This is a genomic window from Moraxella sp. CTOTU47616 (assembly GCF_032017465.1).
In the GTDB taxonomy this organism is placed as follows: domain Bacteria; phylum Pseudomonadota; class Gammaproteobacteria; order Pseudomonadales; family Moraxellaceae; genus Faucicola; species Faucicola tetraodonis.
This window is the reverse complement of record NZ_DALZPU010000002.1, coordinates 173,015-230,685: the sequence shown is the minus strand read 5'-3', so window position 1 is coordinate 230,685 and position 57,671 is coordinate 173,015. Positions and strand designations below refer to the sequence as shown.

The following is a 57,671-nucleotide window of genomic DNA, read 5'->3' as shown; positions in this document are numbered from 1 at the left end:
TTACCCAGCCGACACTGGTAGAAAAGTACATTCCCAAACAATGGATTGAGAAAGATATTAAAGGCTATAGTCTTGGGCACATCGGGGCAGTGATTGCGCTCATGATAGCGACTTATCTCGCCTGTCTATTGATTAGCCAAATCTTATACATGATTATCACGCGGATTTATCTAGCGACTCACCCAGATAAAGAAAAACAATTTCCGATTGATGGGCGAGTGGTCGTACCTGCCGCAATGGTGCTAACGGCGCTGATTATCAAAGAAGCCATGATTTTGGTGGGTATCAATTTGGTTGTGCGCAATATGGCGTCCAGCCTTGCCGATATTTTATCTTGGGTATCCATGGTATGGTTGATTTTACGTATTTTGGATTTGATTTTTAAACGTGCAGAAAACTATGCCAGTAATAACCATCATCCAGAGCGGCTATCGGTGCTAAATCTGCTGCGAAAAGTGGTAAAATTGATTTTGATTGCGGTTGCGACCATTGTGATTTTGGGTAATCTAGGCTACGACTTAACCACAGGTATTGCCGCATTGGGGATTGGTGGTGTGGCGTTGGCATTGGGTGCACAAAAAACGATTGAAAACTTGGTGGGCAGCGTATCGGTCGTTGCTGACCAGCCTGTCAATGTGGGCGACTACTGCCGCTTTGGCACACAAGAAGGTACGGTTGAAGACATCGGTATCCGCTCCACCCGTCTGCGCACCACCGATCGCACGGTGGTAACGATTCCCAATGGTAACTTCTCATCTATGAGCATTGAAAATGTCTCTCAGCGCGATATGTTTCATTTTTCGCAAGTGTTCTATATCTCGCGTGATAGCGAAATCAGTGAGATCAAGGAATTTATCGAGCAGACGCAAATTTATATTACCAATCATCCTGACACCAACAGTGTGTGGAATCAAGTGCGTATTTCTGGCACTCAGCAAGACGCGTATCTTGTTGAAGTGCGATGCTATCTCAATGTAAAAGGCGCGATGGATTTTAATCAAAAACAAACCGATATGATTTTAAAAATCGCGGAGATGATGAAAGAAGTGGGACTCAAAAATGCGTTACCGACCAGCCGTGTGATGATGGGCAAACCGATTGATATTACCTATTCAAATTTTTCTAATACTGTACCCGTCAAAGATAAAGTAGCGGGGTCAGCAAAACTGGCACAATCGGACAAGCCTAATACCAAGCCTTAGTGACTCATGGTTTTGGCATTGGCTTTTGAATTGGGCAGGGTGGTGGCAGGTATGGCATCACCCAAGTCAACATAGACAGGAATCGGACTGTCATATGTTTGCGGTACTAATGCGCAGCCAACAATTTGGGTAATGAATAATCCTAGCAATAAGCAAAATTTCGAGTGAATTATTTGATTCATTTTTGGATGACTTATGCAAAATATAAAAAAGTAAAAGGGTTGGTATTTCAAATTAGTCGATTAATCATTAACACTTCCTAATTTTTGAAAAGGTTTTAACTATTTCCCTGTATCAAAAAGCAAATTATTGCTATTAAAGGAAAGTAAAATATAACTTTCGATATTGCAAAATATGAATTTAAGTAAGAGGAAAGTTCTTCTAGTTTAGTCTTTTTTTCTAAAGTTAAATTGTAATTAATGAATCTTAATTCATTTACTTTATTATATTTTTCTCGATACTTTCTTTCTAAATAGAGAAAGTAAGCGTCTGAAATCCAAAACAGAATAATTAATGAAAAGTATAATAAAGGCAAGCAAGGTATTTTTGTGGCGATTTTATCCGATAACGCTAGAGAACCAGTTAGGATAGCAACTAGCCATCCTTTTATCATAAAAGAGTTTGAGGCTAGACGGCTAATAATTTCTTGAATTAAAGATAAATGGTTAAATTTATTATATTCATTATCAGCCATACATATTATTCCTTCCTGTAGATAAATATAATATATCTAATGGATGACTCTTGATTTTATTAGGAATATTCTTACTGTAAAGTATTTCCCAATTCTTTAATTTAGCATTGTCTAAGTTAAATAAATGTGAAATTTCTGCATCATACTCAATTATTAGGCTTTCATTAATCGAATCAAAAGCTAAAAAATCACTTTTAGTTAAAGATTCAAGGCTTGGTCTTGGTTTAATTTTTTCTATGACTTTAGTTATAAGAAGCTCATGATATATCCAAGGTGATAAAGTTATATCTTGATTCGTATAACTACTTTCTGCTATTGAATTATCAGTATTTAAGAAGAATACACTTTCACATCTATTAATCATGTTTGTTAAACTAGTGTTTAATAGGGCATTGACATGAGTAAATACATTTTGTGCTTTATCATAATCATAGCTATTATTTTGAGTAAGCGAATAACTATTATTTAAATCTCTAGCTAAATCTATAAAATTCCCCCATATACAAGAATCAATAAAAGTACGAAGACCAAATTTTAGATTTAGCCACGAAGCTAAATTTATGGCTAAATTTTTATCAGAATGAGAATGTGATAAAAAAATATCATAGTCTGAAATTATAAACCAATTTAAAATAATATCATTGGCAGATATAGAATTATTATTTTTAATTAGTTCTTTAATATCTTTTCTGATTTTATCTTTATTTGCCTCATTTTGATTGAGAATACCTCTTTTGATTATTGATATATCTTGCTGTAATTTATAATCAAAAAAAGAATTATTAAGTGTAAGATTAAATCCTTTATACATGTTATGACCCTTATTACAGTGTACAAGCCCCGCCAACACAGCCATTTTCTAGGTCGTCTTGGGCATCATTTGCGCCGTCACGGGTGTTATGATAATACAGCGTCTTAACACCCAATTTGTACGCCATCAACAAGTCTTGAATCATCACCTTCATTGGGACACGGCTATCTTCAAACTTGGTTGGGTCGTAGTTGGTATTGGCTGAGATACTTTGGTCAATGAATTTTTGCATAATCGCCACAAGACTCAAGTAACCTTTGTTATTTGGCATTTGCCATAATAGCTCGTATTGATCTTTGAGCTTATCAATCTCAGGCACCACTTGTTTTAAAATACCGTCTTTTGATGCTTTGACAGATACCAGACCACGCGGTGGCTCAATACCATTAGTTGCGTTAGCAATCTGGCTAGAGGTTTCTGATGGCATCAAGGCGGTCAAGGTTGAATTGCGAAGACCGTGAGTTTTGATATCGTGACGCAGTGCTTCCCAGTCAAGTTGTAGCGGCTCATTGCAAATCGCATCAATATCTGCTTTATAGGTATCAATCGGTAAAATACCTTGTGAATATGTGGTATCGCCAAATGCAGGACACGCGCCTTGCTCTTTAGCCAGTTTGTTTGACGCCACCAACAGATAGTACTGTAAGGCTTCAAAAGTGCGATGGGTTAAACCGAGCGCCGTAGGATCTGAATATTTGGTACCGTTTTTGGCAAGATAATAGGCGTAGTTGATGACACCAATACCCAGCGTGCGGCGTTTCATAGAGCCATTTTTAGCAGCGATAACCGGGTAGTCTTGGTAGTCAAGCAAGGCATCTAGCGCACGCACGATCAGTTCCGCGGGCTCTTTGATGTCTTCTAATTGGTTGATTTCACCCAAGTTAATCCCTGATAGCGTACAAAGGGCGATTTCACCGCTTTCATCATTGATGTTGTCAAGCGGTTGGGTTGGTAGCGCGATTTCCATACATAGGTTAGATTGGCGAATTGGCGCGACACTTGGGTCAAACGGACTGTGGGTGTTGCAATGGTCAACGTTTTGCACATAGATACGACCCGTGCTGGCACGCTCTTGCATCATCAGGCTAAACAACTCTTGCGCGGGCACACTGCGTTTGCGAATGGATTCATCTTGCTCATATTGCTCATACAAACGCTCAAACTCGGCTTGATCGGCAAAAAAAGCATCGTACAAACCTGGTACATCCGATGGGGAAAACAGGGTCACGTTTTGATTTTTAATCAAACGTTGATAGATGGTTTTATTGATTTGTACGCCATAATCCATGTGGCGAACACGATTGTCTTCCACGCCGCGGTTGTTTTTGAGCACCAGCAGATTTTCCACTTCCAAATGCCAAATCGGGTAGAACAAGGTCGCTGCACCACCGCGCACGCCACCTTGTGAGCAGCATTTAACAGCAGTTTGGAATAGTTTATAAAAAGGAATACAGCCGGTGTGCTGCGCTTCACCGCCACGAATAGGACTACCTAATGCGCGAATACGACCCGCATTGACACCAATACCGGCACGCTGTGACACATACCGCACGATGGCACTGGTGGTGGCGTTGATACTATCTAAGCTATCATCACATTCAATGAGTACACATGAGCTAAACTGACGCGATGGGGTACGCACGCCCGACATGATTGGCGTTGGCAGTGAGATTTTGAAAGTGGACGTGGTGTCATAAAAGCGCTTGATGTAATCTAATCGCGAAGCCTTGTCATATTGTTTGTCGTAACTGGCAAACAGACACATACCGACGAGCATGTACAAAAATTGTGGGCTTTCAAAGACTTGTTTGCTGACGCGGTCTTGCACCAAGTATTTGCCTTCCATTTGTTTGACGGCGGCATACGCAAAGCTCAAATCACGGTTGTGGTCAATATAGTCATTGAGTATATCAAACTCTTCTTTACTAAAGTCTTGCAAAATATGGGCATCGTAACGACCTTCTTGGGTCAGTTTGGTGACATGGTCAAACAAATGCGGCGGCTCAAACTGACCAAACGCGATTTTGCGTAAATGAAAAATTGCCAATCGCGCTGCCAAATACTGATAATCAGGCGTTGCTGCAGAAATCAAATCCGCGGCTGATTTAATGATGGTTTCATGGATGCTTTTGGTGGTGATTTTGTCATAAAACTGGATGTGTGAGCTGATTTCTACTTGCGAAACAGACACATTATCGAGCCCTTCTGCTGCCCACTCGATGACTCGGTGAATCTTATCCAAATCAATTTTTTCCAAACGCCCGTCGCGTTTTTGCACGAGGATATCTTCAGTACGAGTCATAATACGTTCCTTTTTTTACCTGTTTATCAACGTCATATCTGTATGTATTTAAAAGGCGCTGAGTGAGAGGTGGTGAGATAAAAATGTCAAATAAAACAGCTAACCGAAAGTATAGTGAGTGTGTGTGCCGCTATTAACGACCGCTTTTGAGCCGAAGCCATATCACTTATCTAGCATTGCAAAGTCATTGCCGTATTATTGCAAGGTTTTGCAAAAAAATACTATATCTAGGGGTTGTTTTATTATTTCGCACAATATAGCCTAAAAAAATTTGCAATTCTAGCTTGTATTTTTTTCAATTTTTTGCCTATTTTTCTGCAAAAATCCTAGACGCTTGATTTTATTAGCAGTTCATCAAGTCAAGCAAAAAGATAAAAAATTTGTAATTGTTAAAATCAGATGGCTTGATGAATGCGTAGTCATTGTCATAAAAATTTGCAAAATTTATGCTATAGTCAAAGCATGAGAACGATTTTGCAATCGTGGTTTTTTATGAAATTGATCCACAAAAACAAAAGGACGGACAATGACAACTTTTAGTAATTTTACCTATGAGGAATTAACTATCGGGCAAACTGCCAGTATGACCCGGCAAGTGACCGCAGATGATGTCAAAGCATTTGCGCTTGTTACCCATGACTACAACCCTGCGCATCTCGATAATGAGTATGCCGAGCAAAGCCAGTTTAAAGGCGTGATTGCCCATGGTATGTGGACAGCCGGTCTATTATCAGCCTTGATTGGTACCAAATTTCCAGGTTTGGGGACAATTTATCTGAACCAAAGTTTGTCGTTCCGTCGTCCTGTGCATATCGATGATACCTTAACCGCGACCTTGACGGTGAAAAGTAAAGACGATAGCAAAAAATGGGTGGTGTTAGATTGCCAAGTGACCAATCAAGACGGTAAAGCGGTAGTGACAGGCGAAGCGCAAGTAATCCCCCCCACTGAAAAAAGCAGCCGTGAAGCGGTCAAATTAGACGATTTTACCCTGCGTCAAACTTTTTCAGAATAATTAATCAGTCTAAAATAGGCAGCATAGAAGTGTTCCACTTATTGATGACAATTATTTGCTACAATAAAGCCAAGAAATTCTTTGGCTTTTTTTATAATTTTTTGATAGCAGATAAACCATGAAAACATTAACGCCCCAACAACAACAAATTTTAGCCAATGTCAAAATGCCGGACGATTGGAAGCACGCCTTGGCGACAGAGTTAACGAGCAGCAATATGGATAAGATTCGCCAGTTTTTGCGAGATCAATATCATGCGCAAAAAGTGATTTATCCCTCGGGTAGTCAAATGTTCAATGCGTTTAATTTGACGCCTTTGTCGCAGGTCAAAGTAGTGATTTTGGGTCAAGACCCGTACCATGGCGCGGGACAAGCGATGGGGTTATCCTTTTCCGTGCCCAAAGCCATTCCCAAACCCCCAAGTCTACAAAATATTTTACGAGAGCTCGCCGCCGATTTGGGTATCGCCCCTTCAAAACATGGCGATTTGACCCATTGGGCGACCCAAGGGGTGCTGCTACTCAACAGTATGTTATCCGTAGAAGCAGGGCAGGCAGGCAGCCATCAGCGTATTGGCTGGGAAACATTCACTGATGCAGTGATTGAGGCTGTCAATCAGCACTGCGAGCACTGTGTCTTTATCCTATGGGGGAGTTACGCACAGAAAAAAGGCCGTTTTATTGATACCTCTAAGCATTTAATCATTACAGGCACGCATCCATCACCGCTTGGCGCCAATCGGGGTGGTTTTTTTGGCACGCGTCCTTTTTCCAAAGCCAATGATTATCTGATAGCTCACGGCAAAAGCCCAATAGATTGGCAGTTGCCACAGTAGTTTGGGTGGTATAAAAAATGGGTGCTAGTGAACATAACTGTTGTGAAAGCAGCTTTTATGAAAAAGAATTTTGTGACACAGGCTTTTATGACAGCGATGACGCCTTTATGCAAGCGGCGCTTGACGTTGCAGCCGAGGGCGGAGAGAGGGGCGAAGTGCCAGTGGGTGCGGTGATTGTGCATCAAGGCACCATCATAGCCAAAGGCTACAATCAACCGATTTTAAGTCATGATGCCACGGCCCACGCCGAAATCGTGGCAATAAGGCAGGCATGTCAATATTTTGATAATTACCGTCTGCCAGCGGATTGTGAACTGTTTGTCACGCTTGAGCCTTGCACCATGTGTCTAGGGGCGATTATTCACGCCAGAGTGTCGCGCTTGGTGTTTGCAGCGACAGAGCCGAAAGCAGGCATGATTGTCAGCCAGCAGGATTTTAGCCAAGTGGCGTTTTATAATCATTTTTTGACCGTAAAACAAGGCGTGATGGCAGAGCAAAGTCGCGCGTTGTTGCAGGATTTTTTTCGCCATCGCCGTGAGCAAAAAAAACAAATGCGCGAGCAGTTAAGGGCAAACCAATAACCAATAACCAATAACCAATAAGTCTCTCAAAACTATTTTTTAAAATCAAAACTATTCTTTAAAATAAAAAACATTGCATAAAAAAAGGCAACCCATCGGCTGCCTTGTTTGACGCAAAAAACAGTTAGATTTTTAGACTAAAGTATTTTAGAGAATGTCATGACGCTTTTGGCGTTAATGCTTTTGGCGTTAAACAGTTACGCTGCATCAAAAAGCCTTGCCAGCCAAAAAAGCTAAAGTTACGGATATTGGCATGGTTTGTACCTTTTGGCTCTGCTTTAACACTGTCATAGTGCTCAGCAAACAGTTTTAGCGTATCTTGTTGGGTCAAATGGTTGAGTAGCGCAAAGCCGAATACTTTCGCACTGCCTTCATTTTCGCCAGCCGCATTGTGCACTTCGCCATTGACAAACTCAGTTGGGTGATAGTTATAGTAACTATCGATAGTAGCCAGTACGGAAGCAAAATCTAGCGATTTGTTTTCTAATTTAGCTAATAGTTTTGATAGTTCTAGCTTATCAATAGCGCTCATAGTTACTCCAAAAGTCAAAATAGCGACCGTCATTAACGATTAAAATAATCGTCCTCAAACGGATCAAACGCTGGGTTAAAATTATTGTTGGTCTGACCAAAACCGCGGTTATCCACACGGTTTTCTAAATGATGCAGTTGCTGACCGCTGTTACGCGTTTGAGAGGGTTTACTGCGCTCTTGGGGAAAGGCCTCATGACTGGCTGCCCCGAAACCACTGCGGTCTTGACCCATCCTATCATGGGCGGCAAAATCAACTGGGTGAGTATCATAACCCATGCGTTCATGCCCAGTCCGTTCATGCCCAGTTCGTTCATGTAGAATTCTTTGATAAATCTCTTCACGGTGTACAGCAATGTCTTTTGGCGCATTGACGCCCAATCTGACTTGGTTACCTTTTACACCCAGTACGGTGACACTGACTTCGTCACCTATCATTAACGTTTCGCCAACACGGCGAGTCAAAATTAACATGCGTCACACTCCTTATGTCGCAACAAGTACCATCAATGTCCTATGATGATTCAACGATAAATTAGCTAAATTCGTCAAATATATTATCATGTATCATTGCCCAATGATACGTTAAAGACAGACTGCAAGGGCATAATTTAAGCGAACTCATCATGCTTGGTGGCTATTTGCCAACAGTCAAAATAGGCATTGAGGGGTCAGTTGCGTTTGTGCCCAATAAACGAGATGCCATTATAAACGAAATGCTGAAGTAAAAAAAAGGTTAACACCCGCAAAACGCGGATATTAACCTTGTTTTTGTGGAGAATTACAAATTTCTTATAATCCAGCAACCTTGCTTTCACCGTCTTCACGGTCAAGACCAAAAGCGGTATGTAACGCTTTAACCGCTTTTTCCAGTTGTTCTTCTTGAATCAGTACCGAGATTTTGATTTCGCTGGTAGAAATCATTTGGATATTGATGTTGTTTTCTGCCAGTGTTTCAAACATTTTGCTTGCCACGCCTGCATGTGAACGCATCCCCACACCCACCAGTGATACTTTAACCACATTGTTGTTGCTCACGATTTCTTTGCCGCCAATCTCAGCAAGATTGTCACCCAAAATCGCTAGGGTTTTATCAAAGTCACCACGGTTAACGGTAAAGGTAAAGTCGGTCAATCCGTTTTCTGCGATGTTTTGGATAATCATATCGATTTCGATATTGGCAGCACTGATTGGGCTTAAAATCGATGACGCAATACCAGGACGATCAGGCACTGCTAAGATAGATACTTTAGCTTCGTCACGGTTAAAGGCGATGCCCGAAATAATTGGTTGTTCCATGCTGTCTCCCTCATCGGTGGTAATTAATGTACCTACATTCTTTTTAAAATCATCATCGAATTTACCATCGGCGTTTTCATCAAAACTGGATAAAACACGCAGTGGTACTTGGTATTTTCCGGCAAATTCAACCGAGCGAATTTGCAACACTTTTGAGCCAAGGCTTGCCATTTCTAGCATTTCTTCAAAGGTAATTTTTGATAATTTTTTGGCTTTTGGTGTCACCCGTGGGTCAGTAGTATACACGCCGTCGACATCGGTATAGATTTGACATTCATCGGCAGATAGGGCAGCAGCCAGTGCAACGCCTGTGGTGTCCGAGCCACCCCGACCTAAGGTGTTAATGTCACCTTTTTCATCCACCCCTTGGAAACCCGCCACTACAACTACCATACCAGCATCGAGTGCGGCGCGAAGCTGACTATCATCGATATGTTGAATACGGGCTTTGGTATGACTATCATCGGTACGAATCGCCACTTGTCCGCCCGTCATTGACTTGGCGCTCACACCAATTTCATTTAATGCCATAGCAAGTAAAGAAATTGATACTTGCTCACCGGTTGACACCATTTGGTCGTATTCACGAGCGTTTGGTTCTTTACTGATTTGACGTGCCAAATCAATCAAGCGATTGGTCTCGCCACTCATGGCAGAGACGACAACCACCACTTGATGACCATTGTCATGCCAACGTTTGACGCGCTGTGCCACATTTTTGATACGTTCGACACTACCCATCGACGTACCACCGTATTTTTGTACGATTAAAGCCATTGTCAATACACCCTATAATATCGTGCACGTTGTTTGCCATCGCTATGCAAGACTTGCCATACCAAGTCCTTGATGGATTGCTTAGCAGATTGTTTACAATGTCACGAAACGTAAATTAAACGGTACTTTATACCATATTTCCCAATTTTGGGGCAAGGCAAAATTGCCAAAAATCCCCAAATGACTGGCTGAAAATTGGATGGCTACGGTGAACAAAACGTTATCAGTTTATGCAATTGGTTGTAGGGGTAAGGTTATAGCGCGTTGCACGGCAGGACGGTCATGCAGGTTTTTTGCCCAGCGTTGTAGATAGGTGTAGTCTTGCACTTGTAAAAACTCGCCAGCGTTATACAATTTGCCCAGTGCCAACTGACCATACCATGCCCAAATCGCGATATCCGCGATACTGTAGTCGTTACCTACCATAAACATGCGAGTCGCTAAATGTTGATCAAGTAAATCTAATTGGCGTTTGGTTTCCATGGTAAAGCGATTGATAGCATATTCAAATTTCTCTGGGGCATACGCATAAAAATGCCCAAAGCCGCCACCGACATACGGTGCAGCGCCCATTTGCCAAAACAACCATGACAAACATTCGGCACGTTTGGCGGTGTCTGCTGGGATAAACTGCTCAAATTTTTCGGCAAGATATAGCAAGATAGCGCCCGATTCAAACAGTTTAATCGATGGATTAACACTGTTATCCACCAGTGCAGGGATTTTTGAATTGGGATTGATGGCAACAAAATCTGAGCCAAATTGATCGCCATTCATGATGTCGATTTTGTAGGCGTCATACTGTGCGCCTTCAATACCGAGCTCTGCCAATTCTTCAAGTAACATATTGATTTTGATACCGTTTGGGGTGTTAAGGCTGTAAAGCTGCAAAGGGTTGTTACCAATCGGTAAGTGTTGCTCGTGGGTCGCTCCTGCGGTAGGGCGGTTGGTACTGGCAAATTTGCCACCGTTTTGGCTATCATTTGTCCAAATTTTTGGGGGCTGGTAATGATTATCCATGATGTTTCCTTATTGATTATGAGTATTTTAAAGCTATAAGTGTGTTTTAAAGCTTTTTTGGTTAATAGGATGTTAGATATGATTATAGACACGACTATAGATGCGATTATAGGAACGATTATACACAATGTGCTTTAAGCTTTATGATACCGAATGTTTGGCTAAAGTAAATGGCGCTTTGATTAAGCCTAATTAAACTAACGCTTTATATAGCCGCATAAAAAAATAACCCCATAAAAAAAGCCGAATAAGTCATTCGGCGTTTTTTTAGGGATAGTTTTAATTAGGCAAGTCGCTCAGCCAACCAATTTGGTAGCGCATCTAATACAGTTGGCAATCCTGCGACATCACTTGCGCCGCCTTGGGCAAAGTCAGGTTTACCGCCGCCTTTACCGCCAAGCTGCTCGCTTAAGTGTTTGATGATATCGCCCGCTTTGATTTTACTGGTTAAGTCTTTGCCAACACTGGCAGTCAAGGCAATTTTATCGTCAGCTACGCCAGCGAGCACCACGATGCCATCATGCAATTTGGACTTCATGTCATCGGCAATCGTGCGTAATGCTTTACCATCCATGCCTGGTAAACTTGCAATCAGCACTTTTTGTCCATTGATATCTTGCACGTTGTTGATTAAGTCTTTGGCTTGGCTGCTGGCCAATTTTTGCTGCAAACGCTCAAGCTGTTTTTCTAGGTCGCGTGTTTTGTCGGTCATTTGATTGACACGGTCGGCGATTTCGTCGCGTTTGGCTTTGAGCTGGCTGGCAAGTTGATTGAGCTGTTTTTCACCTTGCTGCACATATTTGACTGCGCCCATGCCTGTCACTGCTTCGATACGGCGAATGCCTGCTGCGATACCTTGCTCACTGATAATTTTGAATAAGCCGATATCACCCGTGCGTTGTACATGCAGACCACCACATAGCTCGATGGAGAAAGGCTTGCCGTCTTTATCTACCGTACCCATCGACAATACGCGAACCGTGTCACCATATTTTTCACCAAACAGTGCCATCGCGCCTTTGTCTTGCGCTTGCGTTATGCTAAGCATTTCTACAGTGGCAGGTTGGTTGGCAAGGATTTGTTGGTTAACGATGTTTTCAATAGTGATGATGTCTTGCTCAGTCAAGGCTTTGTCATACGAGAAGTCAAAACGCAACACCTCACTATTGACCAATGACCCTTTTTGGGTGACGCCTGTGCCAAGATGCTCACGAAGGGCGGCGTGCAGTAGGTGAGTGGCGGAGTGGTTTTTGGCACTCATGGCGCGTACTTGGCTTGCGACGCGTGCTTCGCTTGACTGACCCTGGCGGATACTGCCCATTTTGACTACGCCATGATGGATGATGGCTTGACCAGATTTTTTGGTGTCTTGGACTTCAAATACGCCGGTCTCGGTTTGGATATCACCTAATTCACCGGCTTGACCACCGCCTTCAGCATAAAAAGGCGTTGCCGATAATACGATGACGCCTTCATCGCCCTCCTGCAATTGCTCAGCCGATTTGCCCTCAAGGTATAAATGGGTGATAGTGCTGCTGTGCTCTGCTTTGTCATACCCCAAAAATTCAGTGGCACTGTCAACTTGAATCAATTGGTTATAATCAACGCCAAATTTACCTGCTTCACGGGCGCGGGCGCGTTGCTGCGCCATGCCTTGTTCAAAACCGGCTTCATCAATGCTGATGTCGCGTTCGCGCACGATGTCGGCTGTCAAATCGGCAGGGAAACCGTAAGTGTCATACAGTTTAAACACGGTTGCACCCGACAACGTATCGCCAGATTTTAAGCTATCTAATTCTTGGGATAGTAGTTTGAGACCTTGCGATAAGGTTTTGGCAAATTGCTCTTCTTCTTTTAAGATGGCTTGCTCAATGTTGGCTTGTTGTTCCCGAAGCTGTGGGTAGGCATCGCCCATGATTTGAGCCAGTGGCGCGACGAGCTTATAAAAGAAGTTGTCATTAGCGCCTAATTTGTTGCCATGACGAACCGCGCGGCGGATGATACGACGCAGCACATAACCACGGCCTTCATTGCTTGGCAATACGCCGTCTGCAATTAAAAAGGAAACGGAGCGGATATGGTCGGCAAGCACTTTGAGTGATGGCTCAGACTGTAAATCGATATCGTTTGGCAAGCCAATCACTTGCGCCGCGTGCTGCATGAGATGGGTAAATATATCGATTTCATAGTTGCTATGCACGCCTTGCATGATGGCACTAATACGCTCAAGCCCCATTCCCGTATCGACACTTGGCGCAGGCAGTTTTTCAAGTGTACCGTCTTTTTGGCGGTTAAACTGCATAAAGACGTTGTTCCAAATCTCGACAAAACGGTCGCCGTCTTCTTCAGGTGTACCTGGCAGACCGCCCCAAATATGCTCGCCATGGTCATAAAATACTTCGGTACAAGGACCACAAGGACCTGTGTCACCCATTGCCCAAAAGTTATCCGATTGGTATTGACCGCCTTTATTATCACCAATACGGATGATGCGTTCGGCAGGCAAGCCCACCACGTTATGCCAAATATCAAAGGCTTCATCATCGGTGTGATACACCGTCACATAAAGTTTATCTTTGGGTAATCCAAGCCACTCATCCGATGTCAAAAACTCCCAACAAAATGGGATGGCTTGTTGTTTAAAATAATCGCCAAACGAAAAGTTGCCGAGCATCTCAAAAAACGTATGGTGACGCGCGGTATAGCCGACATTGTCAAGGTCATTGTGTTTACCGCCTGCGCGCACACATTTTTGCGACGATACTGCACGTTTATAATCGCGTTTGTCTATCCCTAAGAACACATCTTTAAATTGGTTCATACCGGCATTGGTGAATAGCAGGGTAGGGTCATTGTGTGGGACTAGGCTCGATGATGCCACTGGGGTATGACCATTTTCGGCAAAATAATTGATAAAAGCTTGACGTATATCGGCTGAAGAAAACGGACGGCTCACAGCGGCTCCTTAAGATATTTCAAAATTAAATTTGGCATATATTATCAAAAAAATGTAAACATTGTATTTTAGCAGAATTCGTTCGATGTGGATAATGCTTTTATAAACCGCACTTTTTAAAAACCCTACATGGCATCTAAAACCGTGGGCGTCAAGTATGGGGTTTGCAACGTTTTTCAGGGCGCTAAAAAAAAGACCGATAAGTAGCATCGATCTTTTTTGATAACTCTTTTCTGACAATTTTTTTAATAGTAATGTCGTTTGGAGTAAAAAATTAGCGCTCTACTTGACTGACATCACGTACCGCGCCTGTATCCGCGCTGGTTGTCATCGCTGCATACGCCCGCAAGGCGGCTGACACTTGGCGCTCACGATTGACAGGTTTCCAAGCCTGGTTGCCACGGCTCACCATCGCTTCTCGGCGTTTTTCCAGTTCGGCAAAATCAACCGCCAAATGAATCGAGCGATTAGGGATATCAATCTCGATGGTATCGCCTTCATAGACCAAACCGATGGTACCACCTTCAGCGGCTTCTGGGCTGACGTGACCGATGGATAAACCCGACGTACCCCCTGAAAAACGACCATCGGTAAGTAGCGCACAGGCTTTACCTAGACCTTTTGATTTTAGGTAAGACGTCGGATACAACATCTCTTGCATACCAGGACCGCCTTTCGGACCTTCATAGCGAATCACAACGACATCACCGGCGACAATTTGGTCTGCCAAAATCGCTGCGACGGCGTCATCTTGGCTCTCAAAAACACGGGCACGACCGGTAAATTTTAGGATGCTGTCATCCACGCCCGCTGTTTTGACCACACAGCCACGTTCAGCGATATTACCAAATAATACTGCCAAACCGCCGTCTTGTGAGTAGGCAAATTCTTTGCTACGGATACAGCCAGATTCGCGGTTGACATCAAGATTGGACCACGCATTGTTTTGGCTAAAGGCTTGCGTGGTGCGTACCCCACCTGGGGCTGCAATATAACGCTCACGTGCCTCGGTATTATCAGGATTCATGATATCCCATTGGCTAAGCGCTGCTTTGAGTGACGCACTATGAACGGTGGGAACATCGGTTTGCAGTAGGTTTGCGCGATCAAGCTCGGCTAAAATTGCCATCACACCCCCAGCACGGTGCACGTCTTCCATATGATATTTTTGTGTTGCCGGAGCAACTTTCGATAGACAAGGCACACGGCGGCTTAGACGGTCAATATCCGCCATTTTAAAATCTACTTGGGCTTCATGGGCAGCGGCAAGCAAATGTAGAATTGTGTTGGTTGAGCCGCCCATGGCGATATCAAGGCTCATGGCGTTTTCAAATGCCGCTTTGGTCGCAATTGAGCGCGGCAACACGCTGGCGTCATCTTGCTCATAATAACGTTTGGCAAGTGTTACGATACGACGACCTGCTTCTAAGAATAAATCTTTACGTTTGGCGTGAGTGGCAAGTAACGAGCCATTACCAGGCAGGGATAAGCCTAAGGCTTCGGTCAAACAGTTCATCGAGTTGGCAGTGAACATACCTGAGCATGAGCCACAAGTTGGGCAAGCAGAGCGCTCAGTTTGTGCCACATCTTCGTCACTAATCAAGTCATCTGCCGCATCAATCATGGCGTCGACTAGGTCAAGTTTGCGAATTTTTTCACCCAATTCATTCATCACGGTTTCATGGGTGGTATGTCCATCGCCCAACGTGGATGCCAATACTTTGCCCGCTTCCATTGGACCGCCCGACACAAAAATCGTTGGGATATTGAGGCGCATCGCTGCCATCAGCATACCAGGGGTGATTTTATCGCAGTTGGAGATACAGACCAGCGCATCGGCGCAGTGGGCATTGACCATATACTCCACGCTATCGGCAATTAAATCACGGCTTGGCAAGCTATAGAGCATACCCAAGTGACCCATGGCGATACCATCATCCACCGCGATGGTGTTAAACTCTTTGGCAACACCGCCTGCCGCTTCAATCTCGCGGGCAACCAGCTGACCCAAGTCTTTTAGGTGTACGTGCCCGGGTACAAACTGGGTAAACGAATTGGCAATCGCGATAATCGGTTTGTTAAAATCCTCATCTGTCATACCCGTTGCACGCCAAAGTGCGCGTGCACCCGCCATATTGCGGCCAGACGTGGATGTTTTTGAGCGATATTGTGGCATGGTTGTTCCTTATTTCTAACAGTCAATACAAGTGATAAATTTAGCACTTAGTGTACTCTGTCTCGACCAAAAGGGCTAGTCATGGCTCATGATAGATAGTTATAATTGGTTTTAAAGAATGGCATATTAGCCACCCTTATCATTGCTATATCACGGCTATCATTCAGCCGTATCTATCAACAGTATCTAATAAAAACTCATCAAAAGGATGTTATTTTGACCAATCCCACCTTAAGCATTACCGATGTCGTCCGACAAAGTCTGGCATTTTTAAGTAAAGATAGCCTAAGCAAACATGATTTGAGCAAACACGATTCAAGCAAAGATAAAAATGCCGCATCAACAAATCAACCATTCATCGGGCTGATTATTGGTAATGACACGCAGTCGGTTTTTAGCCAAATTCAAGCCATTGATGAAGCTATTGATCAAGCCGTGAGTTGGGAAGCATTTGATTATCAAGCGTTTATCGCGCATCGGTTTGCCAAGCGCTATGACTTGGCAGTGATAATATTATCAAACGATAGCGCTATCGATACCCAAATCATTCAGCGCTGTCGCGACTTGTTTGCCAAGCATTGTTTGCTGGTGCAAAACTTATCTCAGCCAGCAACAGGTGTGGATGTGGTGAGCTTTGGCTTTAGCCGATTACATGAGCAGCCGATTGTGGAGCATGACCAAGATCACCATGCAACCAGCTACCAAGTATGGCAATTTAATCTGTTTGACTATAAACATTTGCCAGATTGGTTTAATAGCAAGTTTTGGGCAAACCCTGAATTATGGAATAAATTTCGTTGGTAGCGGTTGTAGACACAACTTTAGACAGTTTGTTTTTTTATCACTTATCTTATAAAAGGTGATTTCTTCAGCTATTCGTTTAATCCAAAAATTAAACTACTTTGAGAATTTCGAGGAAAAGTTGGCTAAATTTACAGTAATACTGTTTACAAAAAGCGCGAGATTGATTTACTCTATCGAAAAGTAACAAACAAAATAGGTAAACGCGTTAAATAATAATTTTTGAGGAAAGACTATGAAATTAACGATACTAAAAGTAGTAAGCGCTGCTGCGATGATGGCAACCATCGCCTTAACAGGGTGTTCTGCCAAACGTACTGGCACGTCTGAAGTGGTGGTTGCGCCGATGGGCGTTCCCGGTGGTGTAGGCTACTATAACGGTGGCGCTGTGGTAACAAACTCGACGTCAGTCATCACTGCCGCGGGTGCTAACCCAAATACCGTGTATTTCGGCTTTGATAGCAGTGAAATCGACGCTCAAGGTCAAGCTGTGTTAAATCAACAAGCGCAATTCTTACAAGCCAACCCAAGTGCCCGTATCGCTATTGCTGGTCACACCGATGAGCGTGGCAGCCGTGAATACAATCTGGCATTGGGTGAGCGCCGTGCCCAAGCCGCACAAGCCTATTTAGCTACGTCAGGGGTATCAGCTTCACGTATGGAAGCCATCAGCTATGGTGAAGACCAACCTGCCGATCCCGGTCATGACGAATCAGCATGGGCAAAAAACCGCCGTGCAGAAATTTCTTACTAAGTATTGCTTAGTGAGTAACAGACAAACAAAAAAACCTGTTGATTCAACAGGTTTTTTTGTGGTTAAAATCGGCTTATTTGACCAGTTGGACGGTACCATTGGCAGTAACCGTAATGGTGCTATCACCCGCTTGGAAGTTTTGGTCAGCGACTTTGGCACTGGCGGCTTCTAGCATCATTACACTGCCATACGCGCGCGGTGCACGATAATCGCCTCCTTGACTAAACTCCAACGAGACTAATTGATAGCCTTTTGCTCCCCAGACAGGCAGCAGCGTTTGCGCTTGGCGCTGGAAGTTTTTGGAAGCTTCCATCATCAATTCTTGCTCGGTGGCTTTGCGCGCGGCATCAGACACGCTAAAGTCTAATCCATCAACCGTCATAAAACTTTGCAATTCGGCAATCAATTTGCTAGCGGCAACTGTGTCGGTGCTTTTTAAATTCAAGCTTGCAGTTCCCGTCCAACCAATGATTTTTTGGTTTTTGTCATATTGCGGATAGGTCGCTTGATTGCCCGTACTGACTTGCACTTGTGGGTATTTTTTGGCAATGGCAACCGCTTGGTTCAACGTGGTAGCGATTTGATTAGCCACCTCACTGCTTGATTTGTTTTGCACAGTTTTGCTAAGGGTAGCATTGATTTGGTCATTGCTGACTTTTTTACTCGCCGAGGCAGCAAAGTTAAGCAAGCCGTAGTTTAAAGTATTGGTCATTAATGAGTTCGCAGGGGATGGGTTCACAGGGTAGGTGGCGGCTGAAACACTGGTAAAAGGTAATAGCGTCGCCATAGCAAGCAAGCTGGCTGCAATACCTTTGGTCATTGTATGATTGGCATGCGTTTTATGATTGGGATGATTGTTAGTTGCGGCGCTTAAATGTGTCATAGTGTTTCCTTTTGTTTTTTCCTAGTTTTTTCTAGTGCTTCTTTATATGTGTTGGCATGAATCTTTTGCTGATTAAACTGCTATTTAGCTCATTCAATTTAGCTCATTCAATGTGTTGTTGAAGGGGCATTATAAAATATTTTGTAACATTTGCAGTGGAAGAATTGTAGAAAAAGGGTAAGAAGTTCGACAAAAATTTACCCGAATGTTGCTTGGTGATGGGTTAGCGTGCGTAAAAGTGAAATAAATACAAAAATTTGGTGTATATGATAAAAAGAGTTTGCATTTGGTCGCCAAATTCTCTAGAATACCGCTTCGGTAACCCCATTGGTAGCTTCGCAACTAGCTGCTGTGAACCCCGCCAGGACCGGAAGGTAGCAACGGTAGCAGCCAGCCAGTGTGCCGAAGATGTGCTAGTGGGGTTATCACTTTTTTAAGTAGGTGTTTTTGATGCCTATTTCACTTGGTAAGTTTTTTAATTGCGAAAGAAAACTGACCAATAATGACTCATATACGCTACCTAAACGCTAAGAGCAACGTCAATTTTCCAATTAATCTAGCTTATCCATCTGCCTAATATCAAGCGCGCCATTGTAAGCGCTGATAATCTTCCGATGATAACCTAATATTTAGCATTGTATTTTTTTAAGCATTCTTGTGAATGCCGCGATACGAACTTTTTGATGGTTTTACTGTTTCAAAAGTTTTGATAAGTCTGACAGTAGGTTTTGTCACTATTTTTATAGTGAAAATAAGTCTTACAGACACGATTACAATGCTTTAAAGCGATTAACACGATATTTGTGATTAATGATAGCTGATAATTTTGCCTATTCATTTTGCTTATCCATTTTGAAAGTGCATTCAGCTTGAGGGCTTTTGCTTGTTGCGTGTTTTCAATCAAGGTTACCACCGACACTTTGATTAACTTATTTTTTAAGGACTTACATGACTGATTTTAATTTACCCACAGATTTTGCTGATAACTCAATCGATAATTTTTTTAGCCATACCCATAGCAATAGCCAAGCCAACAGCAATCAGCCTACTGACAATACCCCAGTTAATGATACAGAAGCAACTGCGACAACGGATGTTGTAGCGACTGATATTGTAGCAACGGATGCGCCAACGTCTGATGATGCTAACCCTAGCGAAAATGGGTTTGCCGCATTGGGTCTTTCAGGCTCATTATTAAAAAGTATTGTCGCAACGGGTTATACCACACCAACACCTATCCAAGCGCGCGCGATTCCTGCGGCATTAGCGGGTCGTGATTTGCTATTATCCGCACAAACAGGTAGTGGTAAAACTGCTGCGTTTGTATTACCAATTTTGCATCAACTAAGCGAACTACAAGCCAAAGAAAAAGCGGCAGAAAAAACCGCAAGTGGCAAACGTGGTCGCCAACAGCCAAAAGTCGTACAAGCGTTGATTTTGACACCGACGCGTGAGCTGGCTAACCAAGTACAAGACAGCATCCGCAAATATGGCTCAGCCATGAAAGATTTATACAGTGTGCCACTTGTGGGTGGTGCGGCATACAGTGGTCAAATCCGTGCGCTGAAAAAAGGCGTACAAATCATCGTGGCGACGCCGGGTCGTTTGCTAGATCATATCAATGCGCAGCGTGTGAACCTATCTGATTTGACTATGTTGGTACTTGATGAAGCAGACCGTATGCTAGACATGGGTTTTGCCGATGATATCAATGCGATTTTGGAAGCCACACCCCCGCATCGCCAAACCATCATGTCATCTGCGACATGGGATGGTCCAGTCGGTAAAATCGCTGAAAGCTTTACCAAAGACCCAGAGCGTATCAACATCAAAGTTGAAACCGCACACATCGATGAAAAAGTGTACTTCTGTGACAACTTTGACCACAAAAATAAATTATTAGAGCAGCTGATCTGTGACCCAGAGCGTGGTCAAGCGATTATCTTTACCGCGACCAAACGCAGCAGTGAAGAAGTCGCTGAGCGCCTACAACAATGGGAACACAAAGCCTGTTATCTGCATGGTGACTTGCCACAAAGCAAGCGTAATCGTATCGTTTCAGATTTACGCAGTGGCAAATTTGACATCGTGGTAGCAACAGACGTGGCAGCACGTGGTCTTGATTTACCTAATATTACCCATGTATTTAACTATGATTTACCGCGCCAAGTGGAAGACTATGTGCATCGTATCGGTCGCTCAGGTCGTGCTGGTCGTACTGGTATTGCTATCAACCTATGTAGCCGCGATGACCGTCGTCAATTTGGCAATATTGCCCGTTACCTAAAACGTGATATCAATGAAGCGCAAGTTGAAGGTTTAGAACCGCGTTTTGTGGAAAAATTTGAAGGTCGTGGTAAGCCTAATGGTCGTGATGGTCGCGGTCGTGGTCGCAGCGGCAGTGATAGCCGTGGCGGTCGCTCACAACGTTTTGCTGGTTCAAGCGATAGACCTTCGAGCGAGCGTCGTTTTGCGGACAAGCCACGTTTTGACAACCAAGAACGCTATGGCAAATCAGCGAGCAACGATAGTTCGGCACGTTTTGAAAAACGCGAGCGTTTTGACAAAGGTCACCAAGGCAACAGCGATAGTCGTTTTGGGCGTGATGATGCGAGTGCGCCGCCTCGTCACCGCGATTCAGATAACCGTCATGGCAACAGTCAGGGCGATTTTCACCGCGCCGCTAAATCATCGGATAAACCAAATTTTGACCGTGATTCACGCCAAGGCAATCGTGAGCCTCGCCAAGGTGAGTATGCAGATCGTCGCCGCGATGATAACCGTAGCTTTAACAAAGATGGCTTTAAAGGCTATCAAGGTGATAAACCACGTTACAACACTGACCGTAACAGCAGTGAGCGTCATGGCGAGCGTCCTAACCGCTTTGAAAAAAATGACCGTTTTGGTGACAAACCTTTTGCCAAAAAAACCGAACGCTCTAGCGAGTTTCGTGGCGATGACCGCGCTCGCAAGCCACGTCCAATCGTAGAAGAAACCTTTGGTCAACCGCTTAAAAAACGTAGCGACAGACCATATCCGGCAAAAGATGGTCAACGTGCTGGTGATTCACGCTCAAATGGGTTTAAATCTGAGGGTTTCAGAAAATCAGACAAACCATTTGCCGGTAAATCATCAAGATCGGAAGGATTTAAGTCATCGTCTGACCGTTATGCTTCATCAAGCAAGCCATCCGCTAAACCGGCTGGTAAACAAGATGGTTGGGATGCGCCAAAACGTAGCCGCCGCAATAGCACAGGCAAACCGCTATAAGTTATAAGCAGTAAAAAAAAGCACCTAATTGGGTGCTTTTTTATTGGCTAGATTATTTTGGCTTGTCATCAGACTGGGCAAATTTTATCCGGCTGTGTAGGTGTTTGGGGCGTTTGGTTATTGGCAGAATTCGCCAACGGATTGATACAGTTGTTGGCATTGCTCAGGGCACAGATTTTCCATATTCAAAAATGCGTGCGGCATATCCGCAAAATGGACGAGTTGGGATGGCGCGCCTGCGTCTTTTAGTACGTCATGATAGCCGATATCTTCATCACGCAGCGGACAATAACCAGCCGTTAGGTGCAGTGTCTTTGGGGCTTGATACGGCGAATGATGTAGTAGGGTGGCCATATCGGTCCAAAACGGTGAGCTCAGCTCACGGTCATCATACGCTGAAAAATAATTGTCAAAATACCAGCGGATTTTGCTAGATTCTAGTAAATAACCCGTGCCATTTTCCTCAATCGAGGGTTGTGACATGGTGTAATCTAGACTGGCATAAATCAAAATTTGATGGGTGATAGCTAAGTCTGTGCTTACACGGTTGGCAAGCCAATCTTGCACTAAGGTGGCAGTAATTGCCCCGCCACCGCTATCACCCGCTATGATAAGCTTGCCGTTACAGGCATAACCGACTTGCTGTAGGGTCGCTGTTAAATAGGTTAAAATCGCGTGGGCGTCATCAATCGCGGCAGGGTAGCGGTTTTCCGGCGCAAGGCGATATTCGGGCGCTACCACCACACAGCCTGTCGCTTCAGCCAATTTTTTATAGAGTTTATCATACACAGTGACACTGCCTGTCATGCCACCACCACCATGAAAATACACCATTACCGGCACGTCAGCCGCTGCTTGTTCATTTGGCAGGGGGCAGTTGCTCGGTACAAATAGCCTAAGTGATACGTTATAACCACGAAAATTGCTTGGCGTCACCAGCACCGTATCGATGATTTTTGCCATGTTGGGTGCGTCAGTGACAAATGCGGTTGTCAAATTGGCTAACGCCTCACGTGCGTTGATGGCATTGGGCTGAACGCCTTGCGCTAACAGATACGGAACAATCACTTGATGCAGCTGTGTCAAATACGCTTGCATGGCAGCGGGCATTGGCTGTTTTAAATTCTCCGGCATAATTCAATCCTATTGATTTTAAGGTTAACTTCCACAATGTGCTAAATATTACTGCAGTTTTGTCATGGCTGGATAGTCATGTTTTGAAAAATACTGATGTTTTGACAAACAGCCATGTGTTAAAAATATTACGCTCTAGGACGCCAAATTTGTCATTGAAGGCCTTTAAATACCTTTAATTAACGTGAAGGGCTTGCAAAGTACGGCTTAGGGTTAAACTTCTTTTAACAATAAATACCGCGCTTTAGTGCTAGTATAGGCATTTTTATGACAGGCAATACTTTGTAAAAAGGTCACCTATGACTTCTCAAGCACAACATGCCACTGGGCATTTGGATTCTTCCAATCATTTCACTGATACTGATACTCACACACTAACATCCAGTAACTTAACTAGCCGCAATCCACCCCATAGCCAACCGCAAAATCAACCGCCTTCTCAACAACCGCCCTCTCAACAACCGAATGCCAAACCACCGACAATGCCACCCTCATTGATAGTCAAAATCATGATTGGCATGATTGGCGCGTTTGCATTTTTGCAGGTTTATTCGATTCAAGCGATTTTGCCGATTATGATGCAAGCGTTCTCAGCGACCGAAACGCAAGTGGGCATGACAGTTGGGGCGACGGTGATTGCCATTGCCATGATGTCACCGTTTATGGGGATGTTGTCTGATGCCGTGGGTCGTAAAAATATCATTGTGGCATCCATTGCCTTTATGGCCATACCCACGATGATGATTGGGCTGTCTGACTCACTCTCTAGCATCGTTATTTGGCGATTTATGCAAGGGTTGGCGGTACCTGGCATTACAGTGGTGACGATTGCCTATGTCGGGGAAGAGTACGCCGGCAAAGAGATGGCAAAAATGATGTCCTATTATGTCTCAGGTACCGTATTTGGGGGATTTTTAGGGCGCTTTATCTTGGGGCATTTAGAAGAGCTTATCGGCTGGGAAAAAGGCTTTTTGTTCATGGGCGTGTTAACGGTGTTAGGCGCTGGCTTGGTGGCTTGGTTATTACCGCGCTCACGTCATTTTCATGCCAACCCAAACTTTTCATCGGCGCTGCACATGCTAAGTAAACATCTGCGCAACCGTTATGTGGTGACAGCAGGACTTCTTGGTGCGTGCGTGTTGTTTTCACTAGTAGGCTGTTTTACCTATGTCAATTTGCACTTGGCAGACGCACCCTATCATCTATCGAGTGCTGGGCTTGCCAATATTTTTGCTGTGTATTTGATTGGGGTGGTGGTCACACCGATTGCAAGTAGTTTAATTGCCAAATACGGTGCTGCCCGTATGGTGCGCGTGGCCGTGTTGATTTCGATGATGGGTGTGCTGATGACACTGGCTGCGCCTATCTCTTTGGTGATTGTGGCGCTTGCGGTGATGTCAACTGGGGTATTTATTACCCAATCGGCGACCATTACTTATATCGCGGTGAATGTCAAAGAAGGGCGGTCGCTGGCGTCAGGTTTATATTATATGGCGTACTACATCGGTGGTAGTATCGGGGCGTGGGCGTGTGGTCTGGCATATGTACAAGGCAAATGGCTATATACAGTCTATACGCTGCTGGCTGTACAGGTCATCGCCTTACTGATTGCATTTTTTGGGCTAATTAAAATCCCAGTCAAAAGATAATCATTCATCACAAAAATAAACCCCAGTCAATGGGGCTTATTTTTTTTAACGGCTGTTAAGTGAAAGCATTTAAGCATTTAGAGATTAAAATTAGGGTACAAAGCGATCACGGTCAGGATGTTCACCAAATTCTTTACGGTATTTGGCTGAAATTTCATCCCAAATAGGCGCATTGTGTACGCCATTGGCGCGCGCATCATAGATTGGATCTTTGCCTTGTTTGATCTGTGCTTCATAATCGCGCAGTGCGGCAAACGCAGGTTTTTGCAAGAATAAGATACCAATGATGTTTAGCCATGCCATCAAACCAACGCCCAAGTCGCCTAGTGCCCACGCCAAGTCGGCGGTTTTTAAGCAGCTATAAATTACCACGAATAAAATCACTACTTTGAGTAAAGGGATGGCCCAATTTAGCTTCACGCTACGAGTGAGATAACGGATATTGGTTTCTGCAATATAGTAGTACGCCATGATGGTGGTGAAGGCAAAGAAGAATAAAGCAATCGCTACAAACACTGAGCCAAAGCCTGGCATGATGTTTTCCATCGCAGTTTGCACATAACCTGGACCTGCCGAAACGCCTTTAACACCTTGATACAAGAAGGCTTCTTTATTGGCTGGGTCTTGTACGTTATACATACCGGTAATGATTAGCATGAAACCTGTCGCCGAACAAACAAATAGCGTATCGACATATACTGAAAACGCCTGTACTAACCCTTGTTTGGCTGGGTGTGACACATCAGCGGCTGCCGATGGGTGAGGACCTGTACCTTGGCCAGCTTCATTGGAGTAAACGCCACGTTTCACCCCCCATTGAACGGCAAGACCCAACACAGCGCCAAATGTAGAATCCATACCAAACGCAGAGCGGAAAATCAACGCTAGCACATCAGGTAACTGACCAATATGCATGATGATGATAACAATCGCCACGATGATATAGGCGAGTGCCATAAAAGGTACAATCAACTCAGCCGAGGAGGCAATACGCTTGACGCCACCAAAGATAATAAAGCCAAGTAGTGCCGCAATTACCGCGGCTGAAACGCTAGGTGCGACACCCAGTGAATTGTTCATCGCTTCAGCAATCGAATTGGCCTGTACGCCTGGTAACAATAAACCACAAGCCGCGATTGCCGATATCGCAAATAACACCGCGTACCATTTTTGACCCAGCGCTTTTTCAAAATAATAGGCTGGACCACCGATAAAAAAGCCTTTATCATCACGCTCTTTATAAATCTGCGCAAGCGTTGACTCAACGAATGCGGTACTGGCACCCAAGAAAGCTACCATCCACATCCAAAACAATGCACCAGGACCACCAAAAGTAATCGCCGTTGCGACGCCGGCAATATTGCCTGTACCCACACGACCTGCGAGTGACATAGCGAGTGCTTGGAATGAAGACACACCCTGATCGCTGCTTTTGCCGTCCATCAGCAATCGAATCATGCGACCAAAATGACGCAATTGCAAGAAACGACTACGAATCGAAAAATATAAACCAACCAACAAACATAAATAGATTAATGCGGGACTCCATACCCAATCATTAATCGCATTGACAAAATCTTGCATTACCTTATCTCCCACTACCGTAGAAAGCTAAAACCCCATAGGATTTTTGACTATTTGCCAACTGTTTAATTTATAGAAACGCTACTCTACCACCCAATAATAGTTTCTATAAACTTGCTGAATTATTACAGTTTCCTTATCTTATAAGAAAAAATTGGTTTTGCAAATGGTAATGATAAAAATTGGCGATAAATAATGCGAGAAAAAGTGATTGACTAACCTGTTTTTACCCCAAACATTTCACCGATAAGGTTGGTAGTAACCAACGCGACCACGCCCCAAATTACCACCCGCACAATGGCAGGGAAAATTTTGGCACCCCCTAAATACGCCGATAACCACCCCAAAACTGCCAATCCTATCAAGGTTACTGTGCCCAAACCGCCGACCAAATATTGTTTTGGTAATAGCCAAATACACAGCACCGGTAGCAGCGCCCCTGTGATAAAGGATAAAGCCGACGCCACGGCTGCCTGTAGTGGATTGGCGGATGCGGTATCGGTAAGTCCAATTTCATCGCGCGCATGCGCTTCTAGGGCATTGTGAGCGGTGAGTGCTACCGCAACATCATGTGCCATAGCAGGCGTTAAGCCGCGCTGAACATAAATATGCGTCAGTTCTTTTAGCTCGCGGTCTGAATTGTGCTCAAGTTCATAGGCTTCTTTTGCCAAGTCGGCTTTTTCGGTATCCGCTTGCGAAGAGACGGAGACATATTCGCCCGCTGCCATACTAATTGCGCCAGCAATCAGCGATGCCACCCCTGTCAACAGCAAGGTGTGACTGTCCACTTGCGCTGCCGCAACCCCCATTAATAGACTAGCGGTGGAAATTAAACCATCGTTGGCGCCAAGCACGGTTGCGCGTAGCCAGTTGTTGCGATTACTAAAATGCGGTTCATGATGTGCTGAATACATGGTATTGCCCTCAAAAACAAAAAATTGACATAGATTAAAAAAGATAGATGAAAAGGTAAAAATAACAAAACTGGCTTAATAAATTCTTATAATGGGCTTAACAAATAATAGCCTTAACAAGGCTAGATAGTTTTTAGCCAAGTTTTTTATCATGATTGTAGGTTGATAAGTCAGCGTCTTAGTTGGCGTGATAGTTGCCAAGCTGCCTCATCGCGCAGCTCATGCGACTGCTTGGCAGACACAGTGGCTTGTCTGCCTGTGTTAAGCGATGACCATTCGGGCTTACCACGCGCTTTTTTGAGCAAACTTGGCAATCTATCAACTGACCAAGGCGCGAGCGATTGGCTCGCCATAATGCTATCAGTCGCCGCATGACCACGATGGCGTAGCGCAGTCAGCAAATCCATCGCTCGAGTCGCCAGTAAGGTCAGGGTAGCAGGGTCTATGTGCAGCCGTTTGACACCGCTGATTTTGTCGGCAATCACGCTGGTATTTGACAGTAAGCCACCTGCCAAACCACCAAGCGCCGTACCTAGCCCCAGTGACGTGCCAAGGGTGGCGACATCAATACCTAAACCAATCAGCGCGCCTGCCGCAGCACCGCCTGTGGTACGAATCCCATAACTGGCTAGTACGTCTTTATCAAACGGATCGCGGCGATATTCAGTCAGTTCAAGCGGTGTGGTGGTGACGGTATTGTCATAAAATTTATAAAGGTTTAATAGTTCATCTTGCATACTGCGTTCAGCTTGGCGTACTTTTTCTTGCATTTTTTGCAAGGTAGGCAGCGGATCATCTTCCTCATGAATGGTTTCAACAAAGGCGGCAACGTTTAATAAAAAATGCGCAATGATAATATTGGCATCATCGTACAAATTATCCCAGTCGGCTTTACGACGCTCAATCAGCTGTTTGATAATTTCCGGTTGTATCAGCATGGTTTCTAAGTTTTGCCACAGTTTGATTTCATCATCAAATTCAAACGCCACTGAGTCAAACCGCGTAGATACATGCAAGTTGCGGCGCGCTAGCATCTGCTGCCACTCATTGATATTGCTATCTTGACCCTTAGTAAAGTTAAATACAGGCATGACGGGGATGGCTGACCATGACAGCACAGTTAACTCATCTTTATATTTGCCGAGCACAGGCTCACGCGCATCAATCACATAGACGGCCATGTCACTGGCAATCAGCTGACGAATGACCTTGGCTTCTTGGCTAAACTCATCTTGCGCAGGTGCGCTTGCCAAAAATTGCTGTAACCGCTCCACACCGTCACGGCGGGCAGCGGTGTTGTCTTCTAACCAATCAAGTAGCCCTGACGCATCTTCTAGACCGGGCGTGTCATACAGTGCCACCAAGCCTTGCCCCGTTTGGCTGTCATTGATCATGGCTTTTTCCACATGACGGGTAGTGGCAGGCGCATTTTTGACTTCGCCAAAGTACATATCACGCAACAGGGTGCGTAGTAACGAAGTTTTACCGGTATTGGTATGACCCACGATCGCCAATTTTAACGCTTCATTTTCACCAATGCTGATTTTGCGGCTTGGATAGGGGTTTTGTTCAGCTTGGGCTAACGGATGATTGGTTGGCTGCGTAGCGATATCAGTGCTTGGATGGGTCGCACTGTCAGTAGCCGTCGCTGGCAAATAATCTTTGGTTAAATCAATTGTCAATTTTTCTTGGGTGGTTATGTCTCTGTTATCCATTATTTTGTTAACCTTTATATATTCAGCGCGAGCTATTTTTGGCAAGTTCTTTTGGCAAGTTCTAAGGCATGGTTGACATGATTGAAGGCAGTTTGGGTCAGTGGATGTGCCAGCCAATCATCAAAACTATGGGCAACATCATCTATGTTTTCGCTACTATCTTCTGCCAGTTGGTCGTAATAATCCAAATAGCCTTCAGCAGTTAAAATCACCCAACCATCACTCACTTCGGATTTCTCTTCCATGGCTGTCAGAGATAGATAAAACCCCAGTATATCAAGCATCAGCAAAATCGCGTCACTGGTGCTGTGCGGATAGCTATCGCCCATAGCAAACATGATGTCATCGAGCGCATTTAACGCCTGTTCGATGCTATCGGTTTGCCAAGTTTGCCTGTTTATGATGTCAAACAGGGCTTGATAGTGCGGTTTTTCACTGTCGAGTTCATTGTCAAGCCAGTCGGCTGGTAGATTTTGCACAAATTGACGCAGGAGATTTTGCACAAAAGCGCTTTGCGCTGTGAGCGTAAGCTGTGAAGCAGTCTGGGCAATGCTATTAATCACATCGGCATAGCTTGTCGTGGCATTCATGGTTAATTTTCTCTTACTAGGGCAATTTGGCGTTCTGCCAACGCGGTTTCCCATTGTAGTTGACGGGTTTTGATGGTTTCAATTTCGCTCGGACTCGGCAGGTAGCCTTGATTGGCATCGAGCAGTTGCACAATCATGCCACCTTTTGCCGCGCTTGCGATATTATCGAGTTTTCGCAGGGTGCCACGGTCGGGAAGTGCGAGATTGGAGATACCGACGAGCACTTGAACAGGGTTGCTTTGAAGGTAGGCAATCAGTTTTTCCAAGTCATCACGATCATCGATACGACCAAAGTCTTGCGCCGCCATACCAACGGTTTTGGCATACCATTGCGGGTTGGCTTGCGGGTATTCGAGCAACACGGCAAGTTTGTTGGCTAGGCTGATTTGGGCAGTGGGTGCGATAGGTTTTTGCTCCGTAGGGCTGTCATCGGGGTCAATCACTTTGCGCTGCCAAAAATCGATAATTTTTTGATAGTACGGCTGTTTGATATCAAGTTTCATACGACTTGAGCGTACCATCACCAGACAACATAGCCATGCGAGCAAACGCGGCACGATACCGTACATCAGTAGACTGCCGATTAATAACATCGCCCAGCGAAACGAAATCATCTGTGGCGTGGTTTCAGGATTCATTTGCGCGGTGATAATATCTTGTGCCGTTGGCGTAGGAAAACCTACCCAATGGGGGAGCCAAGCCATCAGCTTGACCACTTCCACCACGTTGCTGTCTTGTAGTAGGGTTGATTCCCACACAAAATTGTAATTTTTGACCAGTAATAATAGAATTAACGACACCAACATTCCCGATAGACTGGCTAACCAAAACTGGTGGCTGATACGACTGACGTACCATTTGGTGCCAGCGTGATTGAGCTGGTCTTGATACAGTTCAACCGCTGTTTGGGTGACAACATCTTTGCCACGCACTAGGGCTGCCGGGGTAAAAAAAGTACCAAAAAAACTGGGTTTATTGCGCGGTGAAAACAGCATCCAACCGAGCCAAACCAGCAAGATAATGGTATTAAACCCTAATAAACTGGCTAGCACATAAAAAAAGTTCACCACCTGCGCTTGCATCAAACCAAATAACGCGACAAAGCCCAAAATAAACCACAAGACAGTCAATCCCCAAATCACGCCATTGACGCGGGTGTCAATGGTGGTAAGTAGCTGCGCAAGTTTACCGTCATTATCAATGCGTGTGGCACGGCGACGCAGTTTGGTCAGTGGTTCGCCGGGCTCATTTTGCAGTTTTTCCGTGATAAGGATCGGGTCAGCGGCAAAAATATGCTGTTTTTCTTCCAGCCTGCGCACCAGTTCGGTCAGTTGGTCTTGAGATGTGTACATGTTAATTTTCCAACCTTTTCATGCCAATAAAATACCGACTAAACTGATAAGCCACGCGCCCAGAGCGTCCGCCGCGTTCACTGGCAAAGCGCAAGGCAGCGGCTTTTGCTTCCTCATCAAAGGGCAAACTTGCTTGCGCCAAATAATGCGCACAAATATCTAAATACACAGGCTGGGTCATCGGATGAAACGACAGCCACAGCCCAAAGCGGTCAGACAACGATACAGTTTCATCAATCGTCTCGTACGGATTGACTTCATCAGTTTGCCCATTATAAATGCTCACATTGTCTTTCATCAGTTGCGGTAATAGATGACGGCGGTTACTGGTCGCATAGACCAGTAGTTTGTCTTGCTCGCTATCTAGCGCGCCGTCGAGCACACTTTTGAGCGTGCGATAATTCTCATCTTGCCCATTGAACGCTAAGTCATCACAGTACACCACATAATGACAGCCATGATTGGGCTGAGTTGTATGAAGGTCTCGTACTGCTTGGCGAATCGGCTCTAACATCACCAAATCATCTCGTGACACTTCGATAATACGAAGCCCATCCGCTTTATATTGATTGAGCAATGCCCGAATGAGCGAGGATTTTCCTGCGCCACGCGTGCCTGTCATGAGTACATGGTTGGCAGGTAAGCCTGCTAAATATTGGCGCGTGTTTTGCACCAGTTTATTTTTTTGCCCATCAATGCCAAGCAAATCATCCAACGTCAATCGCAAATCTACGGTTAAAGGCACCAATTCACCGCTGCCCGTGCGGCTATTGGATTGCCAGCGGTAGGCAAGCACGCTGGGGTCAAGTTGTATGGGCTTGGGCAGCTGCGCCTGTAAAAATTGGGTGAGTAAGTGTTCTAAATTAGCGGGTAAAATAAGATTAGCGGGTAGACTAAGTTGCGACATACAAGGGTTCTTCTGAGTGGTTTTTAAGTGATTGGTTTTTAAATGAGTAGTTTTTAAGCGTTTTTGCGGTATTTAATCCGTATGATAGCAAAACTCCGTTAGATTACCCATTATCTTTGTAAACATTGCAGCGTAACACTGGCTTTTTGTTTACAAAAAAAATCAATTCAGTTATAAAGATAGGATTTATGATAAAATTTGTTAAGGAAGATCAATGAATGCGCAACAAGCCATCGCCTTTAGTATCAAACCTCTCACTTTTGCTATTGTCATGCTGGGGATTCACGGCTGTGCCACGCAGCCTAGCGCGAGTCAGCCGCTGTCTCAACGTGTGTTGCAGGCCAACCAAAATTTGCTCAGTCGCCAAAGCTATGCTTATGACTATCGAGTCAATGTGGTGCGACCGCCCTTAAGTAGCGCACAAGCGTTAGCTGCAAGCCCTAATCGTTTAAAACTTATCGGGCAGCTGAGCAAAGCACAGCACCTTGATGCTCGCCAACAAGCCTTGGTCACAGAAGGGGTCAATCACCAAACCCGTGAACAAAGCGAAGTGGGGCAAGTGATGGATATTTTAACCAAGCGCTTTGAGTTTGCCTCCACAGGTGTGGTAGATCTTCGCCGAGGGCAAATGTCAATCGTGCCTGAATTTCGCTATGTGCAGAACAATGCAGGGGCGTTTATTAAAGTGCCGCTTGCGGCTGATTTTGCGCGCTCCAAAGTATATGCTGACTTGTCGGGACTCTCTGAGTTTGCCACCGACCCGCAATATGATGGACGGTACATTGAGTATGACTATAGCAAACTGCTAAAAGATAAAAAGATAGATAAAAGAGCCTTATTCAAGGTATTTGAACAGATGTCACTGCTAAATGCCACCCTTGCTAAAGAAAGCGATTATCAGACATTGGCTTTGACTACTGAAGATAAAGCCAAAGGTGTGAGCCAGCGCATTGGCTACCGCATTGGCTACAATCAAATGCTAGCGGAGTATTTGCTGTTCTTCCACGTTAATAAGCGCTACCTAAAATCATTCATCAATCCAGCTGATTTTGCCAAAGATGATGAGCTAAAGCAGCTTGGCAGCCTTGCCGTTAGCCCACGGTATCTGATGAAAAAAGCCTTTGACAGCAATGAGTTGGCAAGCGTTGAGGAAAAAGCGTATGAATCTGCCATGCGCCTGTATGAAGCCATTGATAAAATGCGGGCACAATCAGATGACAGCGCTGCTGACACAGCCAGTGCCGATGCTACAGAGGCAATGGACAGTTTAGAGACTCAAACAGCCACTGACGAGCCAACCACTGATGAGTCGACCAGTGACGAATTGGGCCAAACTGTAAAAGCCTTAGCAGCCTTTGACAAATACCAATCAGACAAATTGGTCAGTGCCGCTGCACTGGCAAAAATCATCGACGCCAATCCGCAAGCCTTTAAAGCGCTGCAAGCTGAAATAAGCAAAGAGGCAAATAGCAGTTTTATCTCAATGGATGATGACATCCGTATCAGCTACGGACTCAACCGCCAAAATCAACTACTCAATGTGGTAGCAATGAGTGATTTGCCAGCATTTGAAAAAACCATGCCGACAACCAATCAGCCTAAGACCCAAATGCGCACAGTGGTTAACTTTTATGATTATGGCAAAGCCCGCGTCAATCCTGATATCTTCAACAAGGCAATCACTTGGCAACAAGCATCAAAAGATAACAATCTATTGGCGGCGACAAAACAATCCAAAACCTTTGACAGTGATAAAAATTTAGAAGCCTTGTCTTATAGCCTACTCAAACAAAACAAAGGGTTTGTCGAGACCTTTGTCACCCTTTATACCTACCAGTTTGTGTTGCAAAAAGATGAAGCCAGCCTCAATGAAATAGATATGGCGGCGCTAAACGCCGCTGCAACCAAACTTGCAAAAATACAGGCCGATAATTATGCGGTCATGAATACCGATAGCCGTCAGCAAAAAGCGATTACAGATGTTGATGCGTATGTCGATGATGAGCTTGCCGAACATATCGCAGGGATTGTTGATAAAACCTATCGTAATCAACAATACTTGCAACAGATTGCCAAACTTAAAGCGCAAGGCAAATCTGACGCCCAGATTTTTAGCCAGTTGTATCAAACTATCAGCGACAAACCGAGCGATGTAGCCAGCGATGCAGAAAGCGCAGCGGCAGCGGCGGAAGCTGCAGCGGCAGTAGATGTTGTTGAAGAAAGCGAAGAACAACAAGCATGTTCGCTGCTCTTGGACACAGATAAACTTGATAAAACATCACGCACCCGCCTTGCCAAAATCTGTGCAAAAATCGACAAAGCCACCGCCCAGGAACAGGCAGCCAGCCAACGATCTGGCAGCGCTGATACTGCATCAAGCGACGCCGCTGCATCCGTCCGCATGACGGCTGCCGATATCGCCAAGCAAACGCAGGCGCGCGATAAGTTTAATCAATTACTGGGCGAAATCGCTATCGAAGATATGCAGACCCAAGCCAAGCATATCAGCCTATCTGATGAGGGGGATGATGAGTTAATTGAAAAACTCAAACCTCACTTTGAAGCGAGCTATAATTTTAATTATGATGCCTACAAGGCTACCTATCAGTTGTTGCTTTTGAGCCAATAAGCGGACAAACGAAGCATCAACTGCTGATGACCCATATAAAACAGATAAAAAAAGCGGGATAACTGATGTATCCCGCTTTTTTGTACGTCAATCACTCGTGCCATTTTTAACCATGACAGGTTTATAATACAGTACGAATACTTGCCGCTTCATCGAGCATTTTATACAAGCTATTGACTTGCTCGGCTTCTGTCAAATATACATTAGCGCGTACGGAGTGGAAACGGCCGGTACGCGATGGATTAATAGTCAAACTTGCCAAATCAAATTCAGGAAATAAGCTACCCAAAATTAATTTTACTTCATCGAGTAGCGTGTCTTTGTGACCCTCATGACCGATGATGCTAAGCGGATAATCCATAGGAAAATTCCACAATTCTGGGTGCTGGATATCCGTAGGTTTCGCCGCTCGCGTACTACATGCAGCGGCTTCCAAGTTATTGAGTGTAATTGTTTTATCGTTCATAGCATCACCTAAGGTTGTATAAATTTCTTTAGGGTCTAAATGAGGGTAAAACCGATAATTTCAAGACATTAGAGTTTGGCGTTGAAAAAAGCGCCATTCATAAATCTATTCATAACCCCATTCATAACCCAATTCATAAAAAGCCACATTTATAGAAAAACCACATTCACAAACTCGCCCATAAAAAAACCGAGAACATTGTCTCGGCTTTTTTGGATGGAGATAACATTAATCATTCTCTAGGAATGAACGTAAATGTTCTGAGCGAGAAGGGTGGCGCAGTTTACGCAGTGCTTTGGCTTCAATCTGACGAATACGCTCACGGGTGACATCAAATTGTTTACCAACTTCTTCTAAGGTATGGTCGGTAGACATATCAATACCAAAACGCATTTTAAGCACTTTGGCTTCACGTTCGGTAAGGTTGGCTAACACTTCACGGGTAGCTTCTTTTAACCCTTGTGCCGTTGCTTCATCCACTGGGCTTGAGATGCTCGAATCCTCAATAAAATCACCCAAATGACTGTCTTCATCATCACCGATTGGGGTTTCCATTGAGATGGGCTCTTTGGCGATTTTGAGTACTTTACGGACTTTGACTTCGTCCATCTCTAAGCGTTCGCCCAATTCCTCAGGGGTAGGCTCACGTCCCATTTCTTGTAATAGCTGGCGCGATACACGGTTGATTTTATTGATGGTCTCAATCATGTGCACAGGGATACGGATGGTACGCGCTTGGTCAGCAATCGAGCGGGTGATGGCTTGGCGAATCCACCAAGTGGCATAGGTCGAGAATTTATAACCACGGCGATATTCAAATTTATCTACCGCTTTCATCAAGCCAATGTTGCCTTCTTGAATCAAATCAAGGAACTGCAAACCGCGATTGGTGTACTTTTTAGCAATCGAAATGACCAGACGTAAGTTCGCCTCAACCATTTCTTTTTTGGCGCGGCGGGCTTTGGCTTCGCCCACAGACATGTTGCGTGCGACCACTTTCATTTGGTCGATGCTCATGCCAAGATTTTGCTCATGCTGCTGGATACGCCCTTGATACTGTAATACTTCGTCAAGTACCCGCTCTAACGTGTCAGCAAAGGCAGGTTTGCCTGCGATACGGTTAGGGAGCCAGTCAAGGTTGGTTTCATTATGCGGAAAGGTTTTGCGAAACTCATCTTTTGGCATTTTACCGCGGCGAATCACCAGTTTCATGATGTGGCGTTCGTTTTTACGCACGTCTTCATACACTTCACGCATCATATCCATGATATTGTCAGAGACGCGGCTATTAAGCTTAAACAGCATAAAGCAGTTAGCAAGCTCATTCATCGCCGCTTTGACCACCTCACTATCACGGTCATGGGTGGCTAACAAATCTTTGACCTTGGTGAACAATTGCTCTAATTCTTCAAAGCGCAGACGTACTTCTTCAGGGTCAAGACCGCTAGCTTCTTCGGTATCGGCGTCTTCACTGACTTCGCCATCGGCCTCTTCGATTTCATCGGCGTTTTCGGCTTCATCGTCGAGTTCATCCTCGGCTTTGTCGTCTTTGACTTTGGGTTTGATAATCGGTAACGCGATTTCCACCTCTTCGTCATCGGCAAGGGGAATGACATCAGCGGCTTCAGGGTCAAGAAAACCTGTAATAATATCCGAGACTTTCTTTTCACCTTCAAAGGTTTGGTGGTATTCATCAATGAGCATGGCTACCGTACCTGGCCAAAAGGTCATGGCATGTTGTACATCTCGAATACCATCTTCGATACGCTTAGCAATCGCAATCTCGCCTTCACGGGTGAGTAGGTCAACCGTACCCATCTCACGCATATACATACGCACAGGGTCAGTGGTGCGACCTGGCTCAGATTCTACTGAGGCAAGTACCGCGGCGGCTTCATCGACAGCAATTTCGTCATCATCCGCATCATCGCTAAGCATAATGTCGTCTTCATCAGGCGCGGTCTCAAAAATCTTGATGCCAACGTCTGTGAGCATTTGAATAATATCATCAATCTGGTCACTTTCAGTTACCGATTCGGGGAGTTGGTCATTGATCTCAGCATAGGTGAGATAACCTTGCTCTTTACCTAATTGAATCAGCGTGGCTAATTGAGAAGTTGAATGTTCGCTCATGAGGGCTCGCTTTGATATTGGTTAAAAAAATAAATAATGTAATAGCACGACAAATAAGCTAATGACTGTATTTCTTCATTTTTATCAAGGGATACACCCTGCAAATGACAGTCGAGGACTAAATAAAGATTTAGTATGATTAAAAAGCGGTAGTCAACCTATTATTATAACGGATTATATGAGGTTCGCGGGGAGAAAATTAAAGGCAAAGCGGGTAAGTTTTCGCTTTATGCGGCATTTCGCGCAGTTTTTGGCGGGTTATCTTGGTAAATCAATCGATATCAAGCTCGATGGCCCCTCTGACTTGACAACAGCAGGGTAGGATTTCGTCATCGTCTAACATCACGAGCGGCGGGTGAATATAGTCGATACGGGTGTCATGGTGGCGACGGCGGTATTTGAGCTTACAAGTACCGCAATAACCTTCAAGGCATTGGTGATTGGCAGGGATTTTTGAGCGAAGCATGCCTTGTAGCAGCGTCTCGGCGTCATGCAGATAAAACTGCGTGTTGTTGGTAAAAATCCATGCCATAATCGATTATCTTGCCTAAATAAAATAAGCGTATGACGAATTACAATTCAAAATCATCAAACGCATCATCACTCAGCTCTGCGTCAATTTGACCGACTAAGTAAGAGGTGATTTCTGACTCTTGGGGCGCGACTTGCACGTTGTCTGAGGAGAGCCAAGCATTAATCCATGGAATTGGGTTGTTTTTAATTGCCGCAAAAATGGGTGGTAAGCCAATCGCATCCATACGCAGATTGGTAATGTATTCGACGTATTGCACCAAAATATTTTCATTCAAGCCAATCATTGAGCCATCTTTAAACAAGTATTTTGCCCATGCTTTTTCCTGTTCAGCCGCGTCTTTGAAAATTTCAATGGCTTGCTGTTGGCAATCTTGGGCGATTTCTACCATGTCAGGGTCATCTTTGCCCGATTGCATCAAATTAATCATATGCTGGGTGCCGTTTAGATGAAGCGCTTCGTCACGGGCAATCATTTTGATGATTTTGGCATTACCTTCCATCAGTTTGCGCTCAGCAAAGGCAAATGAACAGGCAAACGACACATAAAAACGAATCGCTTCTAGCACATTGATAGCCACCAAACATAGATACAATTTGGTTTTAAGTAGGCGTAAATTGACCTCAACGGCTTTACCATCAATCACATGACGACCTTCCCCGTATAGGTTATATAGCTGAGATAGTTGATACAGCTCGTCATAGAACTTGGCAATCCCTGTCGCGCGCTCTAGGATAAAAGGATTGTCAACGATATCGTCGAATACTTTGCTTGGGTCATTGACCACGTTACGGATAATATGGGTATAGCTGCGAGAATGGATGGTCTCAGAAAATGACCATGTTTCAATCCAGGTTTCTAACTCGGGAATTGACACCAGCGGCAGTAGCACGGCATTGGGGCTACGACCTTGAATCGAATCAAGCAAGGTTTGGTACTTTAGGTTGCTTAAGAAGATATGTTGTTCATGCACTGACAAGTTGCTAAAATCCAAACGGTCTTTGGAGACGTCAATTTCTTCTGGACGCCAAAAAAACGACAATTGCTTTTCAATCAACTGCTCAAAAACAGGGAATTTTTGTTGGTCGTAACGTGCCACATTGACAGGCTGACCAAAAAACATCGGCTCAAGCAATGGGTCATTTTTGGTTTGGCAAAAGATGGAATATGACATAGCGGTGAATCTTCTTCAATCAAAGTTCAAGACAAGTGGCGTAGCAGTATCAGCTAACAAATGCTATCAGCTAACAAGTGCATTAACTGGCTAGTATGCTTGGCTATTATAGATAACAACATATAGAAATTGCAATCCACCCAAGGATTTGATTTTTAAGGATAAAATTCATAAGATATTGAAATATATAACTATTTTTATATCAAAAAATTAGTAATTAAATTCATTGACATTTGAAAATCTATATATTGTGTTTTTATTTTTACACACACGCAATAAAAAAGACGACTGTCAAAGCCGTCTTTTTTATCAAATAGGACGATTAGCCAAGATAGGCGTTGTACATCCATACCAATTTTTCTTGTTCTTGCACATACGCAGTCAATTGGTCGGCAGTGCCTTGATCGTCATCTTCATCCGCTAGGTCAATGATTTCGCGTTCTTTAGCAATAGTCATGGTCAGACCTGTTAAAATACCTTTCACACATGCCACACCGTCAGAGACGTTTTTGTCTTCTTTGATGCTTGAGATTTTTAAGAAATCGCTATAAGCATGTAGTGGTGTACCTTGTAAGGTCAAAATGCGTTCAGCAATTTCATCAATCTGAATTTGCAGCGCAGTATATAACTCTTCAAACTTCACATGGAGGGTAAAGAAATCTGAGCCACGCACGTTCCAGTGATAGCCACGAACATTGGTATAGAACACATGATAGTTGGCTAATAAGGTATTTAATTGCTCAACAATGGCGCTCATGTCTGCAGCGGCTAAGCTGATATCGCGTGTTTTACTTGAGGCAGATTTGGAAGCGGTAGATTTGGGGGTAGTCACTTTTTCACCTGATTTATCGTTATTGTCTAATTGTTCTGAGTCTTGTTTGGTTGCTGATTGCTTTGTAGTGGCTTGTTTTGCCATGTTATTATCTCCTAAAATGATGATTTTTATTTGTTTAGGACTTAATTGTAAGCCTAAACAATCTGTTATTAAAATTAATCGTTTTTATCAGTACGTTTAATTTTATCAATTAAAATGTACGGTATTACCCTAAAAATAATATCAAACATTTCGCACAGCTGTGTGCAAATTTGGTAAATAGTTTTGCTTGCCGCCATAAAAAAACTGCAGTTTTTTGGCTGCAGTTTTTGTGGTCATCGATAATTAGTTGCTGTGTTAGTCTTAATCGTTGTCTTAATTGTTTTCTGGGAAATATTTATCAGTCGGTTTGTCGGTTAAATCAAAACCTTGTTTTCCGATGTTTTGCTGTAAATGATGACGTAAGGTATCAATCGGGAATTTTTGATTAGCAAGGCGTTTGGGGACGATTTGGCTGCCTTGTTGGCTTTCCCCCGTTTTTGGATTTTTGACATCAAACATCATAAAGATATAGTCAGGCGTTTCTTGCCAATTGGTGACACTATCCCATTTGATGACCGCTTGCTGCATACCGCTGCTACGCACCAAAGGCTGATTGTAGCCTCGTGGCATAGCGGGCATGTTGGGTGCAGGCATGGACATCACTACCCCGTGCTGCTGTACACCAAGCTTGATTTGTTGCATCTCTGGCGGCATGCTTTGGCTTGCCATTTGTTTTTCAAATTCTCGTTTGACATACCATTTAAGACCGTAGGTACGCGCCAGCAAATAAATTACCACACCCACGAGCATCAACCAAAAAATAATGGTGGAATAACCGTGCACAAAAATCAGACCCAAAATCGCTAGCACCACGATGACTGCCAAAATTGCCCAAGTTTTTGGGGTGATTTTGGTCAAAGTTTGGTTGTTGGCATCAAATAGCTGCAGCTGTGCTTGACGAAACTCGTCCTCGGTCAGATTCAAATCCACAGGTTGTAGGGTGTAAGGGTACAGAGCCATAAACAATTCACTCACTATCAAACGATAGTTACAAAACGATAAAAGAAGGCTTATCTTACCCAACCTTGACCCAAAAATAAACCTAACAACGCACTTTTTGATAAATTTTTGTTTTACCCCCAATGCAGCGAGGGGCGAACGCCGATAAGCGCATACCGATAAATTGTCAATTTGCCGTGTATTTCTAGTCGCTACCGTGAAAAATCGCTGCAATCTTGGTATCATACACGCTGATATCAACAGCCATTTTGCTGCTTTAACTCAAGTTTGAATAATTTAAGGAACTTATCGCCATGATCGACCCAAAATTACTGCGTACAGAACTAGACACGGTCGCCGAAAAACTTGCCAAACGCGGCTATGAGCTTGATAAAGCATTTTGGCAGCAAGTCGAAGAACAGCGCAAATCCATTCAAGTCAAAACCGAAGAATTACAAGCCAAAAAAAATGCGGGCGCCAAACAAGTCGGCTTGATGAAACGCAATGGCGAAAATACGGACACTTTGATGGCAGAAATGGCAACCATCAGTAGCGATATGAAACAAGCAGAAGACGCGCTCAAAGCCTTGCAAGAGAAAATTCTAGCGGCAGCTTTAACCATCCCAAATTTACCGGATGACAGCGTGCCGGCAGGTAAAGATGAAAACGACAATGTCGAAATGCGTCGATGGGGTGAGCCACGCCAATTTGATTTTGAGGTCAAAGACCATAGCGACTTAGGCGAAGACTTGGGGCTACTTGATTTTGAAATGGCGGCCAAACTGACTGGCTCACGGTTTAGCGTGCTAAAAGGTCAACTTGCCAAACTCAACCGCGCCTTGATTGCGTTTATGCTCACTACCCATACCGACAAATACGGCTATACGGAAATGTATGTGCCCTATATGGTCAATGCCGACAGCCTACTTGGTACAGGGCAGCTACCAAAGTTTGAAGAAGATTTGTTCAAATTGCGCGGTGAAAAAGAGTATTACCTAATCCCCACGTCAGAGGTACCGCTTACCAACAGCGTGCGTGACAAAATCCTAGACCCAGAAGCGTTGCCCATCAAAGTGACTGCCCATACCCCCTGTTTTCGTAGTGAAGCGGGCAGTGCCGGGCGTGATACCCGCGGTTTGATTCGTCAGCACCAGTTTGAAAAAGTGGAAATGGTGCAAATCGTCCATCCTGAGACTTCAATGCAAGCCTTAGAGGACATGACAGGACAAGCGGAATATATCTTGCAGCAGCTTGGCTTGCCGTATCGTGTGATTGTGCTGTGTGGTGGTGATATGGGCTTTGGGGCGGTGAAAACCTATGATATCGAGGTGTGGCTACCGTCTCAGACTACTTACCGTGAAATCTCTAGCTGCTCAAACTGTGGTGACTTCCAAGCGCGCCGTATGCAAGCGCGTGTCAAAGACGGCAAAAAAACTGAGCTAGTGCATACCTTAAATGGCTCAGGTCTTGCGGTGGGTCGCACCTTGCTTGCCATCATGGAAAATTACCAAAATGCCGATGGTACTATCACGGTGCCTGACGTGTTACGTCCGTATATGGGCGTTGATGTGATTGGTTAGTTTGCCAACAATGAAAATAGCCGGTTTGTAGAAACTGGCTATTTTTTTGCTTTCAAAATTGCTGAGAACAGCCAAACGCTTGACCAGTTTTAGCCAAGCGATTTTGAAAAATGCTTTATATAGAAAAGGCGAATGCGGGGAAGGATTTTTTGAAGTTAAAATCAATGGAATATAAAAATTTATTAGTTTCGATGACTATGTAAAATTAGGTCATTTTGGTATAGAAAAAGGTAAGGGCTTTTTTCTTACAGCTCTCCTATAATTCAGAAAAATTCAACTAAATTCTATGCTAATAACTAGTTTCTTAAATTCATTAAAGTCTTTAAAGCCAATACTTGAAAGTAAGTTATTTATCAGTTTTAAGCGGTCTTTATCAATAAAAGTATCATCACTCAATTTTTTTGTGACTAATTGTAAGTACTTTAATGGTAATGCTAACATTGAATGATCTTCGTTAAAACAATAGATAAATTCTTCATCTAGAAGATATTTTTTAATCAAGGAAGTTAATTTGGCTTTATCCAATAAATCTGAATTAAAATATTTATTATTTGGCTCATCGAAAGCTCTCTGCCTATAATTTACGGTTTCTCTATGCCATCTTATCCAATCTAATGAATCTTCATCATTAATCTTATTTGATAAAAGTATTGAACTAGGAAAGGTTTTTCGAAAATAGTTTAAAGTTGATTTGTGATCTTCTCTCATTTTTTCATTTTTGAAGGTCATCTCGTCTATTCTTTCAAATACTTCTCCTTCTGACAGTAATATTACATATATACCTCCATTTTTAGCAAACCCATAAAGATTTTCTCCAAAATAGCATCTTATGAAATAAAATATTGAATAATATAACTTAACGATACTCCATGAATAAGATCCCATTGCAATATTATTGATTCCCTCTAACAAAGTTAAAAGACCTTTAAAATAATAATCTTGAGTATCACTTTGGAGTGCACTTTTCAATAAATCAACATTATTTTGAGTTATCTTAAATTGCTTGAATTTAGCTTTATAACTATCCCATTTATCCAATTCTGTGCAACCAATCTCATTTTCAATTGAGCATTGAAATTTAAATCTATCAAAATTGGTATGCATTTTGTGAAACTCGTTTTAAATAATATTGACCTAAGTAATCTTTGATTTTTCTTTTACTTGATTTTCCATCCATGCCTTTAACATCTTCGCTCATCAACAAATCATTTTCATCAAGATTCAAAATCTCAGTCATAGTTTCAACTTTGAAAGATTTCTCTTCTGCACATAATCGAATTAAGGTTTCTAAAAGATAATCCATTCCTCCGTTGAAACCGGATGCTTTTAGGAAAGGGTTCTTAGATGTATCCCAAATTCTGTGTGATGATGAATTATAAGAGTTCTTTATACTCGAAAAAAAATTTTCCACGACCTTTATTTGATCATCCAAATTTCTTATATTGTATTGGGCAAAGACACCATCTTTTTGAAGAGAAGATTTAATAGATGTAACAAATGTTGATAAATCTATACTTCCCTTTTTTGGTGAGCCTGGGAATTTTATCTTTTGATAGAGAGGAGAATTAGGATTCTCATTGAGTGCTTTAGCAATATCAGTTGCTCTTATTATAGAATGTTCTTCATCATTTATGACTTCACCAAACAAGTCATAAATCAAGCTCTTTGGTACAGGTTTTTGCTCAGTATTAATATTCAAGAATATTTTAGCTGCTTGACTTGTATTCAAATTCTCACAAATTGTAACTAAAATTGATTGCTCACCGATGGATTCATTTTTCTCGAATGCATGCTTTAATCCCTCTAAACGATGTTGACCATCGATTACCTGGGCAGAGTTAGGTGCAATTGTTAGAAATAGTTTTTCTGAACTGACTTTAATAGGAAAATCCTTACTATTCCAATTCAATATAAAAGAATTAAAGAAAGTATTTCCTTCTAATATGTATTCCTTAATTAAATTGATTCTTCTTGGATTTAGAACTCTTTGAACAGCTCCTTCTTCACCATCAATTCCTCTTACAGCAACATAATAAATCCTAAGAATATCTTTAACTTTCATATTAATAGTATATGTAGGTATATCGCTAAAATTAACTTTTAAAAAAGGGTATTCGTTAACTTCAAAGTTCACATTAAACTCCAAAAAATTTGAAAATATTATAAGAATTAACTTAATATAGAATAAAGCCGAGCAAATATATTACTCGGCTTTTCACGTTTGAACAATATTTTTAGTTAAAACCTAAGCCACTTCACCTTTTAAGAAGTCTTGCGCGAATTTTTGCAGTACGCCACCCGCCTTATAGGTATCCACTTCCGCTTGGGTATCAAGACGGCACGTCACAGGCACTTCAAGCGGCTGCGAGCCTTCTTTATTAATCACCAACGTCAAATCACAACGTGGCGAAATGTCACCAATCACATCATAGGTCTCAGTCCCATCTAGCCCTAGCGTAATACGTGTCGTCCCAGCTTTAAATTCAAGCGGCAGCACGCCCATACCGATAAGATTGGTACGGTGAATCCGCTCAAAGCCTTCCGCCACAATCGCTTCCACCCCAGCCAGACGCACACCTTTGGCAGCCCAGTCACGGCTAGAGCCTTGACCATAGTCCGCCCCTGCGATGATGATGAGTGGTTGCTTACGGTTCATGTAGGTCTCAATCGCTTCCCACATCCGCATCACTTGACCTTCAGGCTCAACGCGAGCCAGTGAGCCTTGTTTGGTACTGCCATCATCATTTTTCACCATTTCATTAAACAGTTTTGGATTGGCAAAGGTCGCACGTTGGGCAGTTAGATGGTCGCCGCGGTGGGTGGCATAGCTGTTAAAATCTTCTTCGGGTAAGCCCATTTTTGCCAAATATTCGCCTGCCGCCGAGCTTGCCAAAATCGCATTGGATGGTGACAAGTGGTCGGTGGTGATATTGTCAGGTAAAATCGCCAATGGACGCATACCTTTGAGGGTGCGTTCGCCCGCTAGCGCGCCTTCCCAGTATGGTGGACGACGGATATAGGTCGACATTGGGCGCCAGTCATATAGTGGGCTTGCCGCTTTTTCGCTGCGATCCAAGTTAAACATTGGGATGTAGATTTGACGGAATTGCTCAGGTTTGACGTGTTTTGCCACAATCGCGTCAATCTCTTCATCCGATGGCCAAATGTCAATCAGGCGAATCTCTTTCCCATTGACCACGCCAAGCACGTCTTTTTCGATGTCAAAACGAATCGTCCCTGCAATCGCATACGCGACGACTAACGGCGGGCTTGCCAAGAAGGCTTGTTTGGCATACGGGTGGATACGTCCATCAAAGTTGCGGTTGCCTGATAGCACCGCCGTGGCATACAGGTCACGGTCAATGATTTCTTGCTGAATCGCAGGATCTAACGCACCCGACATACCGTTACAAGTGGTACAGGCAAATGCCACGATACCAAAGCCGAGTTTTTCCAGTTCCGGCAATAGGTTAGCGTCTTGCAAGTACAATTCAGCCACTTTTGAGCCAGGGGCGAAGGATGATTTCACCCAAGGTTTACGGGTCAAGCCAAGTTCGTTGGCTTTTTTGGCAAGTAATGCCGCTGCCACCACGTTACGAGGGTTTGAGGTGTTGGTACACGAGGTAATAGCCGCGATAATCACCGCACCATCAGGCATTAAGCCATTCTCTGATTCAGGCACCGCTTCACCTTCGGCATGGGCAATGCCTTTGGCAGAGAGCTCAGAAGTCGATACGCGCGCGTGGGGATTTGAAGGACCTGCCATGTTACGGGTGACGAGTGACAAATCAAACTCAAGCACACGCTCATAGTCAGCATTGACGAGGTCAGATGACCAAAGCCCTGCGGTTTTGGCATAGTTTTCGACCAGTTCGACTTGTTTGTCTTCACGACCTGTAAGGCGTAGATAGTCGATGGTTTGCCCATCAATATAAAATAACCCTGCGGTTGCGCCATATTCTGGGGTCATGTTGGCGATGGTGGCACGGTCACCGATGGATAGGCTGTCTGCGCCTTCACCGAAGAATTCCACATAGGCACCGACCACGCGCTCTTTACGTAAGAACTCGGTCAGTGCTAGTACGATGTCAGTCGCCGTGATGCCTGCTTGGCGTTTGCCTTTGAGGTGTACGCCTACGATATCAGGCAGGCGCATCATCGATGGGTGACCGAGCATCACGGTTTCTGCTTCCAGTCCACCGACACCCACCGAAATCACCCCCAGCGCATCCACGTGTGGGGTATGGCTATCTGTGCCCACGCAAGTATCTGGGAACGCGACGCCATTTTGTACTTGAATCACAGGTGACATTTTTTCCAAGTTGATTTGGTGCATGATGCCGTTACCGGCTGGAATCACGTCCACGTTTTCAAACGCAGTTTTGGTCCAGTTGATAAAGTGGAAACGGTCAGCGTTACGACGGTCTTCAATCGCACGGTTTTTTTCGAATGCGTCTGGGTCATAACCACCGCACTCTACGGCTAATGAGTGGTCAACGATAAGCTGAGTTTGAACCACTGGGTTGACTTTTGATGGGTCGCCACCTTGTTCGGCAATCGCATCACGTAGACCGGCTAAGTCTACCAGAGCAGTTTGACCCAAGATGTCATGACAGACGACACGAGCAGGGTACCAAGGAAAGTCTAAGGTACGCTCACGGTTGATGAGCTGTTTGAGCGCAGCGGTCAGTTCATTTGGGTCGCTGACTTTACGCACCAGTTGCTCGGCTAAAATACGCGAGGTGTAGGGGAGTTTGTCATACGCGTCTGGGGTGATGTCATTCACCGCTTGGCGGGTATCAAAGTATTCCAAATCAGAATTGGGTAAGGGCTTGCGGTATTGGCTTGTCATTTGGCTTAACCTTAAAATTAATAATCCATTAGAAAAAAAGCCCTTCAAATCAATGGGTGAGCTGACCTGAAAGGCTTTTTATACGATTAAAACGCTAATTATTGGCGCTCATCCAGCGGTACAAATTTTTGATCGTCTGGACCAGTGTAGTTGGCTGATGGACGGATGATTTTGCCGTCAGCACGTTGTTCCATGACGTGTGCTGCCCAACCTGTGGTACGAGCGATTACGAATAATGGGGTAAACATCGCAGTTGGTACGCCCATTTTGTTGTAGCTTACCGCTGAGAACCAGTCCAAGTTCGGGAACATTTTTTTGTTGTCCCACATCACGCTTTCTAGACGCTCTGCTACATTGAACAACGTCATGTCGCCAGTCTCTTTGGATAAGTTACGAGCCACTTCTTTGATGACCACGTTGCGTGGGTCGCTCACGGTGTAGACAGGGTGACCAAAGCCAATGATGACTTCTTTTTTCTCAAGACGTTCAAGGATGTCTTTTTCTGCGTCGTCGGCATTGCGGTAGCGTTTTTGGATGTCATACGCCACTTCATTGGCGCCGCCATGTTTTGGACCTTTTAACGCACCGATTGCGCCGCTAATGGCGGAGTACATATCCGAGCCAGTGCCCGTAATCACACGGCTGGTAAAGGTTGACGCATTAAACTCATGCTCAGCGTACAGAATAAGCGAGATGTGCATGGCTTTGATATGCGATTCACTGGGGGCTTCACCCTGTAGTAGCTCAAGGAAGTGACCGCCAATGCTGTCTTGGTCGCTCTCAAGGCTGATGACTTTGCCATTGTGGCTGTAGTGATACCAGTACAACAGCATAGAACCCAATGAGGCGATAAGCTTGTCGGCGATATCACGGGCTTCTGAGGTAGGTTGGCTTTCACGCTCAGGCAAGGTGCAGCCCAGTGCCGATACGCCAGTACGCATCACATCCATCGGGTGAGCGTGGGCAGGCAAGGCTTCTAACACCGCCAGTACATTGACCGGCAAGTTACGCAGGGTTTTAAGTTTTTTCTTGTACGCCGCTAGCTCATGACGGTTTGGCAAATGACCGTGAATCAGTAGGTGCGCCACTTCTTCAAACTCGCTGTCTTTTGCCAAATCCAAAATATCATAACCACGATAGCTTAAGTCATTGCCTGTACGACCTACGGTACATAGGGCAGTGTTACCGGCGGGTACGCCTGATAGGGCAACGCTCTTTTTGGGTTTTGGCTTGTTGTCAGTCGCGTCTGTCACTGGGGTGTCTTTTGACATGGTAAAACTCCTTTTTAGCTTTATTAAATGTTTAGCCTTAAGCATTCAGCCTTAAGTGTTGAGCATAGTTCGCCAATTATTTTTTTGATTTAAATAATGCGTCTAATTTTTGCTCATATGAGTGGTAATTTAAGAAATCATACAGTTCCATGCGGGTTTGCATGGTGTCGACCACGGAGGTTTGTACGCCTTCATCTTTTAAGGCTTGGTAGACATTGAGGGCGGCTTTGTTCATCGCACGGAACGCGGATAATGGGTAAAGTACCATGTCAACGCCCACGTCAAATAGCTCTTTGGTGCTGTAAAGGTCGGTTTGCCCAAATTCAGTCATATTGGCAAGCACGGGAATGTCTAACACGTCGGTAAATTTGCGGTACATGGCGATATCGGTCAATGCTTCAGCAAAAATCATGTCCGCGCCTGCTTCTTGAAACGCCACCGCACGTTCAACCGCCGCATCCAAACCTTCCACTGACAGCGCATCGGTTCGTGCCATCACCACAAAATCTGGGTCAACTTTGGCATCCAGCGCAGCTTTTAGGCGGTCAACCATCTCGCTGGTTGAGACGATTTCTTTGTTAGGGCGATGACCACAGCGTTTTTGCGCCACTTGGTCTTCGATATGGACCGCGGCAACGCCTGCTTTTTCCATCTGTTTGATGGTTTGGGCGATGTTAAATGCGCCGCCCCAGCCCGTGTCGATGTCAACCAATAATGGCGTGTCAACCGCATTGGTGATACGGGTGGCATCGGTTAATACATCGTTAAGGCTCGTCATACCGAGGTCAGGCAAACCAAATGAGGCGTTAGCAACACCGCCACCTGAGAGATAAATTGCTTTATGACCGACTTGGCTTGCCATCATGGCAGTATAGGCATTGATAGTGCCAACGATTTGAAGGGGACGACCTTCGGCTTTTTCAGACTCGATGGCGTCACGGAATTTGCGACCTGCAGAGATAGGTGCCATGTTGCTTCCTTTTTACATGATTGAAGGGGAAATAGCAAAGTTAGGGTTAATCAGCCCTGCTTTAGGTGTAGGGCAGGTTATTTGCTGCTTTGCCTTAGTATATCCATAAGTATACGCACAAAAAAACTAGCTGTCAGTACGCCATTTTTAAAAACTAAATTAATTAAAAATAACAGTATGCGAAAAATAAATAGTAAACTTCTATTTTTACATAATTGGTCGCTCTAACTTTTAAAAGGTGAATATTTTGCGCAAAGTATGAAGCGTTTATTTACATTTATTTACAATAAATAGGCGCCCGTTGCTACATTCTTCTAAAATAAGTTTAGCAAACTAGGCATGATATACAGGTTAAAATTTGAGGAATTACTTATGGCACAATCAACGTTACCGAGTCATATTAAGCAACTGGTCGATAAAAAAAACTACGTCATCGCCATCAAAACCTACGCACAAGAGCAGGCGATTAGCTTAGATGAGGCAAAACAACAAATTGATGCGTATGAAAACCAAGCCTTAGCGGCAAACAGTCAAACGCCGTCTACTGCCCATCCTGCACCATCGGTAGAGACTAAAGAGCAAGGTTTTGACACTTTGACACAAGGATTAGATAATCATCTCAAACAAGAAAATATCACCCTACCGTTATTGCCAAGATGGGTTAAACGCATGAGTGTGATTATATTGGTCATCCTGATAATAGGTTGGTTGTTTTATCGATTGTTTAAATAATTAATTGTTCAAATAATTGCGGGTTTAGATGATAAGCGCTGCAATAAAAAAAGCGTATGACGATTCAATACGCTTTCTTAATGAAATGCTCGTGTTATTGGACTGCAATTAATTGCCGATTTGCATATATTTTTGGAAGTTTTCGGCATAGTCATCGATATTATCCGACAGCATACGCTCAAAATTCTTGGTAAAGTGTTCAATGATGTCTTGTTTTTCTTTGGCGTAATCAGCGCCTTTAACAAAGCCAGTGGCGGCTGTCCATGCGCTAAAACGCGCGACTGCATACAGCATGGAGGCATTGATTTTACCTGCGTGTATATCATCGGTGCGAAGGGTATTGGCAAGCTTGATAAACTCATCAGCGCGCTCATAAAACGCGTTCATTTCTTCGGTGATTTGGTTGGTGTTTTCGCTCATAATTTTTCTCTACAATTTTCTACCATCAATTAAACGTTAAAAAGGTGCGTAAAACGCACCCTAAAAATCTTGTATTTCGTCAATAAAATTATAAACCTGCGTCTGCTCTAAGTAGTGCTGCGCGGTCAGTACGCTCCCAAGTAAAAGCGGTTTCAGTGCCTTGGCGACCAAAGTGGCCATAGCTCGCCGTTTGCTCATACATGGGTTGGAGTAGGTTAAGCATACGCGTGATACCATAGGGACGTAAATCAAAATGCTGGCGAATAAAGTCGACAATCTTGTCATCGCTGATTTTGCCCGTGCCAAACGTGTTGACAGAAATAGAGGTTGGCTCCGCTACCCCAATGGCATAACTTACTTGAATTTCACAGCGCTCCGCCAGTCCTGCCGCTACGATATTTTTGGCAACATACCGCCCTGCATAGGCTGCACTGCGGTCAACTTTTGACGGATCTTTACCTGAGAACGCACCGCCGCCGTGACGCGCCATGCCGCCATACGTGTCGACGATAATTTTACGACCCGTCAAACCTGCATCCCCCACAGGACCACCAATCACAAATAACCCGGTTGGGTTGATATGATACTTCGTGTCCTTGTGCAGCATGGCAGCTGGGATGACAGGCTTGATGATTTCTTCCATCACCGCTTCATGCAAGTCTTTTTGCGAGATACTTGGATCGTGTTGGGTTGATAGTACCAGCGCATCAATAAACGCAGGTTTATCGCCATCATAGCGTACCGTGACTTGCGCTTTGGCATCGGGACGCAGCCAAGCTAATGTGCCGTCTTTACGCAATTGAGCTTGCTTTTCCATCAAACGATGGGAAAACTGAATAGGGGCAGGCATCAACACATCCGTCTCATGGGTGGCATAACCAAACATCAAACCTTGATCACCGGCACCTTGCTCTTCAGGGCGCGAGCGGTCAACGCCTTGGGCGATTTCTGGGGATTGTTTGCCAAGCATATTGATAACCGCACAGGTGGCACCATCAAAGCCCAATTCTGAGCTGTTGTAGCCGACGCGCAGGACGGTATCACGCACGATTTTTTCAAAATCAACATTGGCGGTGGTAGAGATTTCACCCGCCAGCACCACGCCGCCTGTTTTGGTCAAAGTTTCGCATGCCACACGCGCATGGATGTCTTGTTCAAGGATGGCGTCAAGGATAGCATCAGAGATTTGGTCAGCGAGTTTGTCTGGGTGACCTTCACTCACAGATTCAGAGGTAAATAGTTGATATTCACGCATTTAATTTTCTCATTACATCAAGGGTGATAGAAAATTAATCGCTTTGCAAACCTATCTCTATTTTACATTTTTAAAACGAGAACAAAGCAAAAATAGAAAGTCACGGACTGCAATACAGCACGAGCAAGTTTGCAAAATGATTAACGAAAAAATGATTAATATGACTAATAGCAAAATGACTTATACAAGTCACTGTCGCTACAGTGGAAAAAGTCAGGGGATATTATAAGGGATTTTGCCAAATTAACCTAATGCTTTTAAATGCCTAACTGGAATAGGCTAATGGGGTAATTTTAACAAATTTGATGATGGCTGGTTTGTTAATGGGTGGTCTTTTTTGATATAACCCAATCACTGATACAATATTTCGCGTTATTTTGCTTTAACTTCTCACCCATCAACCCCATTATTTACCCATCTGTGACTACGATAAAGACAAAAAAATGCGATCACCTCAATCTTCCCGCTCCGAACGTGAACTTAGCCAACTTGCCCGCCAAATCCAAGATGACGCCCAAATTACCGGTGTCAATGCCAGTGGCACCCAAATCTCAAGTAAACCCTTTGAGATGGTGACCGAATTTGAACCCTCAGGCGACCAACCGCAAGCGATTGCCAAATTGGTTGACGGTGTTGAGCGCGGCATGCACGGTCAGCTGCTCTTAGGGGTGACAGGCTCAGGTAAAACCTACACCATGGCAAAAGTGATTTCCCAATGCCAGCGTCCTACCATCATCATGGCACACAACAAAACCCTTGCCGCCCAGCTATATGGCGAGTTTAAGGCGTTCTTTCCGCACAATGCTGTGGAGTATTTTGTCAGTTATTACGACTATTATCAGCCTGAAGCGTATGTACCTGCCAGCGATACCTTTATCGAAAAAGACAGCGCCATTAACGACCATATCGACCAAATGCGTCTGTCTGCCACGCGTGCGCTACTCGAACGTCGTGATGCCATTATCATTGCATCGGTGTCTTGTATTTATGGTCTCGGTGACCCAGAAAGCTACCTAAAAATGCTTCTTCACATCGTAGTGGGTGACAAAATCGACCGCACTGCCATGCTCAAACGCTTGGTGGAGCTGCAATATACGCGTAACGAGCTTGACTTTGGGCGAGGTACTTACCGTTTGCGTGGCGAAGTGCTGGATATTTACCCAGCTGAGTCTGAACAGCTTGCGGTGCGTATCAGTATGTTTGATGACGAAGTGGAAAAAATCACTTGGTTTGACCCGTTGACAGGCAAGAACGTGCGCAGTGTGCCACGCATTACCATCTATCCAAAATCACACTACGTCACCCCACGAGACAAGTTAGAAAGAGCCAGTGGCACTATTAAAGCCGAGCTTGAACAACGCCTTGAGTATTTTCGAGCGCATGACAAACTGATTGAAGCACAGCGTATCAAAGAACGCACCACTTATGATTTGGAAATGATTCAACAGCTTGGCTACTGTAACGGCATTGAGAACTATTCGCGCCATTTATCGGGACGTCCTGCGGGTGAAGCACCGCCGACGTTGTTTGACTATATTCCGCCCGACGCCTTGCTATTTATTGATGAAAGCCATGTAACCGTGCCACAAGTCGGCGCGATGTACAAAGGCGATAGAAGTCGTAAAGAAACTTTGGTCAATTATGGCTTTCGCCTGCCATCTGCGATGGATAACCGCCCGCTGATGTTTGAAGAATGGGAGCGTATTACCCCAAGTACAGTGTATGTGTCGGCGACCCCGGCGCAGTACGAGCTTGAGCACAGCGAGCAAATCGTAGAGCAAGTGGTGCGTCCGACAGGTCTGGTCGATCCGATACTAGAGATTCGCCCTGTCTTGACCCAAGTTGATGATGTGCTATCAGAAATCAACATTCGTAAAGCCAAAGATGAGCGAGTGCTGATTACCACGCTCACCAAACGCATGGCAGAAGATTTGACCGGTTATCTAAAAGAGTACAACATCAAAGTCGCTTATTTGCACTCGGATATTGACACGGTGGAGCGGATGAAAATCATCCACGAACTGCGGACAGGCGTGCATGATGTGCTGGTTGGTATCAACCTGTTGCGTGAGGGGTTGGATATGCCTGAGGTGAGCTTGGTGGCGATTTTTGATGCGGATAAAGAAGGCTTTTTACGCTCGGAGCGTTCGCTCATTCAGACCATCGGTCGTGCCGCGCGCCATGTCAATGGTAAGGCGATTTTATACGCTGACAGCATTACCCCAAGTATGCAAAAGGCGATGGAAGAAACCGAGCGTCGCCGTGCCAAACAGATGGCGTATAACGAAGAACATGGCATCACGCCGACATCCGCTCGCCGTCAGATTACCGATAAAATCGACACAGGCGAGGCAGAAGCCCCGAATGATAACCAAGCGATTGCGGTCACCCATGCGTTCCCCGATGTGGATATTTCGATTTTGCGTTCGCCTGATTTGCTGGCTAAAGAGATTGCACGGTTAGAAAAAGAGATGAAAGCCTTGTCGCGTGATTTGAAGTTTGAGGAGGCAGCGAAGGTAAGGGATAAAGTAGTGAGTTTAAGGGAATTTGTTTTACAGTAATTTCAGTTACATTTATAAACAGGTGAAAAAGGCTTGAAAAATGCAAATAATGACTCAAAGGTTTACTGAGCAATTAAGACTTCTACGTTATTCACACCTTGAAACCTGCATGATATGTAATCATCGATTTTGTGAAAATGAAACAACTCACTTTGGCTATGGCGAGAATGAACTTGCTTTAGAAGTTTGTAATGATTGTATTGATACTTTAGTTGAAACTGCAGTTAGACATGTATATAGCAAGTTGCCATATGAAAAACCTGAGTTAAATACTAAACTTTGGCGTTATATGGATTTTACAAAATACGTTAGTATGCTTTCATCTTCTTCGCTATTTTTTGCAAGGGCTGATACCTTTGATGACTTTTATGAAGGTGCAAAAGGAGTCGCTAAAAATAAAGATAAGTGGGATAGTTTTTATTTAGAATTTTTTAGACATGCTTTAACTAATCCACCAGAAGGAATAGATTTGAATCATGATGAAAGTTATATTGAGTCTCAATCAAAAAGATTATTAAAAGAACTTGAGGAAGGTGGTAAAAATATACGTAAAAGAGTATTTATTAACTGTTGGCATGCAAATGATTATGAATCTGAGGCAATGTGGAGACTGTATGCACAATTATTTAATAATGCTGTAGCTATTCAAACCACTTATGAAAGTCTTTACGAAAATATTGGAAAAAAATATCTAATTGAAATTGGAAAAGTAAAATATATTGATTATTCAAAAAGTTTTGCAGGAGTTAATGATTCATTTTGGAAAAAAAGAAAGTCATTTGCTCATGAACAAGAGGTTAGGGCAATTATTCACGATTTCGAAACGCAAGATTTAGGTAAGTTAGTTTCTTGCGACCTTAATAATTTAATAGATAATGTCTATGTTTCTCCTACTGCCCCAAAATGGTTTCATAAACTGGTAGAAGAAATTAATTTAAAATATGGTATAACTGTGCCTGTCAAACAATCCCAACTTAATGAAGAACCATTTTTTTGATATTTTTTCATTTATTCAGAAATTAGATTTTAAAGAGAGCAAAAATGACCAACGTCACACAAAGCAACCAAACCGAAAATCCCCAGCTATTAAACACCGAAATGCCCGATGTACCCACCAATATACCCACACCAGACCCCAGTTTAAATAGTCACCAATTAAATAGTAACCAATTAAATACTAACCAGCCGCAAAAAATCTACCTAAAAGACTACACGCCGCCTGTCTTTAGCGTCAATCACATTGACTTAAAAATTGAGTTGTTTGATGGCGCTGATAAAAAGCATGCAACCGTGACCGCCAATCTTGACATGACAAGAAACACGGCAGGCGATTTGGTGCTCTTTGGACGAGAATTACAAATTGAATCAATTAGCTTAAACGGCAAAACCTTAAGCAAAAGCGACTACCAACTAGACCAAGAAAGCCTAACGATTGTTAACGCGCCAGACACTTGTCAGATTACCACCGTCGTCACCATCGTGCCGCAAACCAATACCAGTCTTGAAGGTTTATACCAAGCAGGGGAAGGGGCGGACAAAATGTTCTGTACCCAGTGTGAGCCAGAAGGGTTTCGTAAAATTACCTTTTATCCAGACCGTCCCGATGTGCTTGCCACCTTCACCACACGCATTGAAGCCGATAAAGCTTACCCAACGCTGCTTGCCAATGGTAATTTAATCGACCAAGGCGAGCTTGCGGGCGACCGTCATTTTGCGGTGTGGCAAGACCCCACCAAAAAACCGAGTTATCTATTCGCTTGCGTGATTGCAGATTTGGACGTATTGACCGATCAGTATGTCACCAGTGAAGGGCGTGAGGTGCTGCTTGAGTTATACGCCAAGCATGAAAACATCGAGCAGTGCCATGTCGGCATGCAAGCGTTAAAAGACTCAATGAAATGGGATGAAGACAATTACGGACGGGCGTATGATCTTGACCGCTATATGATTGTGGCGGTTAGCCAGTTTAATATGGGCGCGATGGAAAACAAAGGATTAAATATCTTTAACACCGCTTGCGTCCTATCTAGCCCAGAGACCACCACCGATCGCCGCAACTTTAATGTCAAAGCGGTAATTGCCCATGAATACTTCCATAACTGGACGGGCAACCGTATCACCTGCCGTGACTGGTTTCAGCTGTGCCTAAAAGAAGGCTTTACCGTATTTCGTGACCAGTCTTTTTCCGAAAGTCTGCATTCCCCTGCGGTACAGCGGATTGATGATGTGGCAACATTGCGAGCGGCGCAGTTTCCTGAAGATGCCAGCCCATTGGCGCATCCACCACGCCCTGACCATTTTGTCGAGATTAATAATTTCTACACCGCCACAGTGTACGAGAAAGGCGCAGAAATCGTGCGCATGATTGCCAATACGCTTGGCAAAGAAAAATTCCGTCAAGGCACGGATGAATATTTCCGCCGTTACGATGGGCAAGCGGTGACGGTTGAAGACTTGTTATCTGCACTGAGCGTTGCAGATCCAAGTATTGAAAAATTTATTGATTGGTATACCCAGCCAGGTACGCCGACGTTATCAGGGCATTTTGAAAAAACAGCTGACAAGCTTATCTTGACGCTAAGCCAACACACGCGCCCAGTGGCAGGCTATCCTGCACCAAAACCTTTGCCGATTCCTATCAAAATGGCGATTTTTAACCGTGCCACTGGACAACTGGTAAAAGAAGATTTGGTGTTACTGCGCGATGACAGTCAAACGTTTAACTTTGACGGTTTGTTTACCACAGCGGATTTTGACCCTGTGGTGTCATTGCTTCGTGATTTTTCCGCGCCTGTTCAGCTCAATTTTGAGTATAGCAATGATGATTTAGCGTTTTTGATGCAATATGAGACCAATGGTTTTAACCGTTGGCAAGCGGCACAGTTGTTGGTCAATCGTATTTTATTGCAAAATGCCGATACCGATGCCTATATCACGGCATTAAAAGCCAGTCTGCCAGCGCTATCAGAAACCGATCCCATGCTAGCGGCGCGGTTACTAGATATGCCAAGCGAGCGAGAGCTGGGTAGTGCGATTCAAACCGACTATGACCCTAGCCAAGTTCGTGCCCGTCATCAAGCGGTCAAAAAAGCCGTGGCGGTAGCGCTTAAAGACATTTGGCAAAGTGCGTATGCCAAACTGCCGATTAGCGCGTATGAAGATACAGCCGAAGCAATGGGCGTGCGGGCATGGCGAAATGTAGTACTGGATATGGCGTTATTGGCGGGCGTGAGTGATGCCCAACACTGGGCGATTACCCAATACCAACAAGCGTCTTGTATGACCGAGCGTTTAGGCGCGTTAAATGCGGCGGTGGAGCATGGTTTGCCCCAAAAAGCCGAATGGCTTGCCGATTTTTACCAACGCTTTCATCATGATGCATTGGTGATGGATTTATGGTTTGGTGTCCAAGCCAATGATAGCCAGGCGAGCGTTGCCGATATTTTTGCGTTAACCTCACACCAAGACTTTGATATCAATACCCCAAAC

At 44.1% G+C, this 57,671-nt stretch carries 43 protein-coding genes, 1 other RNA gene and 2 pseudogenes (2 of these 46 running past the window's edge); 15 read left to right on the top strand and 31 right to left on the bottom strand.

Annotation, left to right across the window (positions count from 1 at the left end; all coding sequences use genetic code 11):
* Positions 1–1,202: the 3' portion of a mechanosensitive ion channel family protein gene (locus RTS10_RS03080; RefSeq protein ID WP_312539183.1), read on the top strand. Its footprint begins 562 nt before the window's first position; 1,202 of the gene's 1,764 nt are visible here — the last part of the coding sequence; its start codon lies off the left edge, out of view; its stop codon occupies positions 1,200–1,202.
* Here the strand turns inward: RTS10_RS03080 and RTS10_RS03075 are convergent.
* From RTS10_RS03075 to nrdA, 4 genes are all read right to left on the bottom strand, one after another.
* Positions 1,199–1,384, bottom strand: coding sequence for a hypothetical protein (locus RTS10_RS03075; RefSeq protein ID WP_312539182.1), 186 nt, complete (start codon positions 1,382–1,384; stop codon positions 1,199–1,201). The two genes, RTS10_RS03080 and RTS10_RS03075, sit on opposite strands and share 4 nt — an antisense overlap.
* A gap of 95 nt (positions 1,385–1,479) precedes the next feature.
* Positions 1,480–1,896 (bottom strand): hypothetical protein, encoded by a 417-nt coding sequence (locus tag RTS10_RS03070; protein WP_312539181.1) that lies wholly within the window; start codon positions 1,894–1,896, stop codon positions 1,480–1,482.
* A complete protein-coding gene (locus RTS10_RS03065; RefSeq protein ID WP_312539180.1) occupies positions 1,889–2,707 on the bottom strand; it encodes a hypothetical protein in 819 nt (272 codons plus the stop codon). The genes RTS10_RS03070 and RTS10_RS03065 overlap by 8 nt, the downstream gene beginning before the upstream one ends.
* A gap of 13 nt (positions 2,708–2,720) precedes the next feature.
* Positions 2,721–5,009, bottom strand: coding sequence for a class 1a ribonucleoside-diphosphate reductase subunit alpha (nrdA, locus tag RTS10_RS03060; protein WP_312539179.1), 2,289 nt, complete (start codon positions 5,007–5,009; stop codon positions 2,721–2,723).
* A 526-nt stretch (positions 5,010–5,535) separates the two neighbouring features.
* Here nrdA and RTS10_RS03055 point away from each other — a divergent pair.
* From RTS10_RS03055 to tadA, 3 genes are all read left to right on the top strand, one after another.
* A complete protein-coding gene (locus RTS10_RS03055; protein WP_076774094.1) occupies positions 5,536–6,024 on the top strand; it encodes a MaoC/PaaZ C-terminal domain-containing protein in 489 nt (162 codons plus the stop codon).
* Positions 6,025–6,142: 118 nt separating this feature from the next.
* The gene (gene ung / locus RTS10_RS03050; RefSeq protein ID WP_065252852.1) at positions 6,143–6,859 is read left to right on the top strand and encodes a uracil-DNA glycosylase; all 717 of its coding nucleotides are present in this window, start codon (positions 6,143–6,145) and stop codon (positions 6,857–6,859) included.
* A 17-nt stretch (positions 6,860–6,876) separates the two neighbouring features.
* Complete coding sequence (tadA, locus tag RTS10_RS03045) at positions 6,877–7,440, top strand: tRNA adenosine(34) deaminase TadA (protein WP_312384061.1); 564 nt, start codon at positions 6,877–6,879, stop codon at positions 7,438–7,440.
* Between the two features lie 157 nt (positions 7,441–7,597).
* On the opposite strand, the gene RTS10_RS03040 is transcribed toward tadA, so the two are convergent.
* The 6 genes and pseudogenes from RTS10_RS03040 to ilvD all read right to left on the bottom strand — a co-directional run bounded on the left by RTS10_RS03040 (position 7,598) and on the right by ilvD (position 16,199).
* Positions 7,598–7,972 (bottom strand): HopJ type III effector protein, encoded by a 375-nt coding sequence (locus RTS10_RS03040; RefSeq protein ID WP_312539176.1) that lies wholly within the window; start codon positions 7,970–7,972, stop codon positions 7,598–7,600.
* 269 nt (positions 7,973–8,241) lie between these two features.
* Positions 8,242–8,445: pseudogene (gene csrA, locus RTS10_RS03035) on the bottom strand (carbon storage regulator CsrA); the annotation flags it as partial.
* A gap of 318 nt (positions 8,446–8,763) precedes the next feature.
* Positions 8,764–10,047, bottom strand: coding sequence for an aspartate kinase (locus tag RTS10_RS03030; protein ID WP_007115684.1), 1,284 nt, complete (start codon positions 10,045–10,047; stop codon positions 8,764–8,766).
* A gap of 228 nt (positions 10,048–10,275) precedes the next feature.
* Entirely contained in the window at positions 10,276–11,067 is a 792-nt protein-coding gene (gene yghU / locus RTS10_RS03025; protein WP_099808224.1) for a glutathione-dependent disulfide-bond oxidoreductase, read from the bottom strand.
* Positions 11,068–11,350: 283 nt separating this feature from the next.
* On the bottom strand, positions 11,351–14,023 hold the full coding sequence (gene alaS, locus RTS10_RS03020) for an alanine--tRNA ligase (RefSeq protein WP_312539175.1): 2,673 nt from the start codon (positions 14,021–14,023) through the stop codon (positions 11,351–11,353).
* A 274-nt stretch (positions 14,024–14,297) separates the two neighbouring features.
* The gene (gene ilvD / locus RTS10_RS03015; RefSeq protein WP_312539173.1) at positions 14,298–16,199 is read right to left on the bottom strand and encodes a dihydroxy-acid dehydratase; all 1,902 of its coding nucleotides are present in this window, start codon (positions 16,197–16,199) and stop codon (positions 14,298–14,300) included.
* A 105-nt stretch (positions 16,200–16,304) separates the two neighbouring features.
* Here ilvD and RTS10_RS03010 point away from each other — a divergent pair, with 105 nt between their 5' ends.
* Together RTS10_RS03010 and pal are read left to right on the top strand one after the other, a co-directional pair.
* Positions 16,305–17,003: a DUF6231 family protein gene (locus tag RTS10_RS03010; RefSeq protein ID WP_409455579.1), complete on the top strand. Its 699-nt coding sequence runs from the start codon at positions 16,305–16,307 to the stop codon at positions 17,001–17,003.
* A 232-nt stretch (positions 17,004–17,235) separates the two neighbouring features.
* On the top strand, positions 17,236–17,754 hold the full coding sequence (pal, locus tag RTS10_RS03005) for a peptidoglycan-associated lipoprotein Pal (RefSeq protein ID WP_312384053.1): 519 nt from the start codon (positions 17,236–17,238) through the stop codon (positions 17,752–17,754).
* A gap of 73 nt (positions 17,755–17,827) precedes the next feature.
* On the opposite strand, the gene RTS10_RS03000 is transcribed toward pal, so the two are convergent.
* Positions 17,828–18,637 (bottom strand): SIMPL domain-containing protein, encoded by an 810-nt coding sequence (locus tag RTS10_RS03000; RefSeq protein ID WP_312539170.1) that lies wholly within the window; start codon positions 18,635–18,637, stop codon positions 17,828–17,830.
* A gap of 325 nt (positions 18,638–18,962) precedes the next feature.
* Between RTS10_RS03000 and ffs the strand changes: the two genes are divergently transcribed.
* An RNA gene (ffs, locus tag RTS10_RS02995) (signal recognition particle sRNA small type) lies at positions 18,963–19,059 on the top strand.
* 688 nt (positions 19,060–19,747) lie between these two features.
* Positions 19,748–21,217 (top strand): annotated as a pseudogene (locus RTS10_RS02990) (DEAD/DEAH box helicase); the annotation flags it as partial.
* Between the two features lie 807 nt (positions 21,218–22,024).
* On the opposite strand, the gene RTS10_RS02985 reads toward RTS10_RS02990, so the two are convergent.
* Entirely contained in the window at positions 22,025–23,041 is a 1,017-nt protein-coding gene (locus tag RTS10_RS02985; protein ID WP_312539169.1) for an alpha/beta hydrolase, read from the bottom strand.
* Between the two features lie 482 nt (positions 23,042–23,523).
* Between RTS10_RS02985 and RTS10_RS02980 the strand changes: the two genes are divergently transcribed.
* A complete protein-coding gene (locus tag RTS10_RS02980) occupies positions 23,524–24,690 on the top strand; it encodes an MFS transporter (protein WP_312539357.1) in 1,167 nt (388 codons plus the stop codon).
* Between the two features lie 90 nt (positions 24,691–24,780).
* On the opposite strand, the gene RTS10_RS02975 is transcribed toward RTS10_RS02980, so the two are convergent.
* The 6 genes from RTS10_RS02975 to RTS10_RS02950 all read right to left on the bottom strand — a co-directional run bounded on the left by RTS10_RS02975 (position 24,781) and on the right by RTS10_RS02950 (position 31,752).
* On the bottom strand, positions 24,781–26,274 hold the full coding sequence (locus tag RTS10_RS02975) for an alanine/glycine:cation symporter family protein (RefSeq protein ID WP_312539168.1): 1,494 nt from the start codon (positions 26,272–26,274) through the stop codon (positions 24,781–24,783).
* Positions 26,275–26,489: 215 nt separating this feature from the next.
* Positions 26,490–27,188: a VIT1/CCC1 transporter family protein gene (locus tag RTS10_RS02970; RefSeq protein ID WP_312522754.1), complete on the bottom strand. Its 699-nt coding sequence runs from the start codon at positions 27,186–27,188 to the stop codon at positions 26,490–26,492.
* 170 nt (positions 27,189–27,358) lie between these two features.
* The gene (locus RTS10_RS02965; protein WP_312539167.1) at positions 27,359–28,903 is read right to left on the bottom strand and encodes a DUF3482 domain-containing protein; all 1,545 of its coding nucleotides are present in this window, start codon (positions 28,901–28,903) and stop codon (positions 27,359–27,361) included.
* Positions 28,904–28,935: 32 nt separating this feature from the next.
* Positions 28,936–29,493 carry a hypothetical protein gene (locus tag RTS10_RS02960; protein WP_312539165.1) on the bottom strand — a complete coding sequence of 186 codons (558 nt, stop codon included), beginning with the start codon at positions 29,491–29,493 and terminating at the stop codon, positions 28,936–28,938.
* Between the two features lie 2 nt (positions 29,494–29,495).
* Complete coding sequence (locus RTS10_RS02955; protein ID WP_312539164.1) at positions 29,496–30,845, bottom strand: DUF2868 domain-containing protein; 1,350 nt, start codon at positions 30,843–30,845, stop codon at positions 29,496–29,498.
* Between the two features lies 1 nt (position 30,846).
* A complete protein-coding gene (locus RTS10_RS02950; protein ID WP_312539163.1) occupies positions 30,847–31,752 on the bottom strand; it encodes an ATP-binding protein in 906 nt (301 codons plus the stop codon).
* Between the two features lie 214 nt (positions 31,753–31,966).
* On the opposite strand from RTS10_RS02950, the gene RTS10_RS02945 reads away from it, so the two are divergent.
* Complete coding sequence (locus RTS10_RS02945) at positions 31,967–34,381, top strand: hypothetical protein (protein ID WP_312539162.1); 2,415 nt, start codon at positions 31,967–31,969, stop codon at positions 34,379–34,381.
* Between the two features lie 121 nt (positions 34,382–34,502).
* Here the strand turns inward: RTS10_RS02945 and RTS10_RS02940 are convergent, their stop codons facing one another.
* The 6 genes from RTS10_RS02940 to RTS10_RS02915 all read right to left on the bottom strand — a co-directional run bounded on the left by RTS10_RS02940 (position 34,503) and on the right by RTS10_RS02915 (position 40,562).
* Positions 34,503–34,847 (bottom strand): YbeD family protein, encoded by a 345-nt coding sequence (locus RTS10_RS02940; protein WP_253852179.1) that lies wholly within the window; start codon positions 34,845–34,847, stop codon positions 34,503–34,505.
* Between the two features lie 228 nt (positions 34,848–35,075).
* Entirely contained in the window at positions 35,076–36,980 is a 1,905-nt protein-coding gene (gene rpoD, locus RTS10_RS02935) for an RNA polymerase sigma factor RpoD (RefSeq protein ID WP_312539159.1), read from the bottom strand.
* Between the two features lie 271 nt (positions 36,981–37,251).
* Positions 37,252–37,512 carry a 2Fe-2S iron-sulfur cluster-binding protein gene (locus tag RTS10_RS02930; protein WP_128682112.1) on the bottom strand — a complete coding sequence of 87 codons (261 nt, stop codon included), beginning with the start codon at positions 37,510–37,512 and terminating at the stop codon, positions 37,252–37,254.
* Between the two features lie 40 nt (positions 37,513–37,552).
* On the bottom strand, positions 37,553–38,686 hold the full coding sequence (gene nrdB / locus RTS10_RS02925) for a class Ia ribonucleoside-diphosphate reductase subunit beta (protein WP_095356023.1): 1,134 nt from the start codon (positions 38,684–38,686) through the stop codon (positions 37,553–37,555).
* A 322-nt stretch (positions 38,687–39,008) separates the two neighbouring features.
* A complete protein-coding gene (locus RTS10_RS02920) occupies positions 39,009–39,602 on the bottom strand; it encodes a Dps family protein (protein WP_409455578.1) in 594 nt (197 codons plus the stop codon).
* Between the two features lie 273 nt (positions 39,603–39,875).
* Entirely contained in the window at positions 39,876–40,562 is a 687-nt protein-coding gene (locus RTS10_RS02915; protein WP_312275452.1) for a YcxB family protein, read from the bottom strand.
* 293 nt (positions 40,563–40,855) lie between these two features.
* Between RTS10_RS02915 and serS the strand changes: the two genes are divergently transcribed.
* Positions 40,856–42,121: a serine--tRNA ligase gene (serS, locus tag RTS10_RS02910; RefSeq protein WP_312539157.1), complete on the top strand. Its 1,266-nt coding sequence runs from the start codon at positions 40,856–40,858 to the stop codon at positions 42,119–42,121.
* 273 nt (positions 42,122–42,394) lie between these two features.
* Here serS and RTS10_RS02905 read toward each other — a convergent pair whose 3' ends face one another.
* The 5 genes from RTS10_RS02905 to prpB form a co-directional block, all read right to left on the bottom strand.
* Entirely contained in the window at positions 42,395–43,225 is an 831-nt protein-coding gene (locus RTS10_RS02905; RefSeq protein ID WP_312539156.1) for a hypothetical protein, read from the bottom strand.
* A complete protein-coding gene (locus RTS10_RS02900; RefSeq protein WP_312539155.1) occupies positions 43,209–44,255 on the bottom strand; it encodes a DGQHR domain-containing protein in 1,047 nt (348 codons plus the stop codon). The genes RTS10_RS02905 and RTS10_RS02900 overlap by 17 nt, the downstream gene beginning before the upstream one ends.
* A 111-nt stretch (positions 44,256–44,366) precedes the next feature.
* On the bottom strand, positions 44,367–46,973 hold the full coding sequence (gene acnD, locus RTS10_RS02895; protein WP_312539154.1) for a Fe/S-dependent 2-methylisocitrate dehydratase AcnD: 2,607 nt from the start codon (positions 46,971–46,973) through the stop codon (positions 44,367–44,369).
* A gap of 98 nt (positions 46,974–47,071) precedes the next feature.
* Positions 47,072–48,244: a bifunctional 2-methylcitrate synthase/citrate synthase gene (prpC, locus tag RTS10_RS02890; RefSeq protein WP_007115715.1), complete on the bottom strand. Its 1,173-nt coding sequence runs from the start codon at positions 48,242–48,244 to the stop codon at positions 47,072–47,074.
* Positions 48,245–48,320: 76 nt separating this feature from the next.
* Positions 48,321–49,214, bottom strand: coding sequence for a methylisocitrate lyase (gene prpB / locus RTS10_RS02885; RefSeq protein ID WP_036598327.1), 894 nt, complete (start codon positions 49,212–49,214; stop codon positions 48,321–48,323).
* A gap of 372 nt (positions 49,215–49,586) precedes the next feature.
* Here prpB and RTS10_RS02880 point away from each other — a divergent pair, with 372 nt between their 5' ends.
* On the top strand, positions 49,587–49,946 hold the full coding sequence (locus tag RTS10_RS02880; protein WP_312539153.1) for a hypothetical protein: 360 nt from the start codon (positions 49,587–49,589) through the stop codon (positions 49,944–49,946).
* Positions 49,947–50,054: 108 nt separating this feature from the next.
* Here RTS10_RS02880 and RTS10_RS02875 read toward each other — a convergent pair whose 3' ends face one another.
* Entirely contained in the window at positions 50,055–50,366 is a 312-nt protein-coding gene (locus tag RTS10_RS02875; RefSeq protein WP_312539151.1) for a DUF3144 domain-containing protein, read from the bottom strand.
* Between the two features lie 88 nt (positions 50,367–50,454).
* Entirely contained in the window at positions 50,455–51,621 is a 1,167-nt protein-coding gene (metK, locus tag RTS10_RS02870; protein ID WP_007115720.1) for a methionine adenosyltransferase, read from the bottom strand.
* A 443-nt stretch (positions 51,622–52,064) separates the two neighbouring features.
* Between metK and uvrB the strand changes: the two genes are divergently transcribed.
* The 3 genes in view from uvrB to pepN are tightly spaced (at most 44 nt apart) and all read left to right on the top strand, a layout consistent with a single transcriptional unit that may run on beyond the window.
* Positions 52,065–54,182, top strand: a complete 2,118-nt coding sequence (gene uvrB, locus RTS10_RS02865; protein WP_312539149.1) for an excinuclease ABC subunit UvrB — start codon at positions 52,065–52,067, stop codon at positions 54,180–54,182.
* A 40-nt stretch (positions 54,183–54,222) separates the two neighbouring features.
* Positions 54,223–55,179 carry a hypothetical protein gene (locus tag RTS10_RS02860; protein ID WP_312539148.1) on the top strand — a complete coding sequence of 319 codons (957 nt, stop codon included), beginning with the start codon at positions 54,223–54,225 and terminating at the stop codon, positions 55,177–55,179.
* 44 nt (positions 55,180–55,223) lie between these two features.
* Positions 55,224–57,671, top strand: partial view of an aminopeptidase N gene (pepN, locus tag RTS10_RS02855; protein WP_409455577.1) — the 5' portion only. Its footprint extends 267 nt past the window's final position; 2,448 of the gene's 2,715 nt are visible here — the first part of the coding sequence; the start codon lies at positions 55,224–55,226; its stop codon lies beyond the right edge, outside the window.

Bases quoted from the DNA above. Each gene is read 5' to 3' on its own strand.
- RTS10_RS03075 (WP_312539182.1), bottom strand. From the start codon at position 1,384: ATGAATCAAATAATTCACTCGAAATTTTGCTTATTGCTAGGATTATTC.
- RTS10_RS03070 (WP_312539181.1), bottom strand. From the start codon at position 1,896: ATGGCTGATAATGAATATAATAAATTTAACCATTTATCTTTAATTCAA.
- RTS10_RS03065 (WP_312539180.1), bottom strand. From the start codon at position 2,707: ATGTATAAAGGATTTAATCTTACACTTAATAATTCTTTTTTTGATTAT.
- nrdA (WP_312539179.1), bottom strand. From the start codon at position 5,009: ATGACTCGTACTGAAGATATCCTCGTGCAAAAACGCGACGGGCGTTTG.
- RTS10_RS03055 (WP_076774094.1), top strand. From the start codon at position 5,536: ATGACAACTTTTAGTAATTTTACCTATGAGGAATTAACTATCGGGCAA.
- ung (WP_065252852.1), top strand. From the start codon at position 6,143: ATGAAAACATTAACGCCCCAACAACAACAAATTTTAGCCAATGTCAAA.
- tadA (WP_312384061.1), top strand. From the start codon at position 6,877: ATGGGTGCTAGTGAACATAACTGTTGTGAAAGCAGCTTTTATGAAAAA.
- RTS10_RS03040 (WP_312539176.1), bottom strand. From the start codon at position 7,972: ATGAGCGCTATTGATAAGCTAGAACTATCAAAACTATTAGCTAAATTA.
- RTS10_RS03030 (WP_007115684.1), bottom strand. From the start codon at position 10,047: ATGGCTTTAATCGTACAAAAATACGGTGGTACGTCGATGGGTAGTGTC.
- yghU (WP_099808224.1), bottom strand. From the start codon at position 11,067: ATGGATAATCATTACCAGCCCCCAAAAATTTGGACAAATGATAGCCAA.
- ilvD (WP_312539173.1), bottom strand. From the start codon at position 16,199: ATGCCACAATATCGCTCAAAAACATCCACGTCTGGCCGCAATATGGCG.
- pal (WP_312384053.1), top strand. From the start codon at position 17,236: ATGAAATTAACGATACTAAAAGTAGTAAGCGCTGCTGCGATGATGGCA.
- RTS10_RS03000 (WP_312539170.1), bottom strand. From the start codon at position 18,637: ATGACACATTTAAGCGCCGCAACTAACAATCATCCCAATCATAAAACG.
- RTS10_RS02985 (WP_312539169.1), bottom strand. From the start codon at position 23,041: ATGCCGGAGAATTTAAAACAGCCAATGCCCGCTGCCATGCAAGCGTAT.
- RTS10_RS02980 (WP_312539357.1), top strand. From the start codon at position 23,524: ATGCCACCCTCATTGATAGTCAAAATCATGATTGGCATGATTGGCGCG.
- RTS10_RS02975 (WP_312539168.1), bottom strand. From the start codon at position 26,274: ATGCAAGATTTTGTCAATGCGATTAATGATTGGGTATGGAGTCCCGCA.
- RTS10_RS02970 (WP_312522754.1), bottom strand. From the start codon at position 27,188: ATGTATTCAGCACATCATGAACCGCATTTTAGTAATCGCAACAACTGG.
- RTS10_RS02965 (WP_312539167.1), bottom strand. From the start codon at position 28,903: ATGGATAACAGAGACATAACCACCCAAGAAAAATTGACAATTGATTTA.
- RTS10_RS02960 (WP_312539165.1), bottom strand. From the start codon at position 29,493: ATGAATGCCACGACAAGCTATGCCGATGTGATTAATAGCATTGCCCAG.
- RTS10_RS02955 (WP_312539164.1), bottom strand. From the start codon at position 30,845: ATGTACACATCTCAAGACCAACTGACCGAACTGGTGCGCAGGCTGGAA.
- RTS10_RS02950 (WP_312539163.1), bottom strand. From the start codon at position 31,752: ATGTCGCAACTTAGTCTACCCGCTAATCTTATTTTACCCGCTAATTTA.
- RTS10_RS02945 (WP_312539162.1), top strand. From the start codon at position 31,967: ATGAATGCGCAACAAGCCATCGCCTTTAGTATCAAACCTCTCACTTTT.
- RTS10_RS02940 (WP_253852179.1), bottom strand. From the start codon at position 34,847: ATGAACGATAAAACAATTACACTCAATAACTTGGAAGCCGCTGCATGT.
- rpoD (WP_312539159.1), bottom strand. From the start codon at position 36,980: ATGAGCGAACATTCAACTTCTCAATTAGCCACGCTGATTCAATTAGGT.
- RTS10_RS02930 (WP_128682112.1), bottom strand. From the start codon at position 37,512: ATGGCATGGATTTTTACCAACAACACGCAGTTTTATCTGCATGACGCC.
- nrdB (WP_095356023.1), bottom strand. From the start codon at position 38,686: ATGTCATATTCCATCTTTTGCCAAACCAAAAATGACCCATTGCTTGAG.
- RTS10_RS02920 (WP_409455578.1), bottom strand. From the start codon at position 39,602: ATGGCAAAACAAGCCACTACAAAGCAATCAGCAACCAAACAAGACTCA.
- RTS10_RS02915 (WP_312275452.1), bottom strand. From the start codon at position 40,562: ATGGCTCTGTACCCTTACACCCTACAACCTGTGGATTTGAATCTGACC.
- serS (WP_312539157.1), top strand. From the start codon at position 40,856: ATGATCGACCCAAAATTACTGCGTACAGAACTAGACACGGTCGCCGAA.
- RTS10_RS02905 (WP_312539156.1), bottom strand. From the start codon at position 43,225: ATGCATACCAATTTTGATAGATTTAAATTTCAATGCTCAATTGAAAAT.
- acnD (WP_312539154.1), bottom strand. From the start codon at position 46,973: ATGACAAGCCAATACCGCAAGCCCTTACCCAATTCTGATTTGGAATAC.
- prpC (WP_007115715.1), bottom strand. From the start codon at position 48,244: ATGTCAAAAGACACCCCAGTGACAGACGCGACTGACAACAAGCCAAAA.
- prpB (WP_036598327.1), bottom strand. From the start codon at position 49,214: ATGGCACCTATCTCTGCAGGTCGCAAATTCCGTGACGCCATCGAGTCT.
- RTS10_RS02880 (WP_312539153.1), top strand. From the start codon at position 49,587: ATGGCACAATCAACGTTACCGAGTCATATTAAGCAACTGGTCGATAAA.
- RTS10_RS02875 (WP_312539151.1), bottom strand. From the start codon at position 50,366: ATGAGCGAAAACACCAACCAAATCACCGAAGAAATGAACGCGTTTTAT.
- metK (WP_007115720.1), bottom strand. From the start codon at position 51,621: ATGCGTGAATATCAACTATTTACCTCTGAATCTGTGAGTGAAGGTCAC.
- uvrB (WP_312539149.1), top strand. From the start codon at position 52,065: ATGCGATCACCTCAATCTTCCCGCTCCGAACGTGAACTTAGCCAACTT.
- RTS10_RS02860 (WP_312539148.1), top strand. From the start codon at position 54,223: ATGCAAATAATGACTCAAAGGTTTACTGAGCAATTAAGACTTCTACGT.